This window comes from Gardnerella swidsinskii (assembly GCF_023277705.1).
Taxonomy (GTDB): Bacteria; Actinomycetota; Actinomycetes; order Actinomycetales; family Bifidobacteriaceae; genus Bifidobacterium; species Bifidobacterium swidsinskii.
Map to the genome: position 1 here is coordinate 1,326,443 of NZ_CP083176.1, position 57,425 is coordinate 1,383,867.

The window sequence follows — 57,425 nt, forward strand, 5'->3', positions numbered from 1 at the left end:
ACAGTTGCACAGTTTATGCCGTTTTGAGCGTTGATGTCGATTATTCAGCTGGATTGTTATTGAATCAGGAGTTTTACAAGAGTTTTATTCGCCGTCAGCATCAGTTTCGTCGGAATTGCCGGATTCGTTGCCAGCTTCGTTACCGGATTCGTCGCCGGATTCGTCGCCGGATTCGTCGTCAGTTTCGTTACCGGTTTCGCTGTTTTGCTTCTTTTGGCGTGCATCCTCTTCCAAAAGCTTGCTAAGTTCAGCATCCCAATCATTTGTGCCTAAATCGTCTTCTGTTAATTTTTCAAAAGATTTTTCGATAGGCGCATTTTCGATAGCGTTATCAGTATTTTTGTTACTTTCGTAACTGTCTGCACTTTCGTGACTTTCGCTAGTTTCGCTAGTTTTTTCAGTTGCTTCGCTAGTTTGGTTAGACTGAGTTTCTATTGCATTTTTTGCAGCAGTTTTCGTTGCATCCTCCGCATCGATTTCTTTCGTAACTTCGTCACCTGCGTTACCAGCTTTACTTTCATTACCAGCGTCTTTCGCAACTTCGCTAGCTTCCGGCAAAGTTGGCAACAAATCTGGATGACTCCACAAGCTATCTCGCTCTTCAATACCGCGCTCGCGAGTCAACTTTTCCCACAATTGCGATGCCTCGCGCATACGGCGAGGGCGCAAATGCAAACCAAGTAACGATTCAAACGTCACTTCTGCAGGTCCTCCTGCAGCTCGCTCGCGACGCATCATCTCTCGCAACTGCTCAATGTGCACAATATGAGCCATTCCAGACTGCCATGTAACACAATCAACCCAACCTTCAACAAGTGCAAGCAAAGTTTCCAAACTATGCAAAGCTTGACACTGCTCTTCAGAATCATTGCTGCCAATATTTTGCAAATTAACAGCTCCTGAAATTGCTTCCGGATTCATTGTTTCCACGTCGCGAAGCTGTTCTTCCATAGCCTCTAAATCAATGCTTATTCCGTTTGCGTACTTAATAATCAGCGCTTCAAATCGTGGCATAAGCCATGGCACGGATGCAAATAATCTTGCGTGTGCAGCTTCTCGCAAAGCCAAATAATTCATGACTTCTGTAATATCCAATTCCCACACTTTTGCATACTCAATGCAATTATATGGAATTAATCCGCCTGCAGGATTTTGTAAAAGCGCAAGACCTTGATCAAAACTGCCGTGCACTTCGTGTGAAAGTGCTCCAGCTGCTTGACCTAGTTGCATAGCAAACGAAGTGTTTCCAAGCAGTTTCATTAGTTGCGCTGGATTATTCATTCCTTCAGGCAGTGGAATTGGCACAACTCCTGCAAATAATCCTTTTACTTCAGCATCATCCACATCGCGGAATCGCTCTTCAATAACAGAAGTGAGTGCTTCGTTTACTGATTTTGCAACAGGATTAGCGAATTTAACCCAAGCTTCCAGCGTTTTTTCTACCCAATCAGCTCTAGACAATACTTCTGGCGTTCCAGGAGCAGGATTGAAATTGCACGTTATATCTAGCCACAAGTTCGCTTGGCTTAAAGATCTTCGTGTGGCATCTGCTACGTCTGCATTTACATTTCCTTGATCGCCATTAGCGTGCTGTAGAGCAATAGATTGCGCTAACTTGCGATTAATTGGCCCTTCTTCAAGTGTTGCTTCCATTTCGTATGGATTATTAAGACCGCCTGCACTAAAAGCTTGCATCATTCCGCGAACTTCGTCTGGTTTAGGAAGCTTATCTGGATTCTGATTTAAGAGTTGTTCGCGTAGCTCAAAAGGAAGCTGATCAAGTTGTTTCCATGCTTCTTCTCCTTGTATTGGCCCAAAGCATTCAATGAGCCATTGGTGAATTGCATCGTCATTCATGAGCGTATCCTTCTCGTGCCACGTGTTGCATAATTTACAGTTTTTATTTTTATACGTTTCGTACCTGCACGTATTTGTACGTATTTTATAAGTATTTATACGTATTTTACACGTCTTTATATGCGAGTTTAGCGCATCTTCTTAATAAAAATATTTCTTAATACAAATATTCTACTCGATAATATGGTTTTATGCGCTATAACTTGCGTGCAAATATATTTTAAAGCAAAACTATATAGGGCTTGTGTCATGATACAAGCATGTTTCGCTTTTCTACAGGTGCTAGTGTATTCCGTGCGTGTTTTAAATCCTTGCGCTCGCTGTCTCATGCTTTAGTTTTGTACATTACTTCGCATTCTTTGCGATATTTTGCAGGATTCTTTACAGTAATTGTTGCGATTTTTGCGTTGTCGCTTCCAAGTGCATACGTCGTAGAAGAGCCTGGTCCAACGCAGGATGTTTTAGGATCCCTATCAAATACTCCTGTGATTGATATGTCTGGTTCTCGAGTAAAAGAAAATCATGATACTGGTAAATTATTGTTGATTACTGTCAATGTTTCTGGTGTTCCTGGATATGAGGTTTCAACATTTTATTCATTGATTTCATGGATGGATCCTCATAAAAGTTTGTTGCCTCGTGAAGCTATTGTGCCAGTAGGACAGAGCGCTGACGAGTATGAGAAGGAATCCACGAACGAGATGGATAATTCGCAAAATCTTGCTCAAAATGTTGCGTTGCAGTACGCGTCTAAGCATCTTGGAATTAAAAAAGAAGATGTAAAAGTTCGTTTACATATTGAAGATATTGGTGGACCGTCTGCCGGAATGATGTACACTCTAGGAATTCTTGACAAGCTTACTCCTGAACAAGAAACTGGTGGTAAGACGATAGCCGGAACTGGAACTATTGAAAAATCGCAAAAAATTGGTGCAATTGGTGGTATTCGTTTAAAGATGATTGCAGCTAAAAGAGATGGAGCTACTTGGTTCTTAGCGCCTTACGATAATTGCAATGAAGTTGTTGGGCATGTGCCACAAGGTTTGCGCGTTGTAAGTGTAAAAACATTGGATGATGCTTACAAAGCGTTAAAAGCTATTGGTTCTGGTCGTGGTGCAAATAAATTGCCAAGCTGCAATGTGAAATAAAACTATAAACCAAATAAAGCAGAAACCAAATAAAGAGCAGAAAGTGGGCGATGAGGGACTCGAACCCCCGACATCCACCGTGTAAAGGTGGCGCTCTAGCCAGCTGAGCTAATCGCCCGTTTGCAACAAATTAAAAACATACATGATGGTGTGTACGAATGCAACGTGTGGCGCGCGTCGTAACAATCGCGTACAGTATACTGAATAAGAACATGTGCTCAGGAGGTCGATATTCGATGGCTCAGAAACCTGATACCGCTCGTAATGCTTCAGCAATGGAGCGTGTGGGTAAGCGTAAGTTAGGATATAACGTCGCACAGGTGAATGCTTTTCTAGAGCGTGCTCACACTTTGTACGAAAGCGATGAAGCTCGACTTACGCAGAAAGATATTCAAGAGGTTTCTTTTGACTTGGAGCGTAATGGTTACATTATTGGTCAAGTTGATGCTGCGTTATCGCGTTTGGAACGTGCGGTAGTAGATAAGTGCACTGAGCAAGAATTGGCGCAATGCGGACGAGTTGCATGGAAAGCTCGTGTAGAAGTGCTTTATCGTAAACTTTTGCAACATGCTCAAAGAGATTATCGCGATCGTTTTGATCGTGGTTCTTCGCGTCACCCGTCTTATGCGCGTAAACAAGTGGATATTATGGTCGATCAAGCCTTAGATAAGATTGCTCTTATGCTTGGTCATGAGCTTGAGTGGGAAACGGACAAAGAAACATTACAAGATATTGATTCTGCTTATGTTTCTAATGTGATTTTTACGCAAAAAAACGGTAAGCACGGTTATGATGAGCGTCAAGTTGATTATTATTTAAACGCTTGTGTGCGTTTGCTTAGCAGCTTGGAATCTTTTGAGCGTGTAGAACAGTATGTTGATGCGGATAATAGTAGTTCCTCATACTCTCGAGCAGCATCTGAATCTTATTCTGCTCCTGCTTCTGTTTCACCTTCTATCTCGGCTTCCGTTCCACCTTCTGTTATTCCTGTAACTAAAGCTGAAGAGCCTGCTAAATCTTCAGAATCTACGGAATCTTATAACCATTCTGAAGAGCCTGTTCCATCATTTGCTCCTTCAATAAAGCCTGCATCTGATTTCAGTGCTGCTTCTGCAGCTTCTTCCGCTTCTGCCACTGCACCTTCTGCTTCTTCAATATTCAAACCTGTTGAGGATGCTGTGGATGATGAAGACACTGCGGATAGATTGTCTAAGATTGCACCTCGCTCAATACCTAGCGTGCCAAATCATGATAAACAAAGCATTTTTGCTCCTGTAGATTATGCTAATCAAGATTCTAATGATTCGTTTGAAGCGTTAAATAAGTCTGAGCGCGCAATATTTACACCTCATGCTGCTGCAAGTAAGCCTTCTAATGTTCTTAACGATACTGATAGCAATGACGAGCTTTTGCAAAGCGCTACAGTAATGCGAAACTCTTCTGAATCTTCTGTGCTACCTCCTTCTTTCACTCCTGCAGCTCGTAATCGCAATAATTCATCTGCACCTAAGCCTGTTGCGGCTCCTGCTCCTGATGAATCAATTCCATCATTTGCTCCTCAAGATTCTGCACAGCATTCCTCGCAGCATTCTTCGCTTAATATTCCGGAGTTGCATGTTTCTAATTTGCAGTCGAGTAAGCCATTGAGTTTAGATATTCCAGATTTGTCATTCCCAATTATTGGTCATATTGATGAATCTACTAATTTCGGTAGCTCTTCTCAAGGCGACGACGATTCGGAAAATAACGATCGTAATTAATCTAACTATTAAAAAAGATATAGTTTGATTTATGCCATTGTATCGCGATGAAGCTGTTGTGCTTCGTACTTTTCCTTTAGGTGAAGCGGATAGGATTGTTGTGCTTCTTACTAAGCGGCATGGCAAAGTTCGTGCTGTTGCAAAGGGAGTTCGTAGGCTTAAATCACGTTTTGGTGGTCGTCTTGAGCCGCTTATGCGTGTTGATTTGCTTCTTGCACAAGGTAAATCTTTGGATGTAGTCTCGCAGGCTGTTTCTATTGCTGCTTATGCTGGTGAAATTTGTGCAGATTATACGTCCTATGAGTATGCAAACGTCATGCTTGAAGTTGTGGATTTGCTTGTTTCTAACGAATATACAGATGAATACAGGCGTGAATATCAAGATACGCTAGGGCAGTATCGTCTACTTACTGCGGCTTTACTTTCATTGTCCAAGCATAAGCATTCTCCTGATGCTATTGGCGTGTCGTATATATTGCGAGCATTGTCATTAGCTGGGTGGTCTCCGCGACTACAAGCTTGTGTTGTATGTGGGAAAAATGAAGATTTGTGCTATTTTTCGCCTTGCGCAGGTGGAATGATGTGTGCAAGTGATCACACTCCGGATTCAATAGTTTGTGCTAATTCGACGCGTTTGCAATTGTGTGCGCTTGCGCAAGGAAACTGGTCTGTTCTTGACGGAGTGTCGGTTGATTCTTCTACTATGCGATGCGTTCAGCAATGGGCTGAATATTATCTTGAGCGACCTATTCGTTCGATGGGGTTGTTACATTCGTAAGTATGGCTTTTGAAAACGTGGATTATAAGTCGCTTGATATTCCAGCGGCTCCTTTTAGTGACCCTTCTCGCATACCAGATTTTCCTAAGGGCAAAGTGCCTCGTCATGTCGGTGTGATTATGGACGGAAACGGACGCTGGGCAAAAGAGCGCGGAATGATTCGAACCGAAGGTCACAAAGCTGCAGAACCGGTAGTTTTTGACGTTATTGCAGGAGCTATAGAAGCAGGAGTTCGTTACTTAAGCTTATACACTTTTTCTACCGAAAATTGGAAGCGATCTCCACAAGAAGTGCGCTTTTTAATGGGATTTTCTAGGGAAATTATCCATAGGCGAGTTGCGCAAATGAACGAGTGGGGAGTGCGAGTTCGTTGGGCAGGAAGGCGCCCTCGTTTGTGGAAGTCTGTTATTGACGAGTTGGAAAAAGCGCAAGAAATCACCAAAAATAATAAAACTATTGACGTTGTTTTTTGCATAAATTACGGCGGTCGTGCAGAAATTGCGGATGCTTGCGCGCAAATCGCGAAAGAAATTCAAAATGGCAAAATTAAAGGCGATCGTGTAAGTGAAAAAATGATTGCTGAGCACTTGTATAATCCGGATATTCCAGATTGCGATTTGGTGATTCGCACTTCCGGCGAGCAGCGCACTAGCAACTTTTTGCCTTGGCAAGCATCCTACGCGGAACTTGATTTTGTGCCGGAACTATTCCCGGATTACGGCCGCGAAGTGCTGTGGAGGTCGATTGACCGCTATGCGCATCGCGACCGCAGGTTTGGTGGCGTAAAAAACGCCTAGTATCTCACTAAGATTTGTTACTTTTCGCTAGTGAGCCAAGCGCAAGCTGCCACAACTGCAGCTTCTAATCCGCGATTAAGAGTGGGCTGCAAATCTGGGGCGAATGCCGGATTGTGATTTCCAGGAGCATTCTGCATATCCGCAAAACCACCTAAGCCCCAGTAAGCGTAAGGAGTTTTAAAAGCGTTCGCGACTATAGAAAAATCTTCCGAAGCAGAAGCGCGCGAAATATCTACAGAATCTTCTCCAAAGTATTCATCAAAAGCTTTACGCACGCGCAAAGATGCATTCTGATCATTATTTGTAAGCGGATAGCAATCATAATACGTAAACTCTGGTTCTTTAGGACATCTTGCAAGCTCGCACTCTCCACGCACAATTCGTTCAATAGCATTGTGCACAAATTTTTGAGTATCTTCGCTATAAGTTCTTGTGTTAATTAAAAGCTCGGCATCATCAGGAATAATATTCGACTTACTTCCTGCATTAAGCGCGCCAACTGTAACAATTGCGTAATCTTTAGCTGCAAGTTCGCGAGAAACAATCGTCTGCAATTTAAGCACAATTGATGAAGCAACAACCACCGGGTCAACGCTCAACTCAGGCATAGAACCATGCGAACCTTTACCAAAAATGTGCACGCGAATCGAAGCTGCAGTAGTTAAGAACGCGCCCGGACGAATACCGACTGTTCCTGCAGGAATAGCACCCAACACATGCTGACCAAGGTAAACGTCGGGCTTTGCAATCATGCTCGTAATGCCATTTTCCACCAAGTCTTTTGCGCCTTGAGCTGTTTCTTCTCCAGGCTGAAAAACGCCAATGTACGTTCCTCTCCAAGCATCTTTATGTTCATTAAAAGCCTTCAAGGCACCAAGTAGGCTGGAAATATGAAAATCGTGACCGCAAGCGTGTGAAACTCCAACCGTTTTGCCATTTTCGTCTTGCGTGCTAACTGTTGAAGTGTAATCTTTTCCTGAATTTTCTTTAATTGGAAGCGCATCGATATCCGCTCTCATAGCAACAACAGGACCTTCGCCGTTTTTAATCTCTGCCACAACGCCTGTTTTTCCAACTCGTTTTGTTTCAATCCCAGCTTTGCTAAGAATATCAATAATTGTTTGAGCTGTATGATCTTCTTTCATTGACAGTTCAGGATGTTGATGGAAGTATTTGTATTGTTTTTCTCGTTCTCTTTGGGTTTCATCTAAATCGGATAATATTTTCTGAACTGCCGTAAGTTGCAGCATAAATTCCTGCTTTCTTTTGTTTTATTATAACTTTTTCGAGTTTTGAGATTATTTGAGATTATTTGATTTCAGTTTTATTCTTCTTTATTTCGTTTGTCGAGAATTTTATCTACAAGCGCACTTTTTGCGTCAATTTGATTGCTAAAACCAGGGCGAATATCTAATTTTAGTATTACTCCAGTACGGTATCCTTTACTAACTAAAGTCATCGTAGCATCTTTCACAACGCGCATAACGTCATCAAATTCGCCCTCAATATTCGTGAACATTGCGTTAGTTTCGTTCTTTAATCCAGAATCGCGAATTACTTGTACAGCATCCGCCACGTACTCGCTCAACTCGTCTCCGACTCCGCTTGGAGCAATGCACAACGCCGCGACCGTGTTAGTTCTGTGCTCGTTCGCGTGGTCGTTTGTATTCTCGTTATTATTTTCACTCATAGTAACAATCCCTTTAAAATCGTAATCTTATGCAAATCTAGCAAAACAAGACAACGCCAAATAATGCGTCAACAAACTTATAAATTTGCATTACTTTAACAATTTTACAAGCGTCACAGGGTTTTTCTATAATAGCAACGTTTTCACCCGAATTTTCTAGTTTTACGAAAAGGTGTATTGTGGCTGTTTCAAAGCTTGATGAAGTCGTCTCCTTGGCTAAGCGTCGAGGATTTGTGTTCCCAGCCGGCGAAATTTACGGTGGCACGCGTTCTGCGTGGGATTACGGCCCGCTCGGTGTTGCGTTAAAAGATAATATCAAGCGCGAATGGTGGCGCTACATGGTGACCACGCGTGGAGATGTTGTTGGTGTGGATACTTCCGTTATTCTGCCCTCACAGGTGTGGGTTGCTTCCGGTCACGTTTCCGTGTTTAACGATCCTTTGATTGAGTGCTTGAATTGCCATAAGCGTCATCGTGCAGATAAGTTGGAAGAGTCTTATGCTGAAAAGCATGGCGATAAAATGCCAGAAAATGGCTTAAAAGACATTGCTTGCCCAGATTGCGGTACTCGCGGAAACTGGACTGAGCCACGCGACTTCAACATGATGCTTCGCACTCATTTAGGACCGGTTGAAGACGAAAATAGCTTGCATTATTTGCGTCCAGAAACAGCTCAGGGCATTTTCGTTGATTTTAAGAATGTCATGACTTCTGCTCGTCAAAAGCCGCCTTTTGGCATTGCGAATATTGGTAAGTCTTTCCGCAACGAAATTACGCCTGGAAACTTCATCTTCCGCACTCGCGAGTTTGAGCAGATGGAAATGGAATTCTTCGTAGAGCCTGGAACCGACGAAGCTTGGCACCAGTATTGGATTGACACTCGTGTGCGTTGGTATGTGGATTTGGGTGTTAAGCCAGAAAACTTGCGCATGTATGAGCATCCTAAGGAGAAGCTCAGCCACTATTCCAAGCGCACTGTCGATATTGAATACAAATTCGGCTTCCAAGGTTCGGATTGGGGAGAGCTTGAGGGTATTGCAAACCGTACTGACTACGATTTGTCTGCTCATGCTAAGCATTCCGGCGAGGATTTGAGCTACTTTAACCAAGCTACTGGCGAAAAATATGTGCCTTACGTTATTGAGCCTGCGGCTGGTCTTACGCGCTCGCTTATGGCATTCTTGGTTGATGCTTACGACGTTGACGAAGCTCCAAACACTAAAGGCGGAGTTGACAAGCGCACTGTTCTTCGACTTGATCCTCGTTTGGCTCCTGTTAAAGCTGCAGTTTTGCCTTTGAGCAAGAAGCCAGAATTGCAAGCTGTTGCTCAAGATTTGGCTGCAGATTTGCGTCAGCATGATTGGGTTATCGATTACGATGAGGCTGGAGCTATTGGTCGCCGCTATCGTCGTGAGGACGAAATTGGTACTCCTTTGTGCGTAACAGTCGACTTCGATACTTTGGAAGATCATGCTGTTACAATTCGCGAGCGCGACACCATGCAACAAGAGCGCGTTTCTTTGGACAAGGTTGCAGATTACGTTGCTAGCCGAATTAACGAAAAGCGCGTTAAGTATCCGCAAGGTCCTGTTGAAATCGTTGGTACTCGTGCAGCCGACGGTGCTACGGATATTGCTAAAGAAGCTGGCGAAGACGAGTCTAAGCCTGTACAAATCGCTACTGCTGGCGGCTTGTACTAAATCGCGCTTAAGTATCGTTTAAGTGTAGCTTAAGCATTAAAGCAAAAATATTATTAAAGTGAATGGAGTTAAAGCAATATGAATTTTTCTATAAAACCAGTGGATTTAGGGAAAGTTCATATTGCTACTCCTGTTGTTTTGTCTCCAATGGCTGGAATTACCAACTGGCCATTTCGCGTAATTTGCCGCGAATTTGGTCCGGACGGGCTTTACGTAGCAGAAATGATTACGGCTAGAGCATTAGTTGCACGAAATCCAAAAGCGCTTAGACTTTGCCGTTTTGCGCCTAGCGAAAAAGTGCGCTCTTTGCAGCTTTATGGTGTAAATCCTTCTATTGTAGAACAAGCTACTCGAATTGTTGTCGACGAAAACATGGCTGATCACGTTGACTTAAACTTCGGCTGTCCAGTTCCAAAAGTGACGCGACGTGGCGGCGGTTCTGCTCTTCCTTGGAAAACTGATTTGTTGCAAGAAATTTTGCATCGCGTTGTTTCTGTTTGCGAACCTGCAGGAATCCCTGTTACAGCTAAATTCCGTGTTGGTATTGACGAGAATCATGAAACTTTTATTCAAGCTGGTCATATTGCGCAAGAAGAAGGATGCGCTGCTGTAACTTTGCATGCTCGCACAACTGCAGAATATTACGGTGGTCATTCAGACTGGCAGCGTATTGGTGAGCTTGTAGAGACGCTTGATATTCCGGTTTTTGGCAATGGTGATATTTGGGGTGCGGAAGATGCGCTCGCAATGTTTAAAGAAACTGGCTGCGCTGGCGTTGCTATCGGTCGAGGATGCCAGGGTCGCCCATGGTTGTTTGCTGATATTCGCAATGCTTGCGAAGGTAGCGATAATCGTGTTAATCCTACTTTGGCGGAAGTGGGATCAGTTATTTTGCGCCACTTAAATCTTTTAGTTGAGTTTTATGATGGCGACGAGCGTATGGCTGTTCACGACTTGCGTAAGCATATTGCTTGGTATTTAAAGGGCTTTCCTGTTGGTGGTGGCACTCGTAAAGCGTTTATGGATTGCGAGTCGATTGAGGATGTTCAACGTAATCTCGATATGCTTGATGGTTCTCTTTGTTTGCCAAAAAAGGTGTTAGACACGCCGCGTGGACGAGTTAGATTTGCTAAAAAAGTTCATTTGCCGTATGGGTGGTTAGATTCTCGTACAACTAGTCACGAAGAGCGAGAGGCGTTATTTGGTGACGATCCAATGGATGCAAGTTACTAGTATTTTCTAGGGCTTTCGTCATTTTTTTGCACTGATTATTTCGATAATGTTCTATTAAAATCACCTTGTGCTCATATTTGCATATAGCACGGTGTATTATCAAAGCAGTGACATTTTTTCAGTTTATTGTGAAAACGTCGTCAGTATCGAGCGTTTTACGCTAAAATATTGTGTAAACGTGCGTGAGTGACAGGAGATAACGGTGAGCGAGATTGCCCAGACTGACAATTTCAACGACAAAACCATCATCAAGGTAGTCGGCGTCGGTGGTGCCGGCGGTAACGCCGTCAATCGGATGATCAGCGAGGGTCTACAGAATGTAGAGTTTGTGGCCATTAATACTGACGCTAAAGATTTACTGCGTTCTGATGCTGATGTAAAGATTTCATTATCTGATGCTTCGAGCCGAGGCTTGGGTGCTGGTGCTGATCCTGAAAAGGGTGCTAAGGCTGCGCAGGATCATCAATCAGACATTGAAGAGGCACTTAAGGGTGCTGACATGGTGTTTGTTACCTGCGGTGAAGGCGGCGGCACGGGTACTGGTGCAAGCCCAATTGTGGCTCGTGCAGCTCATCAGCAAGGTGCTTTGACTATTGCTGTTGTTACACGTCCATTCGGTTTTGAAGGACCGCAACGTGCTGCATCTGCAAAACTTGGTATCGAGAATCTTCGCAAAGAAGTTGACGCGTTGATTGTTATTCCAAACGATCGTCTTTTGGAAATTTCTGATCGTACTATTGGAATTATTGAAGCATTTAAGACGGCAGATACTGCGTTGCTCGCAGGTGTGCAAGGCATTACTGATTTAATTACCATGAATTCTTACATTCATGTTGATTTCTCTGATGTTACAGCTGTTCTTCGCGGAGCAGGTACCGCACTGTTCGGTATTGGTGCTGCAAAAGGCGAGGATCGTGCAACTCAGGCAGCTGAAATTGCTATTAGCTCCCCATTGCTGGAAGAAAGCATTGAGGGTGCTCACGGTGCTTTGATTAATATCGCAGGTCCAAGTGATTTGAAGCTTCAGGAAGCTTCTGCTGCAACTGAACTTGTTCGTAAAGCTATTCATCCAGAAGCTCAAATTATTTGGGGTCTTTCCCTCGATGATTCTTACGGCGATGAGGTTCGAGTTACGGTTATTGCTGCTGGATTTGATGCTCATCCTAAGGCGGAGGAGTCCTCAGCTAAAGCTGGTCAGTTTGTTGATATGCAAGCAGATGTTAAGCCTGTAGCTCCTGCACAGTCTACCTCATCTTTCAAAGAGGAAGCTCAAGCTGCTCCACAAGTAGAACAACCTGCTTCTATGCCTTCTATGTTTGAGCCTGCGATGAATCATCAGCAATATTCTCCTGCGGCAGCTCCTGTACAGCAGACTGCTGAACCTGACGAATTAGATATTCCTGATTTTCTGCGTTAAGCGTAACGAGAGGAGGGTTGCTTCATGGCTGGCTTTATGAAGAACGTGATGTCATACGTTGGTATGGCAGATGTGCCTGAGGATGATGATTATGCTGAATCTGATGTTCAAGAAACGTCATTCGATAATGATCGCTCGGTAACTCCTGCTGTGTCGCAACATGGTAATGATTTGCGTGGCAGTTCTGCCCGTGCGAATGCTAGTCGTATGAGTCGTATTACTACAATTCATCCTAAGTCTTACGATGATGCGCAAATGGTAGGTCGTGCTTTGCGTGACGGTGTTCCAGTGGTTTTAAACCTTACTGGTGTAACTGAATCAGTTGCGTATCGTATTGTTGATTTTTCTGCTGGAGTTGTGTTTGGTGTTCGTGGCTCTATTGAGCGTGTGACTCCTAGGGTATTTTTGCTAAGCCCAGCACAAGTGAATATCAAAGTAGAGGATGCTCCGAACGACAATACTGCGCGTGACTTGTTCTCCTAAAAATTGTATTTGCTAAAGAATTAATTAAGCAGCGTTTGTTTAACAACTTTCGCTGCTTTTTTATACTTTTTGGTAGCATAAAAGCGATGCGTACGAGCATGACTAAAATCATGCGAATTTAAACTAAAGGCATGTAACCCAAATAACGAAAGTAATCTCATGAGCACTGAAAATGAAAACGAAAACACTATGCAAGCCAAGCAACGCACTGTATTGTCGTTTGTGCGTCGTTCTGGGCGCTTAGATGCGCGTTTACAGCACGCTCAGGAGCGTTATGCAAGTCAGTACCTGCTAGACGTTACTGAAGCACCTGGCTCATTTAGATTGCGCGGAAATTTGAACATTACGCATGATTGGATTAGCGATAAGTGGGGGAATGATAATCCGCTTATTGTTGAAATTGGTTCCGGGCAAGGCGAAAACATTGTTGCCGCAGCTGAACGTTTGCCGGAAACTAACTTTTTAGCGCTTGAAGTTTATGATCCAGGCGTTGCTCACACAATGCTTCTTGCTGGAAAGCAAGGTTTGACTAATCTTCGTATTGCGCAAATTAACGCTCCTGATTTCTTCGCTGCGTGCGACTGTGGAGTTTTAGAAGAAGTTTGGACTTTCTTCCCGGATCCATGGCCTAAAATGCGTCACCATAAGCGTCGTATTGTGCAACCAGAGCTTGCCTCTACAATCCATCAGGCGTTGCGTAAAGAGGGCGTTTGGCGCATTGCTACAGATATTGAGGACTATGCTTTGCATGTGCATGAGATTATGGATTCTCGCGAAGATTTTGCAAATATTGGCGAATTAAGCGTAAGTCTTCCAGTTGAGCACGTAGGAAAAGGTACAGCTGGCACCGCTGCAACTCTTCCACACGCAGATTTTAGCGAATCTGAGCGTTTTGCTGGTCGAGTTCTTACGAATTTTGAACGCAAAGGCTTGGAGGCTGGTCGCACGATTCACGACTTCACCTACATAGCACAATAATGCTCTGCCGCCGCTGTTCTCGTAGCTTTGCAGTTGTACTTAGCCTCAACACGCCGTGAGTTGCGTACTGCTTTTTTGAGTGTTAATATCATATGGTTCGGTTCGAAGCCCCCTTCGTCTAACGGTTAGGACACCAGACTTTCAATCTGACAACAAGAGTTCGACTCTCTTAGGGGGTACAAATTACAACGTCGCTGGGTTTTCAGCGGCGTTTTTCGTTTTTTGTATTTCTGATTTTCGTATTTCTATTTTTGCCGCTTACCCTATTTTTCGTATTTTGCGCAGCAATTAGTTTTTCATATATTTTTCTATAAATCGATATAAGATCTGACAATGTATTAAATATCACAAAAGGTATGTTGTGCTTTTTAGAGGTGATACACTTTCTCATTGGTACTTCTGCCCAGGCTGCGTAGGTCAGGAAGTATTCAATTCAGTAATTTACAATGCGCAGCAGCTTAAAAAAGGATTTCCTATGAGCGATATTTTCAATACAAATAATAATGGATTAGAATCATCTAATTGTGTAACGGATCAAGTGGATAATAATGCTGCTTCTAGTATTAATAGGGTTGTAAGTATGCGTTGGCGTGTTGCAGATATCGCATTAGGTGCTGCTCTTGCTGCTGTTTTTGGTGTTATCTTGTATGGCTATGGCTTGGTGTTTATTCCTTTGATTCGTACTTTGAATGCAGCTGTTCTTCCTGGTTTTGCAAGCATCACGCATGGTGTTTGGTATTTGTCGGGAACTCTTGCAGTTTTGCTTATTCGTAAGCCAGGTTCTGCAGTGTATGTAAATGTTGTTGCAGCATTTGTACAGGTGCTTCTTGGAACTCCGTTTAATATGCGAGATACGCTTATTTCCGCACTTTTGCAGGGTGTGTTTGCGGAGATTCCGTTCTTAATTTTCCGTTTGCGAAAGTTTAATTTGACTTTGAGTGCTCTTTCTGGTTTGCTTGTGGCTTTTGAGTATGGTGTGTTCTTAAGCTTCACTAAGTATCAGGCTAAAGCTCCTACTTATATTACGATTCATATGATTACAGAGCTTATTAGTGGATTGTTGCTTTCTGGAGTGCTTGTGTGGTTTGTGTATTTGGCTTTGCGCAAAACTGGTGCTCTTGATAACTTCGCATCTGGACGTTCTGACCGAGCTTGAAATCATCGGGATTTCAAGCTCCTTCAGAGCGTCGAGCTTGCTCAGGTTGAAAGCACGGTATGCTTTCAACGCAAGCGAGGTCTGCCTTCGTCGTTATTGACGGAGGTAGATTTTGGTTGGTGTGGTTTTGTGTTGGGTTTTGTTTTTGTTTGTTTGGGTTTTGACCGAGCTTGAAACCATCGGGATTTCAAGCTCAGTAATCCTAAGCAAGGTCAAAAATTCGACTCACTGAGTTGGCGACGTTTATGGGTATGTGCTAATCTAGTCGTTGCTGACTTTGTTAGCGTGGGGCTTTAGCTCAGTCGGTTAGAGCAGCGGACTCATAATCCGTCGGTCCAGGGTTCAAGCCCCTGAGGCCCCACAAGTTGCGAAGAAACCAAGGCTTCAGGCTTCACTTTGAAATAGCTTGAAGCCTTTTCTATGTCGTCCATATTCCAGCGTGTTCTACCTGTAAATTTTTGCGATAAGGTTGGAGCAGAAATTTTCATTGCTTCAGCAAGGCCTTTTTGTGTTCGCTGTCTAATCGCAAGCATGACGCGAACATTGTAAGTAACTATGTCCTGTAAGCTTTTTTTGCCATTAGTAAATTTACTCATGTGAAGAATATTAGCATATACCAAAGTCATTTTTCAATTTTTCAACACATAATTTGCAAATGACTAATTCTAGTGATATAACATTAACCATGAGCGAAAAAGATTTGCATCTTCCTAAAATTGCCATGAGGATAAAGGCACAAGCTGCGTTGCGTAATATGAAACAGCTTGATTTAGCGAAATATTTGAAAATAGCGCCAGCTACGATGTCTCAAAAACTTAATGGGAAAATCAGAATTTCTGCTGACGAACTCAATACACTCGCTGACTGTTTCAATGTATCTACCGATTACCTTCTAGGACGACAAACACATACAGATATAATCCACAGCTCTAATAGTGACCTAATGAGTTTGCCGCTAAAAAATTAAAATGCTCAGTTCTCGACTGTTGTCAAGAACTGAGCGGTGCAAATAACCATGATATGCAACTGACAAAGATTTCCCGATCGCTAATCAGTTTCATATTCACCAAAATTATGAAAGGAGATTCGCACATGTTTTATTATACCAGTTTCTACTGCTATATGACCATGTTGATTCTTTCATCATACAAGAAGTTGAACAGAAAAACTTTAACGAATCAACAATCTTCCAATGATGGTGTCAGATGAGTGTTCAGGCTGTTTCTTGGGTTTTTAGTTTGAGTTTGGGTTCTGCTCCTCAGAAAGCAGTGTTATTTTATTTGGCTGAGCGTGCGCAGGATGATGGTTCTGGTGCGTATCCGAGTGTTCGCAAGATCATGGTTGCTACCGAGCTTTCTGAGCGCACGGTGCGTAAAGCGTTACATGATTTATATGAGCGAGGATTGATCACGCTTGGGGATCAAAGACGCGCGGCGTTAGGGAAGAAGCAGAGTGTTATCCCTCGTAATAGGCGCGCAAATGTATGGGATTTACAAGTCAACACGCCACTTTCTGAGTTGAAGAATGTTCAAGCGGCTAAGGATGTAGAAGCACGGTTGCGCGAGGCTGATGAAACAAAATATGTGGTGCAAGACCAGGGTGAAAAAACTTGGATGCAATCACATGTTCATCAGCAAACCAAGTCTAGTAATCAATCGAGTAGCCAAAACCTTGTGAGTAATGAGAATGAAGAGGTTTATGGTTCTCAACAGTCTCAACCGTGTGTAGTGTCTTCTGAGCAAACCGTAATGTCTACTGATGCTTGTGTTGTTGATGATGATCATGATACCATGAGTGGTTTAGAGGCTGTGGGGTGCAGTAGATGCACCCCAGAACACGTGACTGTGGGGTGCGATAAATGCACCCCAGAATCGGGCTTGGGGTGCAACACGTGCACCTCTAGGGGTGCAGCAGATGCACCCAAACCATCATGTATAACCATACCTCCTAATCCCCCTACGGGGGATATCCCCCCACAGGAATCCGAAACAACAACCGCAACTCCAGCGACAACGAGTGAGCGTGAACGTGTGCAAGGTTCCGCGTGTGATTTGCTCACGGCTTCTGTTGAGACTGATAGCGAAACTTCTGAGTGGATACCAGATGCTCCCATGATGAGTGTTCAAGCGGCTGATATGACACCAACTGGTATAGCGTCTCGTGCGATTGACGCGTTTCAGGCAATGCGGTTGCGTTTGGGATTACAGGCCGGAGGGGTGACAAAAATCGATGAGCGTCGGGTGGAAAAGCTTGTTAAAGGTTTGCTGATGGTGTATGGAGCCTCGCGTGCTGAATGCTTGGTTTTGAACGTGATTCAGTGGATTCCAAGCCAAGTGTTTTGGCTTCGTCGGCTTATGTTTCCTCGTGATTTGGCTGACATGTGGTTACGTGTGTTGAATGATTACCAAGTCGGATGTCTTACACGAAATAGTCAACAGACGTGTTCGACTTGTACGCCTACACCGCCGGTGTATCAGCGTGAAAAGCGTGAATTGTTTGACGTAGAAGCATTCAAGAAAGCGCATGAGGGGCGAACGCCTCGTGAACAAGCCGTGTATGAGGCTTCGTGTGATTCGGTGAGTGTGGTTGCTGGTGTGTGATGGGAAAGCAGGTAGTAGCACCATGTGTGCGTTTAGCGCAAACGAATCCTCGTCTTGCTGATCGCATGTTTTCTACCGTTGAAGACGAACGGGGTAAATACATGGTTGATGCGCTTGCGCGAGCAGAGGGGGTGAAAGTATGTGAATCATGTCCGCTTATATCCGCGTGTTTAGCGAGTTATTTGGTTGATGTGTGGGAGGATAACAATATTATTGGCGGGTTGAATTACGTACAACGATTGCATTTAGCTCACGCGATAGCTGAGGATTTTCACGTGAGTGTGCGACAGTTAGGATCGCTTCCGTTGTCTCGTGTAAAGGCTTGGCTTGAAACTCATCCGGGGTGGCGTGAACATGTCACGAAACGGGTTCGTACTACGTGGCGTGAAACCAAACGGTTACAGCGAGCAATCGGAACAAGCAAGCGTAAGAGTGTGAGCGAAGAAGATAAAACACGAGCGTATCAACCACAATATTTACCTCCAGTTCCTACTGCTGTGCAGTTGACACTTTTCTAACTCATGAACTGTTAAACCGAAAATAGATTTACCGATTTACCGAGAAACCGAAAAATTGGTGATAATCAAGTGAAAGGAATGATAAAGATGATTATTACGATAGCAAACGCGAAGGGAGGGGTCGCGAAAACCACGACCGCAATGTTTCTAGCGGTCGCGTACACGCGGCGTTTTCCTGATCGGTGTGCGCGTGTGTTAGATGCTGATCCTCAGGCTAGTGCGAGTTTGTGGCGTGACATGATTGAAGCAACTGGTGAAACATTGAATAATATCATGGTTGACCCAGCAAACATGTCAACACTACAGCATGTTGACCGTGTTGCTTCGGATGTAGTGATTGTGGACGCGCCACCACAAGGACGTTTACTTGAAATGAGTGTACGAGTAGCGGATATGGTGATTATTCCTACATCGGATAGTCCTCTTGATTTACAGCAAGCGTGGGCTACTTTATCGAGTTTGCCAGACCCAGCGCGTGGTGTGGTGTTATTGACGCGTGTAGAACGTGCAACACGCGCGTATCGGGAAACAGTTCATGCGTTAGACGCGCAGTGTACGCCACGGTTTAGCACGAGTGTAGTGAAACGACAGGAAGTGAAAACTAGTATGGGACATGCTCCCAGCAAACTGTACGAGTATGGGCAAGTGTTACAAGAAATCATGGAGGCAGTAGCGTGAAACACACGAGTATGAGCGCGTTTCAACCAGTAGCGTGCAAGCGTCAAAAGTCGAGTATGGTAAGCGTGTTTACTCAGGATAAACGAGATGTATCAGGTTGGGTGAAAACCAGTGTGAGTTTACGTGATACTACTCGCCGTCGTTTGAAACAGTACGCGCTTGATCATGATCAATGTTTACAAGAAGTCGTAGATGCCGCGCTTGACGCGTATTTACGATAGTGAGCAGATTGATGCTAGTTTTTCGGTAAAAACTAGAAAACTGTTATACCGAGAAACCGACAATTATAGTGAATCATAAAGTAAGTAACGAGTAAAGAAGTATACTAATAGTAAGTAGAAGATAAGGAAGAAGGCTTATCATGACAAGTGATCTTAATAATGATACGAGCATGGTTTCCTCTGAACAATTAGTGTCAGAAACACACAGCAAAGCTGCACAGCCTGTAAAACAGGGTCGTGTTCCACGTTGGCTACTGCCGATAGGCGTCCTTGTGATTGTAGGTTTAATTCTTGGTGGTGGACTGTGGGCTGTGAGTGTTTTTCGGGAGAAACAAGCGCAAGAACAGTTAGTGTTTGCGTGTACTGAGTGTGTGAAAACACGCAAGCAAGTAGTTAAACTGTTTGATACGTTAAAGCCGTTTAACATGCGGGTTACGAGTATGCGTGAGCGTTTACAATCACTGGTAGAACAGCGTGATAAGAAAGCGGAAGTTTTGGTGAAACAGTTCACGAGTTTGCAACCTGTTCAAGAGACAATGGTTCCTGATTGCCCAGTGGTAAGTGGTAAGCATAAGCCGGGTATGGGAGAGTATCAAACAGTTACTCAAGCGCTTAAACGGCTTGTGAAGAAGTTTACTGAGCAAGGTAAGCAAGTAACCCATTTGTTAAAAGAATCGCAGACTGTGTTGGATGAGTATGCGCTTCGTGAGGCTCGTGAGCTTGCTGAACAAGCGAAAGGCAAGGTAGCGGATCAGGCGACACTTGACATGTTAAACAAAGCAATAGAGCGTAAGGATGTGAATGGTTTAACGAATCTTTCATGGAAGGTGCAGGAGAGTATGCAGGCCAAGGTTGAGTCTGATCGTCAGGCTCAAGAAGCCGCACGTCAAGCACAAGCGCGTGCGCGGTCGCAGCGTATGTATCCGAGGTATCAGTCGTATCAAGGCGCGTATGGTCAAGGTACTACCCCAAGCCAACCATGGACGTTAGTTGATAAAAACGGTAATCCAGAGAAAGATCAGACAAATAGACAGCTTACTTTTGAAGAGATGCAAGCAATGTCGAAACATGGTGATCAATATGATTGTCAGCCTGGTCAGGGTTGTCCGATAGGTTAAACGTTTTTTCGTAGTTTTCTATGAGAAGGGGGTACTCATTCTAGTGGGTACCCCTTTCGGTTTCTTGATTTTTCGGTATGTCGGTAAAGACCGATGTGTTAAATCTAATAAGACCATAATTAATAAGAAATTGTGACTACATGAATCTATGGTCAATTGCTTATTGATGGCTAGTATGAGTGCTCTCATTATAGAAAAGTGGAAGAAAATCAAAACCAATTTGACAATTTTGTATTACAGTATTACAATTATATTCTATAAATACAAAAATCTTATGTGCATTTTGCATGAGAAGGGATTATTATGGCTGTTATTACTGTACGTCTGGATGATGAAATCAAGAGTCGTCTTGAAGATCTAGCGTTTGCGCGACAGGTGAGTGTAAGCTCATTGTTGAAATTGTGGATTGATGAACATATTTATCCGGAGTCTCGTGATAACGAAATTGTTCAACCACGTATGACTCCATTGTCAATAAATACTTTGATGCGCAAGCAATTGGCGCTGTCTCATCGTATTCTTGCGCGACTTGTAAATGAGAATATTGAAGATGGTGATAAAGAATATCAATTGAATTTAGCAAGGATTCTTGAAAAAGGATACACTTTAGAATACGATAATGAGTTTAGTGATATCGAACCTGAATTAACGCGTGATGATTGTCTATTTGTTATGAATATTTTTGACATGTTTCGACATGTTCTTTATTCAATACAATCGTTGAAAGAAAATGGGAAAACTATTGATGCTGGTTTAGCTTATAAGATAGAGTTTGTAGGTTTTGATTTTAACATTTCTCATGAAGCAGCTCTGGCTGATTTTGGTAGGTATCTTATTGATAATAATCGGTGGATTGAATTGAAAGCATTCTATAAAAAGCATGATAATGGTAATTCGCATGCTCCTATGAAACAGACGTACAATCGTATGTTGACACAATGGAACATTATCCGTGATTCCAAACGTCACTGTTCTATGTTAGAGCCTTTAACTATTGATGAATTGCAATTGATAGCAGATGCGTCGATGGGGATTTCTCCACAACACAACTAGTAGTATTGGATGTTTTTATTTATGATAATTTATAGGCGACACGCGCTTGTGTAAACCATTACAAATGAGTATTCTAACTAGAACAGGCATTTGCGCTGTATACGTGAGCTATCGAATTAACGTTTAAGCGTCGTTTTCCGGCGTCGACCTCACGGCAATAAGGTCGCCTTGATGGCGACCTTATTTACCTTTAGGGATTGATATGGATATTTTCGTGTATGCTGACGAGTCTGGGGTATTTGACCGTTACCATAATGATTATTTTGTATTCGGCGGCGTTATCTTTCTAGGAAAAGAACAGCGCGATATAGCAAGAAGGCGTTATATATCTGTCGAACGGTTACAGCGTTCTCATGGTGCTGCTCAGGGACATAGCGAAATGAAAGCTATTTATCTTAAGAATTCTCAGAAATCTTCCATGTTTCGATCGCTTAACCCCTATCATCGTTTTGGTGTCATCGTTGATCAGAAAATGGTGATATCTCAAATCTTTCAGAATAAAAAAAGTAAGCAGCGGTATCTTGATTTTGCATTTAAACTAGGATTACGTTCTGCATTGGAACAATTGATTCGTGATGGGTTGGTGAACCAATCTGGTGTGAATAATATCTACGTGTTCATGGATGAGCATAGTACGGCTACTGATGGTCATTATGAGTTGCGGGAAGCACTGGAAGCTGAATTTAAGATCGGGACCTATAACGATAAATGGTCTAAATTCTTTCCTCCGCTTTTTGACAATTTGTGTTCCGTGGAGTTTTGTCTAAAGGATTCAGCTCAAGATGCTTTGATTCGTGCTGCTGACATTACTGCTAATCGATTGTATTATGCAGTTGTGTCAAATCAATTGAATCTTATAGAGAAGAAAATAATTTATCGTCGGCTACCTCATCAGTAATATATTTCTATTACCGTAGAGCCTAGCATGATTTTATATTGAACAATTCTTCATGTTAACATGTGGAGTGTGTTTTTATGATAGACCATGGAGTCTCTTTCTCGATTAGATAGATGAGTTGTTGCTTGTGTAATCATGTTAACCAGTCGATGTCAATTGGTTTTTCGGTAAATACCGATATATTGATATACCGAAAGAGTCGCGCGTTTGCTTGGTTTTATGAGTGTTATTAGCTTCTTTGCGTGTTGTGGATAACTATTTTTTGTCCAAATTGTGTTCGTGAAAACTGTGCTTATACTCATCCATGATTCAACAAACGGTTGAATTGTGTGGTGAGTGAAAGGATAGTATTTTGCGTAATAATACTCATCGTAAATCGTGTGTGAGGAAGTGTGGTGTAAAAACGGTCGCGTTGCTTGCTGCAAGCGCATGTTTACTGTCGTCTACCCCAGTGTTTGCTGATGGTGGTGCGGGAAGCGGCTCGGGTTCTACTTGGGGTGGTGGCTATCATGGTAATGGTGGTCGCGTTTCCTGGGTGTATCAGGATTCGTTTGGTGTTGCCACGCTCTCATGACCAAGTGCTCGTGATACGGCGAAAATATCGTGTGTTTTACAATAGGCAGTTGTTGCAAATCGGTGACGTAGCGAGTGACCGCTCCAACCGTCTGGCAATAGGTCAGAAAGTCGTTTACCTATATAAGATTCTTCAACGTGTGTGTCTGGGTAACGTCCTGGATATAGGTAGCCGTGCTCTGCAATAATGTGCATGGCTATATCGGTGCTAATTGGTAGGCTGCGTTCTTTGTTTCCTTTGCCGTGAATGATAAGTGCGTAACCGCCGTATGAGTCATTGATAATATCGTTACTGTGTATTCTACAGATTTCACATCGTCTTAGACCGTAGCCAGCGGCTAAGATAATCATCAGGCGCTCTTTGTTGTTGTGGACTTGTTCAAGTGCGTTGGTGATGTATTGGTCAGGACATGGGTGTGGTAATGGTCTACTGGGTCGTACTGAAGGTAAATCGAATGCTGGATCGTCTGTGCGTATGTGTGTGTGGAAAAGGTAGTTAAAAAATCCTCGTATAGCAGCACGATTGCTTTTTCGTGTTTCGTTAGCCCAATTTTTGTTGGCTAGCCATGTAACTAGTTCTTCATTGGAAACTGTTGTTACATTGAGATCGATTGCCATGCGTACAAGTTGGATGCGTCTGCTTTCGAGTGTTTTCGGTGATTGGCCTGCTGCCTTGAGTGTGAGTATGTAGTTATTGATATAAGTTTCTGCTGGTTCGCCAGCATGTTTCTTATCTTTTCTTTCTTTCTGCACGATTAGCAGATTAGTACAAAGTCTAAGCTTATTGGTATATCATACAAGTAGTATAGTTTTTTGCAACCGTCGGTCCAGGGTTCAAGCCCCTGAGGCCCCACAAGATATTAATAATGCCACTTCATTATGATTTATGAAGTGGCATTTTTGCATCTTATAATTTAAATTTTATTTTTTGTTTTATTTGTTATTTTCTGCCAATGACAAGTAATCTGGTATTTGCTTTGGATACTTAGGCCATGCTCCTTCTTGAGTGCACACGAATGCTGCAGTATTAACAGCTGCGCGATGCGCTTCTTGTAAGCTTTCTCCTTTAAGAATATGCGCTGTGAATGTTCCTGAGAACGAGTCCCCAGCACCAACTGTGTCAAGAACGTCAACGTGTGGAGTTGGGATAGTTGAGCTTTCTCCAGTGCTAGTAGTAATCGTACTAAAAGTAGAGCCGCCTGTAAGAATCACATAATCTAGTCCGTAACGAGCTTGGAACCACTTGCAAGCTTCCTCGTCTGAAGTGTCGCGAATATTGAACATATCGCGTAATAAGAATAGTTCCGAATCGTTAAGCTTAAATACTGTTGCTTCTTGAAGTAATGTGTCGATAAGATCCTTAGAGTAGTGATCGCTTCTAATGTTAATATCGAAGAACTTCATTGCTCCAGGCTTAGTATGCTTTAACAATTGCAAAATTGTGTCGTGAGTTTCTTGAGAACGTAAGCTTAGAGTGCCAAAGCATACTGCATCTGCTCGTTCTACTAAATCAATGAGTTCTCGAGTGTAAAGAATATGATCCCATGCTATATTTCGTAGAATAGTGTACTCTGGTATTCCATTTTTTAGTGTTACTTCTACAGTGCTTGTTGGCCAAGCGTTGCGTTGAATAATTGAAGCGATGCCAGCTTTGTTTACTTTGTCAATCAGCTCATCGCCGAGTTGGTCTTGACCAACAGCACTAATCATGCAACTTTGCGCTCCGTGACACTGTGCGTGATATGCAAAATTTGCTGGTGCTCCTCCAACACGTTTTCCATGTGGGAGCAAATCCCATAAAAGTTCGCCGAGTGAAAGAACAATTGGCTTAGTCATAATATTCCTTTCGCACGCGTCAGTGCAGCAAGTTTGTAGAGCTATACTTTTTACTAAATATCTTCTCGCTTCTTCAAAAGCATTTTGATGCAAATTTTGCTTGTAAAAATGCTACATAAACAATTATGGTGCGCCCTTTCGATAAGTAATATGCGCAATGCGTGTTACGTTTCTATAGAGCGCACCATAAGTGCTATATTGCGTACGTTTAACTTAGCTTATGCTGGCGTACTATATTATTATTTCGTTTTATTATATTTTCCTATTATTTTGATTTGCTGCTTAATGTTGGAAAATATCACTTTTGTGAGCTTGTTCAGCCATCCATGCTTCTACATCATCGATTTGCTTTGGAATATCAATAGAAAGCCATTCTGGACCGTTTTCAGTCATTAGCACATCATCTTCAATACGAATTCCAATTCCGCGCATTTCTTCAGGAAGCATCAAATCGTTAGCTGCAAAGTATAATCCTGGCTCAATAGTGAATATCATTCCTGGAGTAATTTTTGCGCCCTGATAAGACTCGTAGCGTGCTTGTGCGCAATCGTGCACATCCAAACCAAGATGATGAGCAACGCCGCAAGCGTGCCAACGACGATGCTGTTGACCTTCTGGCGAAAGTGATTCTTCAACGCTAACTTTCAAAATTCCCCATTCGTGCAAGTGTTCGGCTAGAACGCGCATGCAAGCATGGTGAATATCGGAGTAGGTTGCACCTGGCTTAGCAGCCTCAAAACCGGCTTGTTGAGCGTCAAGAACGCACTGGTAAAGCTTCTTTTGCAAGTCAGTGAATTTGCCGTTCGTTGGGAAAGTTCGTGTAATGTCAGCAGTGTAGAGGCTGTTAACTTCAACGCCGGCATCAATAAGTAGCAATTCTCCGCTGGAAACAACGCCAGTATTGCGCATCCAGTGCAAAATTGGTGCGTGCTTGCCTGAAGCAACAATAGTGTCGTAGCCTACTTCGTTTCCTTCCTCGCGAGCAACGGAATTAAAAGCACCCTCAATCATGCGCTCGGAATGCTCATGACCTAAAGCATTAGGCAAACGCGTAAGCATGCGGTCAAAACCAAGTTTTGTGGCTGCAACAGCTTTGCGCATTTCGCGAATTTCGTAGTCGTCCTTAAGCATTCGTGCTTCTGCAGCGAATTCGTGCAATTTGTCGTCTGCGCAAGTGTTTGCATCTTCATCAGTAAATCCACTTGCTTCTCGCATTGTTTCAACTTTTGCAGTAAGCTCAGGATCGGTTTCTCGAACAATTCGCACGCGAATACCCTCACCATTAGCGTCGTCGCTTACGTTCTTTGCAATAGCGTCGTCAAGTTCTGCAATATCGCGCGTTTCAATGCCGGTCATTGCTTTAAGTTCTTTTAAGCCTGCGCGAGGACCAACCCAATATTCTCCATAGTGAGGATCCTTGTAAAATGCTGAAGTGCTGTTATCTGCGCGTGGAGCTACAAAAAGCTCAGGTACATGTGTTTTTCCAGCCTTAGCTTCTTCGCTATCTTTGTTGACTGGCTCCATAACAAGCACAGCACCAGCCTCATAGTCTTGACCTAATCCAGTGTAGTAGGCAAATGTAGTGTCTGGGCGGAAAGCATAATCGCAGTCGTTATTACGCACCTTTGGTTGTCCTGCAGGAATAACTAAACGTTCGCCTGGGAAACGTTTTGAAAGAGCCTCTAAACGAGCTGGAATGTACTTGCTAGATTCAAGAGCCTTAACTTCTGGCTCCTGGTTATCCCAGTTATTCGTCATAAAATCTTTAAAAGAATCACTGTTTGGACGAAGTGAACGGTTATTTACGCGATCTTCTGCCTTTTGTGTGCCGTCAGCTTTTAGCTCTTCGCCGTGCTCAGTTGGCGTATATTCTGCCATTATGAGACTCCTTAATTTTTGCTTGTTAATTTTTGCTTGCGCAAATTATACAAATAGTAAATAAACAGTCAATAAACTAACATAGTCTTATTTAGTGTTTTATGCGAGTTTTTTAGTGCAAAATAGCAAGATTTTATACGCAATTTACAAAGTGCGTTTAAAACGCTTTTGCTATGTGAATATTGTCACAACATATTTATATGCGTGTGTTGTTGGTATCAACTAATCTAGATAGTTGGAAAATGAGTAAGCGAGCGTAAAAATTAGGGGGAGTAGTTATGTCTATTGAAAATCCAAATCGCAATAATGAGCGAATTGTTGATATCGAACGCAATATTATGAGTCGAGCTCCAGAACACAATAAAACTAATCTCGACTTGGATCGCATGCGTCTTATTCTCGATATTTTAGGTCATCCAGAGCAGTCTATGCGTGTTATTCACATAACTGGTACGAACGGCAAAGGTTCTACTGCTCGAATGGCTGAGTCGATTTGTCGAGCATATGGTTTGCGAACCGGATTATATACTTCTCCACATTTGGAGCGCGTAAATGAGCGCATTATGATTGATGGACAGGAAATTAGTGACGATCAGTTCGTCGATGTGTGGGATCAAATGAAAGACATTATCGACATGGTTGACGCTCGCATGGAAGCTGACGGTAAGCCAAAGATGAGCTTTTTTGAAGTGCTTACAGCCATGGCAATTTGGGCTTTTGCGGACGCTCCTGTTGATGTTGCTGTTATGGAAGTTGGCATGGGTGGCGAATGGGATGCCACTAATGTTATGAATGCTGATGCTGCAATTATTGGGCCGGTTGATATGGATCACATGCAATGGCTGGGAAACACTGTTGAAGAGATTGCTCGCACGAAGGCTGGTATTATTAAGCCAAATTGCACTGTTATTTTGGGTCCTCAGCCGCATGAAACTAAGGTTTTGCCAATTATTAAGGAAGTTGCGGAGCGCAATCATGCTACATTATTGCGCGATTCTTCTTATGGCGATGGCGAACTTGAAGTTGTGTCTCGTACTCCTGCAGTTGGTGGACAGGTTGTTACTTTGCGTACGCCTCTTGGCACTTATGAGGATGTTCCGGTTGACAAGTTTGGTAAGCATCAGGCTCATAATGCTTTGGCAGCTCTTGCTGCTGCGGAGGTTGTGCTGCCTGTAAGTGGTGCTTTGGATGGCGATTTAGTTGCAGAGGCTTTAAGTCAGGTTAAGGTTCCTGGGCGTATTGAGCAGGTTCGTACTTCGCCGACAATCATTATTGACGGTGGACATAACGTGAATGCTGCCGAGTCTCTTCGTGAAACTATTGAAGAAAACTATCATTTTGAGCAGCTTATTGGCGTTGTGGCAATGATGGCAGATAAACAAGTTGAAGAATACTTGGGTGTTCTTGAACCTATTTTGACGAAGATTATTGTTACGCGTAATTCTTGGCGTGACCGTGTAATGGATCCAGAAGAGCTCGAAAAGATTGCTGTAGGCGTATTTGGCGAGGATCGCGTAATTCGTGTTGACGAGTTGCCGGATGCTATTCAAACTGCTGTTGATTTAGTTGATGAAGACGATGAGCTTGGTGTGGGCTATGGTCACGGAGTGCTTATCTGCGGTAGTTTCGTCACTGCAGGAGATGCGCGTACAATGCTTGTTGAGCACGTGAATCCGGATCTAAAAAAGCCAAAGGATCAGCGCGTAGCAATACACCCGAATATTGACGAGTCTTGAAAATTAAGCTATTTTTGCTACTTAATTCGCAAAGATTTAGCTTTTTCTACAGTATTTTTTACAAGTACTGCTTGAGCGTCAACTAACGGTATTTGCGGAAGAGGAAAAGCTTCATTAAGTACGCTTAATTCTGTGCAACCCAAAATAAGTGCGTCGCAACGGCATGCTCCTGCAGGGTCTAGCATATCGCTTAAAACAGATTCGTAACGGTGAAAATCAAGGTCTCCTGTACCTTTTACGTCATCGTAAATAAGCGAAGTAATACGTTTCTGCAAGTCGTCGTCTGGAGCTACAAACGTGTATCCTGCTTCTTCTATAGCGCGCTGATACACTCCAGCTTTACGCGATCCTGCAGTACCTAAGAATCCAATACGGTTACATTTAGACTTTGGGTAACGTTTAGAAACTTCAGCTACAGCACCACGCGGCATATGTATAATTGGCACGTCGGTGAGTGCTTGGAACTTATCGTAAAAGTAATGCGCAGTATTGCACGTGAGCACAATAAATGAAGCACCCATCGCAGTTGCTTTAGCTATGTCGTCTGCAAGAGTAGGGAATGGGCTTTCGGATGATTCGCCAACAATATATGCTGTTCTATCTGGCACAGAAGCATCATTGAATACCACATAATCTAAAAACTCTTGATCGTTATGTGCATGCGTTTCTTTATTAAGTAAACGAATATAGCTTTCTGTTGCAAGTGTGCCCATGCCGCCAAGTACAGCAAAAAACGGACGTTTCATTGTCTCATATTCCCTTCAAAGTTACGTAATAATTTTCACGCTTTATTGCGGAAAAATTCTGCGTAACGCCTTGTGTAAATTGAAAACATATGACGAATCATCAACCAGCGTAGCAGATTCATATCTTTTTTATATTCTAGCGTAGTGCCCCAATCGCCGCGACGAATCATATTAAGACCGCGCTTCTTTTCATCGCCTTCTGCTACATAATTGCAAAATATCGATCGCGGAATCTCCATCCACAACTTTTCTCCACGACCGAACACAGTATTTCCGTCAAAAGGCTTATGGTCAATTAAATCTTCAACAAAATATTTAGCAATATTAAATCCGTTTAAAGTGACGAAATAGCTTGAACGGCCTTGGCGTAAATTGATTTCAAAAAGCTTATATTTTCCGTCTCTCTCATCGTATTTCATATCAAAATTAGCTACGCCAACGTAATGTATATCTTCCAAAAATGCTTTAATATTTTGGAAAACTTCTTCATTGTAGTCTGGAATAATAGCTGCATAATTGCCAATCGCTTCTGGAGTTGGATCCTCCAGCAGAGGGTGTCCTAGAAACATCATGCGCACATGATGATTGCTATCAACGTAAGCGTTTAGCACACGCATGCGGCTGTCGTCTCCAGGAATAAAGTCTTGCAAAATCATTTCGTCATCGTAGCCAGCTTTGTACGAGCGTTGAATAAGAGTATCAAGTTCTTGCGGAGTATTGATAATAAAAGCTTTTTTACGTCCCTCAAAATCAATATCAAGCCATTTAGTGCTATTCGCTGGTTTCATAGCAATAGGGAACCTGAATGGCAAATCTTCATAAGCGTGCGCTGCTACTTCTTGAGCATTTACAACTTTAGTTTTTGGATGAGGAAGATTGTATTTTTCACAAGTTTTATAGAATGAGCTTTTAAGGCTAAGCTGGCGATTGAGCGAATTTGGCAATGTGTGGAAAGCAAAATATTCGTGCAATTCATCACCGCATTGGCTTAAAAGGTTCGCGTATACGTCGCCGCAAGGAATAAGCAGAAGTTTGGTATTAGGATGTTCCTCATGCCATGATTTAGCAAAATCAAGCATTGTATTGCGGAATGTAGGAAGTTCTCCAAAGCCTGGAACAATTCTCACATCGACAATTTTGCTAAATTTCGTAGGTGAAAGTTGGAAGTGCGCAAAAGCAATTGAAGTAATGCCATATTCTTCATGGAATGCTCGAGCCATGCCATATGCGTTTATATCGCTACCGAGTAACACAGGTTGAAATCGTTGATTCTTCATTTGTATCTTCTTCATTTGTTTTAATTTGTTATTTAACTTGTTTGTTATTTAGTTTGTTAGTTAGCTTGTTATTTAGTTTATGTAGTAATTGCGTTTATTTTATTCGTATATTTTCATACTTTCGTATAAGCATATTACAGGCCAAAAAGACGCTTTATTACGAATGAATCACCCTCATACGGCACATGCTTTCGTTTGTTTTTAATCCAACGTTCATCGCCCTTGCCAATAGCAAGAAGAATGTTTAATCTTCCATTTTTTTGTTCGCTGTTTGCAGCATCGTTGTAAGCATATTCTATTGCTTCAGCTCTGTCGATAATAATGCGTGAAGAAACATTCGTGTTCGTAACATAACTTTGCATATCCTCGCAAATATGCATTACGTCTTCAGTATCAGTATCTTCAGTAGTGAAAATAAACTGTTCTATGCGGTTTTGCGCTGCTTCAACAATCTCTTTACGGCGATCGACAGCTTTATCTCCTGTGGAACCAGTTATTAGCGTAATTCGAGGATTAAATTTGCCGTAGCGTTCTTCTACAAAGTCAAGAACTGATTTTGTAGAAATGTAGTTATGCGCATAGTCGACAACTGCAATCATGTTTGAGTGCGTGTCTTTGAAAACTTCCATGCGTCCAGAAATTTTCACGTTCTCAATAGCGTGTAGTGCGTGTAAATCAGTATCCTGATTAATTCCCAATTCTCCTGCAATAGCGATTGCAGCTAAAGCATTTTCGTAGTTAAAATCTCCTGCAATAGACAATGCGAATTCGTCAATAGGGCAGTAGTGCACGTCTTCTTCGTAGTCGTTATCTTCATAGTCGTCGTCTTCGCTTGAGTCTCGCATAGCGATGCAATGTGATTCACTATTTTCTACTGGCATTGCAATGTAGTCAGGAGTAAGTAATTCCGTGTAATCGTCATCGTTAGCAGGCGCGCAATAATTTATGCAATCGTCGTCAAGATCATCGAAATTGTTATTTTCGCAAGCAGCGCCTTCTATTTCATCTTTTTTAATGCGAGCAAAAGTTGTTACGAGCACATTGTTGCGTTCTGCATCTTGTAAAAGAAGATCTGCGTGATCTGTATCAGAATTTAGCACTAAACGCTTAGTATTTGCAATAATTTGTCGTTTGCAATACAAGTAATCTTCAAAAGTTGGGTGCTCAATAGGGCTAATGTGGTCTGGGCTAATGTTTAAGAATGCTGCAACATCGAATTTAAGACCGTATACGCGATTCACCTTATAAGCTTGCGAAGAAACTTCCATAACAAGATACTTCATGCCGTTATCTACAGCTTCGCGCATCATTTTGAAAGCATCAAAACTTTCAGGAGTAGTTAAATTAGATTCAACGTAATTTTTTCCGTCTACGCAATTATCTACTGAAGAAAACAGTGCTGCTTTACCGTGCGAATGGGAGTTTAGAATAGCGTGAGTAAAGTAGGCTGTAGTTGTTTTGCCTTTAGTTCCAGTAATTCCAACAATAGTGAGTTTTTCTTGTGGATTTCCAAAGAATGCTGCTGCAAGCACGCTCATTGCTTTTTTAGCATCCGTAACAATTAAACCAACAGCTTTTGTGTATTGTGCGTAGCTTTGTTCAGCAACATATGCAGCAAGTCCTTTGTTGTCTGCATCTAAAAGATATTCCGACTTAAAATTGCCTTTAATAAACAGAAGTGTTCCAAGTGTAATATCGCGAGTATCGTAAGTTGCGTTAGTGAAGCACTCGTCTGCATCAATATTTGGGAAATAATACGGATTTAAAGACCATATTTCATTGCGAGAATGAGTAGAGTCTACAGTTTTTTCTTTAGTATTAGCAGTATTAGCACTATTAGTATCTTCTGCTTTAAAATATTGAATCATTTCGCGCAACAAACCATAGTGTTGCAAAATTTCACTTGCGCTTGCTAATGACAACGTGTTATGCATGATCATAATTTACTTCTTTTCACAAAATGTTTTATAGCCATGTTCCAGTAATAGGCTCACGCCCGTGAGATTGCAGCCATTGATTGAAGCTATCTCGCCAATTAATATAAGCTTCGCGCTGCCAATCCATCATAGTATTCAGCCTCATGCAACTTACTGACTCATATAGTTTGCTCATTGGAGCAATCAAATCAAGAGCTGCAACTGTGTCTGCTGTAGCATCGTGGAAATCTCCGATTGGTTCAACTCCATAAAATTGAGATGTAATAGTGAGAGTACGCTTGCCAGATCTTCTAGAAACAGCTCTATCGATAACAAGAGGGTCAACAGTAAGAATGTCATTAGCGTTTAGTGCATGTATTGAACAAGTTGCGCGTTCTTCTAACGCAGTAAGATGCCAACGCTTCAAGTCGTGACGTAACATTGCAATATCAAATGGAGCGTTATAAGCAAGTAGTGGAATATTCTTAGCTTGAGCCATGCTTACTGCGTGCGCAAGGAATTCAAGTTCTTCTTCAGGCTCTCCGCCGTGTTCTTGAAGGTATTCGTCTGTGAAACCATTTACTTCGCTTGCCTTAGGATTCATAGGCTGATGAGGGTTAATTAACCAAGTTGATACCACATCTCCAGCGTGAGCTAGTTCAGGATTGCGTAATACTAGAGTTGCAGAAACAATGGCATCTTTACCAATATTTGCACCTGTAGTTTCAGTGTCGAAACCAAGTAACCATGATTCAGCAAGTAATGTATTCTCATCTTGCTTAGGTGCTAAATCTAAAGCATTTAACAATTCTTGAATATGAGTTGGCATAGTCACAATACTACCGCAATGTCACGCAATGTCACACTATGCCGCGCTGCGTTATTGTGCTGCGATGTGTTACCATCTCGCGCTGCGCTACACTATGCAATACGATAAATCAGTAGCGATATGTGCAAAGTAAAAGTATTATTGACTATATGAGTGAGCAAATCGAGAAGACAAATGTTATGTGCTCTAAAAGCGTAAGAGTTAAAAAACAAAATGCAAAAAATTGTAATGCTCGCTTATTTAGTGATCGTTTAGTAGATACTAAGCAAAGTTCTGCAATGGAAAGTCGACGCAAAAGATTTGAACAACTTGTATCTACTTGCGTTGATCCTTTGTACACTCAAGCTATGCGTCTTACGCAAAATGCGCAGGATGCGCAAGATTTAGTGCAAGATACTTTTGAGCGCGCTCTTAAATCTTTTGAAACTTTTCAGCTTGGCACGAATTTTGCTGCCTGGATTAACAGGATTGAACGAAATTTGTATTTTAATCAGTACGCGAAAGCAAAACGAAGCCCTAAACGTGCTAACGATGAAACTGGTGACTACAATGATTGGGATATCTATGAGGCTTCTAATCATTGCGCAAAAGGAATGCTTTCTGCTGAACAAGAATATTTAGAAGGGTTTGCTCCACAAGAGATTATTGCGGCGCTTAGTAAGTTGCCGCCTGAGCGTAGAAAAGTTTTTATTGAAGTCGCTATTCGAGGTAAATCTTATAAACAAATTGCCCAAGAAGAAGGCGTAAAAATAGGAACTGTTATGAGCAGACTTAACCGCGCTCGCATGCAACTCAAACGTGAGCTTTCTGATTATTCTAGTGAATAAAAGTATGTTAAAACGAAAAAGCCCACGATTGACGTGGGCTTTACAGTATGTATAAGCGAATTTATAGTTTAAGCATTTGGTCTTTTACCATGATTCGCTGCTTTTTTACGACGCGCCTTGCGCTTGCGGCCACGCATACCCATAATGCACTCCTTAACGATTAATGAACAACCTTAGGGATTATCGCACGTTGCCAAGACGTTATATTTGCCAACGTACTAATCCCGTGCGAGTAATCACTTGTTGGTAGCAATATTTGCAGTAATAAAGCTTATGTTGCTTATGCTGCTATATCAGCTACAGTTGCGTTTAATAATGTTACGATATCTTGAGGATTAAGAACTACGTCCAATCCTCGTTTTCCTCCAGAAACAAGAATCTCATCAAATTGCATTACGCTACTATCTAGTACTGTTTCATGGTGCGTTTTTTGTCCGAATGGTGAAATTCCGCCAACTACGTAGCCGCTTTCTCGTTGCGCAACTTCTGGGCTTGTCATACTTGCTTTCTTTGCGTGTACGGCTCCTGCAATTGCTTTCATATTGAGACGTCCGTTTACTGGAACAATTCCAACCACTCGCTTTTCACCAGTGTCAACCATAAGAGTTTTGCAAACTTGAGCTGCGCTTACGCCTAGCTTCTCAGCAGCCTCAATTCCGTAGCCGTCGTCCATGTGATCAGCGTCATGCTCGTATTGCGCTATGCGGAAGGTGATGCCTGCGTTTTCGAGTTGCGCAATAGCAGGAGTTGCTTTTCCGGTTTCTGCATGTTTTTTACTCATTTTGTTACCGTGCCTTATACTCAGCCATCAAATTCTGTTACATGATATGCTATACCGACTGTTGACTTAACATATAAACCCCTTGTGTAGCTTAGAAAGCAGCACAAGGGGTTTTGATATATTAAATATTCGTACAACCAGCTATTGCTGATTGATGCTTAGCGAAATTACTCGGAGATTTCAGCGAAGTAAAGAAGGGTGCGAATCATGTTGGAGGTGAAGCCGTACTCGTTGTCGTAGAAGGTGACGGTACGAGCCAAAGTTACACCGTCAACAGTGTTCACATCGGTCTGAGTTGGATCGAAAACGCCACCGTGGGTGTCGCCGATGATGTCAGAAGACACGATACTGTCTGCATTGTAACCGAAGTACTCGCAGTTTTCGAAAGCCTTCTTGAAAGCGTCGTTAATTTCTTCAGTGGTTGCTGGCTTCTCAAGAACAGTAGTTAACTCGGTAACAGAGCCGTCTGGAACTTGAATGCGCTGTGCGTGACCCTGGAGCTTGCCGTTAACTTCTGGCACAACCTTGCCGATTGCCTTAGCAGCGCCGGTGGAGTGCTCAATGGTGTTGCAAGCTGCGGAACGGTTGTTGCGTGGCTTGGAGCCGCGTGGGCCGTCGAGAATCATCTGAGTGCCGGTGTAGGCGTGAATTGTGGTCATGAAGCCGGACTTGATTCCCCAGTTATCTTGAAGCAACTTCACCATTGCGGCCATGGAGTTGGTGGTGCAAGAACCAGCGGAAACAATGTTGTCAGAAGCCTTCAAGATTTCGTGGTTAACACCGAACACAACTGTTGGAGTGGTTTCGTCCTTAGCAGGAGCAGAAATAAGAACCTTCTTAGCGCCTGCATTCAAGTGAGCCTGGGACTTTTCTGCAGAAGTGTAGAAACCGGTGCATTCGAGAACGAATTCAACGCCATCGTTCTTAACCCATGGAATGTTATTTGCGTCTTTTTCGGCGTAAACCTTATAAGTCTTGCCATCTACAACGATTGCGTCTTCGGTGGAGGTTACCTCAACTGGGGTGCCGTCATCGTGGCGGAATGTGCCGTGGGTGCTGTCATACTTGAGCAAGTAGGCGAGCATCGAAGGGGTGGTCAGATCGTTGATGGCTGCGACTTCGATGTCACCTGCTTGACCGCCGCGAGCTTGAAGCTCAAAAATACGACGGAATGCGAGACGACCGATGCGACCGAAACCATTAATACCAATCTTGACTGTCATGTGGTTCTCCCTTGAGTGAGACCTCGTGCGCAACGTTTTAAGCCGCGCTATTTTCGCGATGAAAACTCACGCATTTAGGTCATCGTTATTTGAATTAACGGTGTTCATTTTAGTGTGCGGTATGTACGAAGAGTTGTAATATAGCTCACTTTTATTGCAATCATGCACTGTGAGAACAGTGAGCGTTAACATGCTGTGTTTTATGAGTGTTTTTGTGAATTTTTTGATAGTTTCTAGTTGCGTTTTTGCATAACATTTTACGAATCAATATTGTTCAATTGAACAACGCATGTAATTTTAAAAAGAAAAAGGCTGACGAGTTTTCAAGTAAAAGATCCTCGTCAGCCATTTGTGCAAACTAAAGTTTGCGCTATTCGTTATACGTCATTGCTTCAGCAGCTGCAGTAGTCGAATATGTTGGAGTAGTCTCGCTTTCAAGAGGAACTGCTAATGCTTCCGATATAGAAGCATCAACTTCGCCTAAATCTCCAATTGGTCTTTTAAACCAGCTCACCTGTGGCAATGGAGCGTTAATAGGGAAGGTTACAATAAGTGTTCCTTCATGAACGTCAATATGAGCCGGCGTATCATTTAATAATTCGTTACTTAAACCTTGTACTGCATCTCCATGCATGGTTGCGTGTTTAAGCTGATACTTTAATCCAACTTCATTTACATCATTAGAAACTGGAGTATGAGAAAAAACGGAAACTATGCGCAAATCATTTCCAGATGATGCTGGAAAATCAAGAGATCCATCATGTATTGCTGTAACAATTTGACCGTCGCCGTACAAGAATCCAATTCCACCGCGACGCGCTAAACGAACCATAAGTTGAATATTAGAAATAGTATGGTCAACTCGACCACCTAATCCTCCGAAAATATGAAATTCTCGAGAGCCTTTAGCCCAACCGACTTTCAACGCAGAAAGTAAGTCCGGATCATCTTTTTCTGCAGGCAATCTAGTAATAACTGCATCAGTAGGGAGCTTTAATCTAACAGAGTCAAAATCGCCGATGAGCGCATCCACATGCAAACCTAATTTACATGCATGATCCCAGCCTCCATCAGCTGCAATTGTTAAAGCGCGATCTGGCACATGCTCACGCGTATGATCGTAATAATCTCCTGCTGCTAATACTACGCAGCGTTGCAAAGGTTCCATAGCAACATAATAACGCTGCATTTGTACTGATGACATACATTTATAACAAGAGTTTATAAGCGTAGTGTCAACCAACATTTGACTATGTTTTATGCCATTTTTTGGATTTGGTTTTAGCGTATTTTATTGCTTTTATTCCGGCAAATACAGGAATTTTTAGACTAATACTCGCTTAACATAAAGTGCTTGGTGTAATATTGCATGGCAAGTTAGATTTTCCAAGTTATTATGGATTTTCGTTAATTATTTGCTAGTAGACTAACGTAATGCTGTGTTGTATATTCTACGAGGAGAAATAAATGTGCGGAATTGCAGGGTTCATTAATGACACCCCAATTAACGTCAAAAGCCAAATTGTAAAAGATATGACAGATGTGATTGTGCATCGTGGTCCTGACGAGTATGGAACTATGATTGACGAACACGCAGCACTTGGTTTTCGTCGACTTAGCATTATAGATCTTCACGGTGGATCCCAACCTATGTACAACGAGGATGGGAATCTTGCAGTTACTTTTAATGGCGAGATTTATAACTACAAGCCACTTCGCGAAGAACTTATTAAAGCTGGTCACACTTTCCACACTGATTGCGATACAGAAGTATTAGTGCACGGATACGAAGAGTGGGGTAAAGGCTTACTTAATCGTTTACGCGGAATGTTTGCATTTGTTATTTGGAACAAGAGTACTCAAGAATTGTTTGGCGCTCGCGACCATTTCGGTATTAAGCCTTTTTATTATGCGCAAATGAACGGTACTTTTATGTATGGATCCGAAATTAAATCTTTACTGCGCCATCCAGATTTTAAGAAGGAACTTAACGAAAATGCGCTTAAGCCGTTTATGACATTCCAATATCCTGCAATTAACGAAACTTTCTTCAAAGGCGTTTTTAAGCTGCGTGAAGGTAATTGCTTTACGTATAAGAATGGCGAAATGAAGATTGAGCAATATTACGATCCTAATTTCAAAGAAACAAAGCAACGCTTGAATGAATTAGTTGATTCTATCGATAAAACAGTTTGTGATTCTGTTCAAGCTCACCAAATTGCGGATGTTGAAGTTGGTTCGTTCCTTTCTTCTGGAGTTGATTCAAGTTATGTTGCCGCTGTTGCGCGCCCTGAACACACATATTCTATTGGTTTTGCTGGTGGAAGATACAATGAATCCAAACAAGCAAGCGAATTGGCAAAAATTATTGGCTTAAACAATAAATCTGAAATTATTGACGCCGCTGACGCATTTCGTTATTTCCCACAAATTCAGTGGTATTTGGACGAACCTGATTCTAACTTCTCTTGCGTCCCATTATTCTTCCTTGCAAAATTAGCTTCGCAAGATTTACGCGTTGTGCTAAGCGGTGAGGGAGCAGATGAATTATTTGCAGGATACATTGATTATGGTGTTCACACGCGTTCTAAACTTATTAAAGTTGTGACTCGCATGCTTGCAAAGTTGCCAAAAAAGTTGCGTTACGCGATTGGTCGAGCTGCAAAAGGAAAGCATTTCCACGGAGCATGGCATTTGTACGCTAATTTGGCTCCAGCTGAGGAGCATTTTATCGGTCAGTCAAAGGTTTTCAATGAGGAAGATGCTGTAAAACTTTTGAAACCTGAGTATCGCAAAGGTCCTAGCGTTCGCAGCATCGTCGATGCTATTTACAGTAGAATTGCTGGTAAGGGACTTTCTGAAGTTAAGAAAAAGCAATATCTTGATATGCATCAATGGATGCCAGGAGATATTTTGCTTAAGGCAGATAAAATGACTATGGCACATTCTTTGGAGCTTCGCGTGCCTTTGCTTGATCGCGTGCTCATGGATGTTGCAGAAAAAGTTCCTACTAAATATTTAATTACTGACGAAAATACGAAGTTTGCTTTCCGACAAGCTGCGTCCCGTCATTTGCCAAAAGCTTGGTATGACAGAGAAAAACTTGGTTTCCCTGTGCCAGTTAAGGATTGGTTGCGCGAGGAACGTTTTTATAAGATTGTGCGTAAGACGTTTGAAAGTGACGACGCTGCTAAATTCTTCGATAGAGATGCTTTACTTCGTATGATTGACGATAATTATGCAAAGAAAAATGACGATCGTCGTAAGATTTGGACAGTTTACACATTCCTGACTTGGTATGATGTGTACTTTAATCATGATGGATTGAAGCCTGAGCCGATGCAGTTAGCGTAGAAATCGCATAGTTCTGGCTTTGATTTGCGGCAGTCAAAACACATTTCGTGTGTTGGCTGCCTTTTTGTCAAGGCTTCTAGTAAAATAGATATTCGGCTTGAGTAATCAAGAAAGTGGGATGTCCCCACCTGGAAGCCTACTGTGGTTTCGGGTTCATGACTTCGGTCACGCAAGTTAGCTCTTGTGCTGCTTGCTGCGCTGTTATATAGCGTTTTATTGATATGAAGTGGTGAATCTTAAGCTCTTGGACTTCTTGGTGTATTACATCTTACAAGTATTTAGAAGGATTGGAGTCATCATTAGCGACGAACCACGCATTAACGAGGAAATTCGAGTCCCTCAGGTGCGCCTTATTGGTCCAAAGGGCGAGCAAGTGGGAGTTATCGCAACCTCTGTCGCGTTAAACCTTGCAAGGGAAGCTAACCTCGATCTTGTCGAAGTTGCACCTACTGCTAAGCCTCCAGTAGCCAAGCTTATTGACTACGGTAAGTACAAGTACAACGAAAAGATTAAGGCTCGTGAAGCACGTCGTAATCAGACCGTCGCAGAGGTTAAGGAAATTCGTTTCCGTCTCAAGATCGACGATCACGATTTCGATGTGAAGAAAGGTCATGTGCTTCGTTTCTTGAACGGCGGAGACAAGGTAAAAGTAACTATTATGTTGCGTGGCCGTGAGCAATCTCGTCCGGTTGGTGGCGTTGAATTGTTGCGCCGACTTGCAGATGAGGTCTCTGAAAGTGGCACAATAGAGTTTGCGCCAAAGCAAGAAGGTCGAAATATTATTATGACTCTTGCTCCAAAAGGCAAGAAAATTCATACACAGTCTGAGCAACGTCGTCGTGGCGCTGAATCTCGCGCTGAGCGTCAAGCTCGTCAGGCTGCTCGTCTTGCAGCTAAGCAAGAGGTTCAGTCACAAGCTGCAGCTGCAGTAAATGCTATGCAATCCGATCAACATCACAAGGAGGGCAGCAATGCCGAAGATGAAAACTAATTCCGCAGCGTCCAAGCGCGTTCGTCTTACCGGTACCGGTAAGGTGATGCACGATGGTAGCGCCATGCGCCACAACTTGGAGCACAAGTCGGCTCGTAAGCGTCGTGCTCTTTCTGAAGATAAAGTATTGGCTACTGCGCAGAGCAAGAAGCTTAAGGGCTTGCTCGTTAAGTAAGTAACAAGTAAGAATTGCTTGTAAACGAATACGCAATCGAAAATTTTAAGAAAGCTGAGGAATACTTATGGCACGAGTAAAGCGCGCAGTAAACGCTCACAAGAAGCGTCGCGTTGTTCTTGAGAGGGCTTCTGGCTACCGCGGTCAGCGCTCCCGTCTTTATCGCAAGGCAAAGGAACAGCTGCTCCACTCATTCACTTATAACTTCCGCGACCGTAAGGCTCGCAAGGGTGATTTCCGCAAGTTGTGGATTCAGCGCATTAACGCAGCAGTTCGCGCTGAAGGCATCACTTATAATCGCTTCATTCAGGGCTTGCACTTGGCAGGCATCGAATTGGATCGTCGCGCTCTTGCTGAGCTCGCAGTTTCCGATATTGAAGCTTTCAAGGCTGTTGTTGAAGCTGCTAAGGCTGCATTGCCAGCTGATGTAAACGCTCCAGTTGAAGCCTGATTTTGCTTTAATAGAGTTCTATTTTAAGCCCACCGATTTAGGTGGGCTTTTTCTTTTAAATCAACAAATTTACTTATTAGCTATAATTGTTTATATGCGCTCAAATCTTGATTCTGACAATAAGAAAAATAATATTCCTGAAGAGTTTGCACTTCATATTCAACGCTTTATTGCGCATATTGATATTGAGCGTGGTCTTTCTAAAAAAACAGTATCTGCGTACGCTTCAGATTTGCAAGATTACACATGCTGGCTTTACGATGAACGAAAAATAAAAAATGTTACTACTATTTCTCAATTAGATATTGAATCATACATTCGAACTTTGAATGAATTAGGGTTGGGAACTAGAACAGTTGCGCGTCGACTTGCAAGTATTCACGAATGGCACCGCTTTATGCTTGCTCATGGCGATATACAAGCTGACGTTTCAGCGCAAGTAAAAGCTCCAAAACAAGCCGAGTATTTGCCGGATGTTTTAAGTATTGAAGAGGTAAATAGAGTTATTGAAGCTGCTGGAAATTTTGGTAGCGAGGACGCTATTTCGATTAGAGATGCAGCTTTGCTAGAATTTTTGTACGCTACAGGAGCGCGAATTTCGGAAGCAGTTGGCGTAAAATTCGAAGATATTGATTTAAACGAATCTGTTGTAAAACTTACAGGTAAAGGCTCTAAGCAGCGTTTAGTTCCGATTGGTGGTTGTGCTGTTCGTGCTCTTCGTAACTATATGGAGAAATCTCGCCCAGAATTAGCGTTAAAGGGCAAACGTGAATTGCACACAATTTTCTTAAATAAGAGAGGTAATGCACTTTCTCGCCAATCAGCATGGGCAATAGTAACGCAAGCTGGCGAGCGTGCAAAACTTGACAAACCATTGCATCCGCATACGCTGCGTCATTCTCTTGCCACGCATCTTATTGCAGGTGGTGCTGATGTGCGCACAGTTCAAGAGTTGCTTGGACATGCTTCAGTTACAACAACTCAAATTTATACGCATATTAGTCCCGACGCATTAGTTGAAGCTTACGTAATGAGTCATCCTCGAGCTAAATAATTTTATGCTCAGAGTTTCGTGAGTATACCTGTTGATAAAGTGGGGAACATGCCTACTGATTTACTTGGACGCGAATACGAAACTTTTCATGCACCAGAGCCGTTAACTTCACATGGTCCTGCTCGCATTATTGCAATGTGCAACCAGAAAGGTGGAGTTGGTAAAACTACAAGCTCCATTAATATTGCTGGCGCACTAAGTCAGTATGGTCGTCGCGTTTTGATTGTTGATTTCGATCCGCAAGGTGCAGCAACAGTTGGACTTGGAATTAACGCAAATGCGCTTGATAATACAGTTTATACGGCATTATTTGATTCGTCTGTAGACGTTCACGACGTAATTCGTCATACTGAAACAGAAAATATTGATATTATTCCTGCAAATATTGATTTATCCGCAGCTGAAGTTCAGTTAGTAACCGAAGTAGGACGAGAGCAAATATTGGCAGGTGTATTGCGCAAAGTGCGCGACGAATACGATGTTATTATAGTCGATTGTCAGCCTTCTCTTGGCTTGCTTACTGTAAACGCGTTAACGGCAGCTGATGGTGTGATTATTCCACTTGCTGCAGAGTTCTTTGCTCTTCGAGGCGTGGCTCTTCTTATGCAATCAATTGAGAAGGTACAATCTCGTATTAATCCAAATCTTAAAGTATTTGGAGTTCTTGTCACTATGTACACTCGCACACTTCATAGTGAGGAAGTGTTGCAGCGCATTTATGAAGCTTTCCAAGATCGCGTTTTGCACTCTGTGATTTCGCGTTCTATTAAGCTGCCAGATTCTACAGTTGCTGCAGTTCCTATCACTATTTTTGCTCCTGAACACAAGACTGCAAAAGAGTACCGCGAAGTTGCGCGTGAGCTTATTGCTAAAGGTGTTGTTGCGTAAGTTCTTGTTGTTTTGCGTTAGTGTGGATTAAAAGCTGTCTGCGCTCACTAGTAAAATCGGTGCGGTTTGGCAGTTTACCTATTTGGGTGCTTGCCAATAAGGTATATAGCTACTGTTTCAGCCGACATTTATAGCTTAAGCGGTTGCATGTTAATAATTACTTAAACGCGAAGAATGGAAGAGGTTTGTGATGACTGTTCGCGGTGATATTCGAAATGTGGCAATTGTGGCGCACGTAGACCACGGTAAGACCACTCTGGTAAACGCCATGCTTCAGCAGTCGCACGTATTTTCTGAGCGTGAAGAAGTTCCAGATCGCGTTATGGATTCCAATGATTTGGAACGCGAAAAGGGCATTACTATTCTTGCTAAGAACACTGCTGTGCAGTACACAGGTCCATTAGCTGAAAAGTATGGTCATCCAGAAGGTATCACTATTAACGTTATTGATACTCCAGGTCACGCTGATTTCGGTGGTGAGGTCGAGCGTGGTATCTCTATGGTTGACGGCGTTGTTTTGTTGGTTGACGCTTCTGAAGGTCCTCTTCCACAGACTCGCTTTGTGCTTCGTAAAGCTTTGGAAGCTAAGCTTCCTGTTATTTTGTGCGTAAATAAGGTAGATCGTCCAGATGCTCGTATTGAAGAAGTTGTTGGCGAATCTACAGATTTGCTTCTTGGCTTGGCTCAGGATGTTGTCGAGGAAGGTATTGACCTCGATCTCGACGCTTTGCTTGATTTGCCAGTAATTTATTGCGCTGCTAAAGCTGGTTATGCTTCTGTTAATCAGCCTGAAAATGGTGGTTTGCCAGATAACGATAATTTGGAGCCATTGTTTGATTCTATTATTTCAAACATTCCAGCTCCTGAATACGAAGAAGGCGCTCCTCTTCAAGCTCATGTTGCAAACATTGATTCCTCTGACTTCTTGGGTCGTCTCGGTTTAGTGCGAATTTACAACGGAACTTTGGAAAAGGGCAAGACTTACGGTCTTTCTCGCGTCGACGGTTCCATTGAAAACTTCCGTGTTTCTGAGCTTCTTCGCACTCAAGGTTTGGAGCGCACTCCTGTAGCTTCTGCAGGTCCTGGCGACATTGTTGCTGTTGCTGGCGTAAACGACATTATGATTGGCGAAACTATCGTTGACCAAAACGATCCAAAGCCGCTTCCATTAATTCATGTCGACGATCCTGCAATTTCTATGACTTTCGGAGTAAACGATTCTCCTCTTGCTGGAACTGAAGGCAAGGATCATAAGCTTACTGCTCGTATGATTAAGGATCGTTTGGACCGCGAGCTTATTGGTAACGTTTCTATTAAGGTTATTCCAACTGAGCGTCCAGATGCTTGGGAAGTTCAAGGTCGTGGCGAGCTTGCTTTGGCTGTGCTAGCTGAGCAGATGCGTCGCGAAGGCTACGAGCTTACAGTTGGTCGTCCTCAGGTTGTTACCAAGACTATTGATGGTCAAATTAATGAGCCTATGGAAAGCACTACGATTGACGTCCCAGAAGAGTACATGGGTACCGTCACTCAGCTTATGGCTGATCGCAAGGGTCGCATGGATTCTATGAGCAACCACGGTTCTGGTTGGGTTCGTTTGCAATTTACTGTTCCATCTCGCGGTCTTATCGGTTTCCGCACTGCTTTGCTTTCTGCTACTCGCGGAACTGGTATTGCAAGCTCTATTTCCGCCGGTTATGCTCCATGGGCTGGTCAGATTGTGACTCGTCAGAATGGTTCCATGGTTTGTGACCGCAAGGGTGTTGCAACTCCTTATGCTATGCAGCGTTTGCAAGCTCGTGGCGTATTCTTCGTTGATCCACAAAGCCCAGTTTACGAAGGACAAATCGTTGGTATTAACAATAAGCCAGATGAGCTGGATGTAAATATTACGCTTGCTAAGCACATGACTAACATGCGTTCTTCAACCGCTGATGTTCTCGAGACCTTGACTCCGCCAATCAAGATGAGCTTGGAAGAGTCTCTTGACTTTGCTAACGAAGACGAATGCGTGGAAGTTACACCTGAAGCAATTCGCGTGCGCAAGATTATTTTGAGCCGTGACGAATGGTATAAGTGGCGTGCTAAGCAGCGTCGTCAAAACAACAACGCTGCATGATAATCGCAATATACCAATTAGTAATGGAACGTTAGGTTTTATTATGTCGTCGAAACCGTGGTCGCATCGCTTGCCTTCGTGGGGTAGGTATGCGACCACGTGTGTTTCTGCAGTAATATGCGCGTTGATTGGTACTTTTGCTCATCGCTGCGGTGCAATGGATAACATTCCTTACGGATTCGTATTGTCTATGCTTTTGCTGTTTTTGTCTGCTTGGTGTGCAAGATCTCGTAGTGGTTGGAGTGGATTACTTATTCACGCAATAGTTTTCTCCGCGTTTGCTTGGATTCTCGCATTAGATTTTATTGGCAGTGCAATTCTAGTACCTGTTGGTTTCACAATACCGTTGCCATGGTGTTCGCAATATGTTGGATATTTTTGGCTTTACGGCGTTCTTGTTGCTCACTTAATTTTGCTTTGTATGCCTCAGCGTTGGTTTGTTATTGAATAGTGAAATGAGCAAAGAATTTGCAATAATTTAAGCGTGACTTCGCTGTGAATTTTGCATACAAAGAAGTATTAAGCAGTATTTTTTACAGTAGTCTTGATTACAATATTCTTAACTGCAACAGTTTTTAAGGAATACTTATGAATAGTAGTAACAGTAAGTTCTCACGTAAATTATGCTATTTAGGGCCGGAAGGTTCTTTTACTCATCAAGCAGCTTTAAAAGTTCAGCAGCAGTTACAATCATTTGAGAATTTGCGACTTATTCCAACTGCTTGCGAGAATGTTCTTAGTATTGCTAGTGAAATTGAAGAGCATCAGCATTGGGGTGTTATTGCGTGGGAAAACAATATTGAAGGCGTTGTAATACCTAATTTAGATTTACTCATTGATGCAAAAAATATGGTTGGTATTGCTCGAATAGGTGTCGATATTAGTTTTGATGCTGTTATTTGCAAGTCAGATTCAATCGATAACTGTTCTACTATTGTTGCTCACCCTCACGCGTTGGCACAATGTCGTAAGTTTGCTCAAGAGCGTGGATTGAAAGAAAAAACTGCGTCTTCAAATGCTGCTGCTTGTAGGGATTTAGTTCCTGGAGAAGTTGCTTTATGCCCTAAAATTTGTGCTGATTTATACAATAGGCAGATTGTGAGTGAAGCAGTTGAAGATTTTTCTGGCGCGCGAACTGAGTTTTTAGTGCTAGCTCCTCGAGATCAGGCTTTAGATTTTGTTAATGTGCAGCGAGAAAACTTTTCATCATTTTCCTCAATTATTGCATTTATTCCGCGTTGCACAGGTGCTGGAGTGTTAGCAAATTTGCTTGATGTTGTGCGTGATCATGGTCTTAATATGACTTCCTTTATGTCTAGACCGATTAAAGGGCGAGGCGGTTTATACAGTTTTATTGCAGCTGTTGATGCTGCTCCTTGGGATTCTACGTGTAAAGCTATGATTCAAGAGGTTGTTGAACATGGTGATTGGGTTCGAGTTTTAGCAGTGTATTCTTCTGATAAACGCAAGAATCCGGTGATGGATGATTGGATGCTACCTCATGGTGGAGTGTGCGTTGAACCTTCAGTTGATGCTTTACGTAATTTGAACGTAATGCGTGCAGAAAGAGAATTATTATGGTAGAAGATGCTGAATTTTCGCAAAAATTTTCTGTTGGTATTGTAGGTCTTGGTCTTATTGGTGGATCTCTTGCAAAAAGACTTGCAAAATTGCCTGAATGTAACGTTTATGCGTGGAATCGGCATCATAATCCATACGAAGAAGCTGAAAATTTAGGAATTACTTGCGTGGACAATGTGCAAGATTTAGCTAAGCTTCGACCAAACGTTCTGATTTTGTGCAATTCTCTAGCTTCTATGCCAAGTATTTTGCATGAAGTTGCACCTTATATTGACAAATCTTGCACAACTATTAGCGATGTTGGCAGCGTAAAAACTTTAGTTCGAGAGCAAGTAAAAGATGCAGGTTTGCAAGATTGTTACGTTGGTGCGCATCCGATGGCTGGTAGTGAATTTACTGGTTGGAAAGCTTCTAGTGATGAGCTTTTAAATGGTGCTTTGTGGGCTTTAACTGTTGATGATTCTACTGAGTTTTGGCGAGTTAGAAATATTTTGCAAATGATTGTTTCGCTATGCGAGAATCGTGCAATAGTTTTGGATGATGCAACGCACGATAATTCTGCAGCTCTTATTTCTCACATGCCTCATGTTGTTGCAACAGCTCTTGCAAACGTATTATGTGAACAATCTAATCGTGCTATTGCTTTACAACTATCTGCAGGTTCCTGGCGGGATATGACACGAGTTGCTCTTACTGATCCTCAACGCACTCGTGCTATGGTAAGTGAAAATCGGCATAATACTGCGAAATTATTGCGTTCCGTAATTTCTGAGCTAACTTTTGCTGCAAATATGTTAGATAATGATGTTGAAACCGCGGATGCTTTAGAGCAAGAGTTTTTTGCTAAAGCTCAATCTTGGAGAGAATATAAATACCTGCAGCGCAACTCGTCTAAAACTAGTACGCAACAAAGTGACGATGCTAAGCAAAATGATGATGCAAATAGCAGATTGTGGAAGTATGATTCTCAAATCAATTGGCAGCAGGAATTACTAGAATCCGCGCGCTCAGGTGAATCTATTGTTGAAATCTGCGAATCTAATACTAACGAATCTTCGCAACTACTATTGCGCTCAGATGCTTCCTTGAGAAATGTGTAAAACTTGCTCCTCATCAGACAATTCTACAGACTAAGCGGCTTTTGGAATTTGCGTTCTGGGATTGGCTTTAATCGGTAAATAGTGTTGGCATCAATGAACATTTCTTCGGCAGCTCTAGTGCCGTTTGCTGCAGGATCTCGAAGTAAATGAAGCATTACCCCGTCCCACTCGAGTACGTGCCCAATCGCATCATGATACTCGATTTTTTGTGTTCCATCGTTATTGTCTTCTATAATTTTGTAAGTTCTTACTACTATGCGCGAGCCTGCAGGTATTTGCTTCGGTAGTGTAGTTAAATTCCGTGTTTGTGTGTTCATAACATGCTCCTTGTTGTATTATGCATGTGACTGAAGTATATGGCAAACGTTTTGTTTTAAACTTTTATGGAAGGGTGAGTTAAGCATGAGCAACAATAAATTTGTTTCTGAAAATTTCTTAGGCTTACCTTCTAAATATATGAGTTTAATAGATGATTATATTGATTATGTTCGTGCTAATAAAGGCTTGGGTGAACGCACGCAGAAAGCTTATGCCAGTGATATTTTGCAATGTTTAGCATGGTGTAATCGGCACGGATTTAATAATATTTCGGAGCTTACTACGGATGATTTGCGTTCGTGGATGGCTGATGAGTTGCGAAGTCATGCGCGTTCAAGTTTGGCTCGCAAAGTAGTCGCGGTGCGTGGTTTTTTTGCGTGGTGTCAGCATGTTGAATACATAAGCAGTAATCCTGCAGAAATTTTAATGACGCCAAAAATTAAAAATATGCTGCCATCTGTTTTGGATGAATATCAAGCAGAATCATTAATGAATAATGTTGATTCTAAAGCTAATGTTTCACCTTCGTGTACCAAAAATCAGAAAGCTGTAGGACTTCGCAATGCTGCAATTCTGGAGCTTTTATATGCGACTGGTATTCGTGTTGGTGAGCTTACTAGTTTAAATATTCAGGATATTAATTTTTCCTCGCACACTATAAAAGTTACTGGTAAGGGAAATAAGCAGCGTGTTGTGCCTTTTGGGGTTCCTGCTTATAAAGCTTTATCTGCTTGGATTTCTAAAGATGGACGAGAAATTTTATTGCGAAATTCTGTTGAAGAGGCAGTATTTCTTGGTACTCGCGGAAAGCGTATTGATCAGCGTTTGGTAAGGCAGATTGTGCATGACGAGGCTAAAAGTGCGCATGTTCCGGATATTTCTCCTCATGCTTTGCGGCATAGTGCTGCTACGCATATGTTGAATGGAGGGGCAGATTTACGCGAAGTGCAGGAATTATTGGGTCATTCATCGCTTAATACTACTCAGCGTTACACTCATGTTTCTATTGAATCTTTAAAACGTAAGTATTCTCAAGCTTTTCCGCGTGCATGATAGTAAATGTTTTAAGCATTCAATTATTCATATTTAACATGTTTTTTACATAATAAATATGTTAATTTACATTTTTGTAATATACATATATCTATAAAAAACAATAAATTTTACTATATAAATAATAAAATTTTCGGTATTTATAATTAAATCTAGACTTAAATAATTAATTATTACTAATATACAATATTTTTTTCAATTTTCTTTTACTATTGCATTGTTTGTAAAAATACGTATCATTGAATTTTAATCAACGAAGAGGCCTCGTCATTGGCTTGCGAGAATCCATCTGGCAATAAAAACCGGATGGATTTTTATGTTTTAGCTGATGTTTGGCTTTTTTGTGATATGACAATCCTGCCTACCAGACGTTAGGAGAAAAATATATGAAGAATAAGGCTTTGGCTTTCGCTGCTGCTGCCTGCTCGCTGGCAATGTTACTTGGTGGCTGTGGCTCTTCCGCTAAGAATGCACAAACAAACGGTGGCAAGGTTATTATTACCGTTTCAAACTCTGAGCCACAAAACGAATTAGTCCCTGGAAATATTAACGAAAATGCTGGCGCTCGTCCTGCCATGTTGGTTAATTCCACGTTGGTAACTTTCGATGAAAAAGGTAATCCTGTGAATGAGGATGCTGAAAGCATCACTCCAAATGCTGATGCTACCCAGTACACCGTGAAGGTTAAGAAAGGAAAGAAGTTCAGCGATGGCACTCCTATTACAGCCGAAAGCTTTGTGAAAGCTTGGAGCTTCGTCGCTAACGCTAAGAATGCTCAGAAGTGTGCTTCCTTCTTCCAAACCATTAAGGGTTATGCTGATTTGCAGAAGGATGGTACTAAGGGTGACGAACAGCTTTCTGGTTTGAAGGTTGTTGATGAAAATACTTTTACCGTTGATTTGGAACAGCCAGATTCTGTATTCCCAATTAAGGTTGGCTACTTGGCATTTGCTCCACTTCCGGAATCCTTCTACAAGGATCCAAAGGCTTATGGCGAAAAGCCTGTTTCTTCTGGTCCATACTTGTTCAAATCTTGGGATCACAACAAGCAGATTGAAGTTGTGAAGAACCCAGATTACGATGGTCCACGTAAGGCTCAGAATGATGGCGTAACTTTCAAGGTTTATACAGACGGTAACGCTGCATACCGCGATGTGCAGGCTGGAAACCTCGATATGACTGATAATATTCCAGATACCCAAACTAAGACTTTCCAGAAAGATACAACTGTTAAGGCTTACAACCGTCCAGGTTCTGTAATCCAACAGTTCACTATTCCTTCAAGCCTCCCGCACTTCGATGTAAAGACTGAAGAAGGTAAGCTTCGTCGTCAAGCTATTTCTATGGCTATAGACCGTAAGGTGATTATCAACAAGATTCTCAATGGCACTGCTTCTCCTGCGAACGAATTTACTTCTCCATTGACTCCAGGCTATAAGGCTGATCTTAAGGGTCATGAGAACGTAGAATTTAATGCAAAGAAAGCTAAGGAACTTTGGGCTAAGGCAGATAAGATTTCTAAGTATGATGGATCTCTTACTTTCTCCTACAATGCCGATGGAAATGCAAAGTCTGTGTTTGATGCTGTTGTGAATTCCCTCAAGAATAATCTTGGAATCAAGGCTGAGACCACTCCAATTCCTACATTCCAGGAATTCCGTAATGCTTGCGCTAAGCGTCAGATTAAGGGTGCATGGCGTGCAGGTTGGATGCCAGATTATCCAAGTGCAGAAAATTACTTGACTCAGGAATTTGCTTCCGTTGCAGCTGATGGCAATGGTTCCAACGAAGGTGATTATAAGAATCCAAAGTTCGACGATTTACTTAAGAAAGCTGCATCTGCTAAGCCAGAAGAGGCTATTAAGCTCTATCAGCAAGCAAACGAAATCCTTCTTGAGGATCTTCCATCTGTCCCATTGTTCTACTCGAACGCTAAGGCTGTGATGGTTCCAACTTTGAAGGGCTTCACAATGGATTGGCAGAATATGCCGCTGTACTATCAGCTTCACAAATAAGCTGGTAGCTAATTAAGAAAACAGCATAGTGTTACATACTTTTTAGAAAGTTAGTAGGTAACACTAGTTGGTTCCTCTTAATAATTTAATATCGCTTATTGCGAAATTGCTGCTCCAGCTAAACTAGTTAAATAAAACTATTGAGCTGGAGCGGCACTTTGTTGTTTTTTGAGTAAGTTTTAACAATTCAAGGAGAATTCGATGGGTAAGTACATTCTGCGTCGTATTTTGCAGATGATTCCTGTTGTTCTCGGCACAACATTATTAGTTTATGCTTTAGTATTTGCTTTGCCTGGAGACCCAGTAAAAGCAATGTTTGGAGAAAAACCTGTTAATCCTGCAGTGGCTGCACAAATACGAGCCGAGTATAACTTAGATAAACCATTTATTATTCAATATTTACTTTTCTTAAAGAATGCTCTTACCCTCGATTTTGGTCATACTTTTGCAGGTCAACCAGTTATCGATGAAATTGGTCGTGCATTCCCAGTTACTGTTCAACTAGCAATTATGGCATTCGCTTTCGAAGCAATATTTGGTGTCATATTTGGCATAATTTCAGGTTTGAAGAAAGGCAAGTGGTATGACAGTGTGATCCTGGTTGTATCACTTCTTCTTATTTCTGTTCCAACATTTGTGACAGGTTTCGTAGGACAATACTTATTTGGTGTTAAATGGCGTATATTACCAGTTACAGCTAGTAACGATCCTGGATTCTTCGATTTGCTTCTTCCTGCAATGGTTCTTGGTTCTGTGTCTATGGCGTATATCATTCGACTTACAAGATCTGAAATCTCTTCAAATATTTCGCTTGATTATGTGCGTACAGCTCGTGCAAAGGGCTTAAAAGAAGGCTCTGTTATTGTTCGCCACGTTTTGCGCAACTCGCTTATACCTGTCGTCACCTTCTTAGGCCAGGATTTGGGTGCTCTTATGGGCGGTGCAATGATTTCGGAAACAATCTTCAACATTCATGGCGTTGGATTCCTCACATATCAAGGGATTCTAAAAGGAGAAGGAAACCTTGTTGTTTCCATTGTCACGCTTTTGACATTGATATTTGTATTTAGCAATTTTCTTGTTGATATGTTGTACGCGGCTCTTGATCCGCGCATTCGTTACGCGTGAGGGGAGTACACTATGGAAGATAATTTGATGAAAAATGATTTGATTGCAAATAATGCTTCAAATTGCAATATATTACCGGGGCAAGAACGCTACGTTGCACCATTAGACGATACGCCTATTCAAGAAGTGGATTCCGTAGACGAATCCGCTGCTGCAACGAGTATGTGGGCAGATACTTGGAGAACTTTGCGCAGGAATCCATTGTTTATTGTTTCTGCAATTTTGATTATTGCAATTATTTTTGTTGCATTCTTCCCAAGCATTCTTACAAAGCACAATCCTAATTATTGCGTTTTGGAACACTCTCTTGAGCCAGCTTCAGCCGCGCATCCATTTGGTTTTGATATGCAAGGTTGCGATATTTATGCTCGAGTTGTTTATGGTACTCGTACATCGCTAAGTGTTGGTTTGCTTGCAACTATTTTGGTTGTACTTGTTGGTTCTTTAATTGGTGCGTTAGCAGGATTCTTCGGAGGCTGGGTTGATACTATTCTCAGCCGAATAACTGATATCTTCTTGGCTTTACCAATGCTTCTTGGTGCAATCGTAGTTTTACAAATGTTCCGTACATCTAAATCAATTTGGAAAATTGTGCTTGTTATGGTGCTTTTTGGATGGGTTAGCGTTGCTCGTATTGCACGAAGCGCTGTTATGGAATCAAAAAATCTTGAATTCAATACCGCATCTACTGCTTTAGGATCTACTCCAATACGTAATCTTTTCAAACACATTATCCCGAACTCTTTGGCTCCAATCATTGTTGTTGGAACAACTTCGCTTGGAACTTATATTGTGTTGGAAGCAACATTAAGCTTCCTTGGAATTGGTTTACCAAGTACTACTGTCAGCTGGGGTGGAGATATTTCTACCGCTAGAAATGTTCTTACTACGAACCCAGAAGTCTTGTTCTATCCGTCTATTGCACTCGCAATTACTGTGCTCGCCTTTATTATGATGGGTGATGCTGTAAAGGATGCATTAGATCCGAAGAGCCGTAAGGCGTGAATTTAGCGTGGAGGAATAAAACTTATGAATACAACACGTAAAGATATAGACATTCGCGCCATGCAGCTAGAGCAAGGGCCATTGTTGGAAGTAAAAAATCTCCAGGTTGATTTCACAACAGACTCAAAAAAAGCTGTTCATGCTGTTAGAGATGCTAGCTTCTGTGTTTATCCTGGTCAGTGGGTTGCAATTGTAGGTGAATCTGGTTCAGGAAAGTCCACTTCTGCAATGGCTGTTCTTGGTCTTCTTCCTGGAACTGGTCATGTTACAGGTGGATCTATTAAGCTCAAGGGTAAAGAAATTAGCAGTTTGAAGCCAAAAGAGATTGCTGCTTTGCGTGGTACTGCAATGGGTCTAGTTCCGCAGGATCCTATGAGCAACTTGAACCCTGTGTGGCGTATTGGCGAACAAGTTAAAGAAGCATTAATCGCAAATGGTGTTGACGTTGATCACGAGAAGCGTTCTTCATTAGCTGAGGCTCTTGCAGGCGATTCTGTTCAAGTCAAAAGCAATGAGGATGAAACATTCCTTGGCTCTAAAGAATTGCCAGAATTGATTGAAGTTGCTAAGAAAGCTTTGAAAGAAGTTGGGCTTGATGAGCATAACGATGCTGAAAAGTTCAATGAAGCTATTGATTACTACAAGAAAGAGTGGGTTCCAGGCTCTGAAACTCGTTGGCGCGTAGCAGACGATTTAATCAAATATGGTGTAAATGACGACAAAGCTTGGGAAATTGCCAAAAAGTATGTTGTAGGTGCAAGCGTTGAAGATCGTATTGCTGGTTTGCTCGATGAAGCTGGTTTGCCAGATGCTGCAACTCGTGCACGTCAGTTCCCACATGAGTTTTCCGGTGGTATGCGTCAGCGCGCTTTGATTGCTATTGGTTTGGCTTGCCGACCGGACTTGCTTATTGCAGATGAGCCAACTTCCGCTTTGGATGTTACTGTGCAAAAGCGTATTCTTGACCATTTGCATACACTAACTGATTCGCTCGGAACTTCTGTTCTCTTCATTACACACGATTTAGGTTTGGCTGCCTCTCGCGCGCAGCATGTTGTTGTTATGTATAAGGGTCGTGTTGTTGAGTCTGGCCCATCGTTGGAAGTTTTGCAGCATCCTCAGCATCCGTATACAAAGAGACTTGTTGCTGCCGCTCCAAGCTTAGCTTCTCAGCGCATTATTTCTGTTAAAGAACACGGTGGTAACGCTGATAACTTGCTTGAGCATCATGTAGTAGGTGAGCAAACTCTCGAAAAAAGTGAGCATATTATTACTGTGGATCACTTAACTCGTGAGTTTAAGCTTCCTCGCAAGAAAGAGCTTTTTAAGGCTGTTGACGACGTTTCATTCTCTATTAAGCGTGGTACGACGTTAGCTATCGTTGGTGAATCTGGTTCAGGTAAATCTACTGTTGCGAATATGGTTTTGCGACTTCTTAAGCCAACAAGTGGAACTGTTACTTACGAAGGTAAGAATATTTCCGATTTAAAGGGTGCGGATTTGCTTGACTTCCGTCGCCATGTGCAGCCAGTTTTCCAGAATCCGTATGGTTCTTTGGATCCTATGTACTCAATTTATCGTTCAATTGAAGAACCTTTGCGTATTCATAAGATTGGTGATAAAAAGAGTCGTAAAAACCGTGTGGTAGAGCTTCTAGACATGGTTCGTATGCCTGCTTCAGTTATGACTCGATTCCCGAACGAACTTTCTGGAGGACAGCGTCAACGAATTGCGATTGCTCGTGCTATGGCTTTGGACCCAGATGTTATAGTTTGCGATGAAGCTGTATCTGCTTTGGATGTGCTTGTGCAAGATCAGGTTTTGCACTTGCTTAACGATTTGCAGGCGGAGCGTGGTTTGAGCTATTTGTTCATCACACACGATTTGGCTGTCGTTCGTCAGATTGCAGACGAAGTTGTTGTTATGCAGCATGGAAAGCTTGTTGAGCATGCAACTACAGATGAGGTATTCGATCATCCACAGATGGAATACACTCGCGATTTGCTCGATGCAATTCCTGGTGGAAACTTGGAACTTGGCTTGGATTAATTTAATCTAAATATTTAATCTAATCTAATAAAATAAAAATAAAGGTGCAGGGTTTATAAACTTGGTTAATAACTGGGTTTATAAATTTCTGCACCTTAATTTTTGCTTTGTGCAGCGCGCATATTTGTGTAATGCGCATATTAGAGTTAGATTTATGATTACAATTACTACTTCAAACTTAAATGGTATTCGTGCAGCTGAGCGCAAAGGTATGCTTAACTGGTCTGACGCGCATACTCCAGACGTGTGGTGTATGCAAGAAGTGCGCGCTCCGCAGGATGCAATCGACCCAATTATGACAAAAATTGAAATGGGATATCGTACGTCTGAAAATATCGTAAATTCTATAAAAAACGATAATTTTACTTATACAAATGAAGTTTGCCGTGTAAAAGGTCGAGCTGGAGTAGCTCTAGTTACGTCTCTTCCTGTAGTTGAAAAACGCTACGGTTTGCCTGGCTTAAACGAGGATGTTGATTCTGGGCGATGGGTTGAAACTGACGTGCGTACCCCTGAAGGGTATGAAATTACTATTGCTTCTGTGTATGTTCATGCTGGAAATGTGGACGATCCGCAGAAAATGCAACAAAAATTCCGCTTTTTAGACACAATGCTTATACGCTTGGGGGAGCTTCGAAATATTGCAGCAAGTGGCGGAAATCAAGCGATTTTGTGCGGTGACTTTAATATTGCGCATACTTCACTTGATATTAAAAACGCTAAGGCTAATGAAAAAAGTGCAGGATTCTTGCCAGAGGAACGCGCTTATATTGATCGCTGGATTAACGAATATGAATTTGTGGACGTTATGCGCATGCTTGCAGGAGATATTCAAGGACCATACACTTGGTGGAGTCAGCGCGGTAAAGCTTTCGACAATAACGTTGGCTGGAGATTAGACTACCAGTTCGCAACTCCTGAAATTGCGGAAAGCGCTCGCGGATTTGTGATCGATCGTGCTGAAAGTCATGATGCGCGATGGTCTGATCACGCGCCGTTAAGTATAAAGTATGACGTGTGATGCGTAAGTATTAATTTGCATAATGTGAAATAACTAAATAATCGCACGTGTATATGAATGTACTATAACGCAAATTTTTCAGTGCTTTGCTTGTGCTATCCTGATGAAGTTAGGCAATTTACAATAATAAGTAATAAATATATTTTTGTAGATTTGTTGTTTTAAGAAATGAGGAATAATGGGTTGGTTATTTGGCCGACATGAAGAAGAAAAATCTTCAAAAGTTGAAGACAAAATCGTAGAGGTAAAAACTGGTCCATGGGATTTCAATGATGAAGATGCTCCTGATTTTAGCGATTATCTAGATTTTGGTTCAATCTATATTCCATACTTTCAAGGCATTGAGTTGCGAGTAAAAAAGCAGCATGAAACATCGCAAGTTCTTGGTATGACAGTAACTTATGGTTCTTCAAGCGTAGAAGTTGAAGCTTTTGCTGCGCCTAAAACATCTGGTATTTGGCTAGAAGTATGCAAAGATTTGCTTGATGGTAATAGTCAAGCGTGTACAGTACAAGGCGAATTCGGTACTGAGCTACTGTTGCCTGTAAAAGTTGGAGAAAAAACCATTACAACGCGTATTGTTGGCGTTGATGGTCCTAGGTGGATGCTTCGCGGAGTATTCTCTGGACCTGCAGCAACAGAGCTTGCAGATAATAATAACGAAACAAAACAATTAGACGAATGGTTTAAGGGGATTGTTGTAAATCGTGGTGAAGAGCCGCTTGCGCCTCGCGATTTTATTCCTATGCATGATCCAATAACTAGAGAAGAAAAAGAAGCTGCTTTAAATGCAGAAAATAGCGGTAAAGATGGGGAAAATAATACGTCTGATGAAGATGCTAATAATGCACTAAAAAAAGACGATAAACCATTAGGTTACGACCAACAAGTAGAAGTAAAAACTACGCTTACACGCGGTCCAATGTTTGCTGAAATTAGATAATGCAAATAGTAGAAAGTTAATTGAATGGATTCACAAGAATCTTTACAGAAATCCGAAGAAGAGTTTTCTTCGCAAGAGTTTTCAAATGCAGTAAAACTCAACGATTCTGCGCAAACCAACGATTCTGCGCAAACCAAAAAACGCTCAGGACTAGCGACATTGGCTTCAATTGGAGCCGAAGGATCTACATTTTCTGTAATTGATTCAATGGGTGGCGTTCGAGGCGTAATCGAATCCATGCTTCCAGGCTTGCTGTTTGTTATTTGCTTCGTTGTAACACGAAATGTGCAAACAACGGTTATTGTTGCAGCTGTGATTGCTGTTTTGCAAGTTGTGATTCGTCTTATTCAAAGGCAATCGCTTATGGGAGCAATTAGTGGGCTTGTTTCCATTGGAATCTGCCTTGTTTGGGTGTGGACGAGTCACCAAGCGCGCGACTACTATATGATGGGCTTTATTACGAACGCTGTTTATGGTG

General features: G+C 42.2%; 55 protein-coding genes and 3 tRNA genes (1 of these 58 cut by a window edge). 41 read left to right on the forward strand and 17 right to left on the reverse strand.

Going from position 1 to position 57,425, the window contains the following annotated elements:
• Positions 1-84 precede the first annotated feature (84 nt).
• On the reverse strand, positions 85-1,857 hold the full coding sequence (locus tag K9E37_RS05315; RefSeq protein WP_248893176.1) for a zinc-dependent metalloprotease: 1,773 nt from the start codon (positions 1,855-1,857) through the stop codon (positions 85-87).
• A gap of 260 nt (positions 1,858-2,117) precedes the next feature.
• Between K9E37_RS05315 and K9E37_RS05320 the strand changes: the two genes are divergently transcribed.
• Positions 2,118-3,005, forward strand: coding sequence for a YlbL family protein (locus K9E37_RS05320; protein ID WP_248893177.1), 888 nt, complete (start codon positions 2,118-2,120; stop codon positions 3,003-3,005).
• 44 nt (positions 3,006-3,049) lie between these two features.
• On the opposite strand, the gene K9E37_RS05325 is transcribed toward K9E37_RS05320, so the two are convergent.
• Positions 3,050-3,123 (reverse strand) — tRNA-Val (locus K9E37_RS05325).
• 118 nt (positions 3,124-3,241) lie between these two features.
• Between K9E37_RS05325 and K9E37_RS05330 the strand changes: the two genes are divergently transcribed.
• The 3 genes from K9E37_RS05330 to K9E37_RS05340 are packed head-to-tail and all read left to right on the forward strand — an operon-like array spanning position 3,242 to position 6,340.
• On the forward strand, positions 3,242-4,765 hold the full coding sequence (locus tag K9E37_RS05330; RefSeq protein WP_248893179.1) for a DivIVA domain-containing protein: 1,524 nt from the start codon (positions 3,242-3,244) through the stop codon (positions 4,763-4,765).
• 31 nt (positions 4,766-4,796) lie between these two features.
• Entirely contained in the window at positions 4,797-5,543 is a 747-nt protein-coding gene (recO, locus tag K9E37_RS05335; protein ID WP_004110538.1) for a DNA repair protein RecO, read from the forward strand.
• A gap of 2 nt (positions 5,544-5,545) precedes the next feature.
• Complete coding sequence (locus K9E37_RS05340; protein WP_248893181.1) at positions 5,546-6,340, forward strand: isoprenyl transferase; 795 nt, start codon at positions 5,546-5,548, stop codon at positions 6,338-6,340.
• 17 nt (positions 6,341-6,357) lie between these two features.
• On the opposite strand, the gene K9E37_RS05345 is transcribed toward K9E37_RS05340, so the two are convergent.
• Positions 6,358-7,590, reverse strand: a complete 1,233-nt coding sequence (locus tag K9E37_RS05345) for a M20 family metallopeptidase (protein ID WP_248893183.1) — start codon at positions 7,588-7,590, stop codon at positions 6,358-6,360.
• A 74-nt stretch (positions 7,591-7,664) separates the two neighbouring features.
• Positions 7,665-8,030, reverse strand: a complete 366-nt coding sequence (locus K9E37_RS05350; protein WP_033888601.1) for an MTH1187 family thiamine-binding protein — start codon at positions 8,028-8,030, stop codon at positions 7,665-7,667.
• A 179-nt stretch (positions 8,031-8,209) separates the two neighbouring features.
• Between K9E37_RS05350 and K9E37_RS05355 the strand changes: the two genes are divergently transcribed.
• The 8 genes from K9E37_RS05355 (at position 8,210) to K9E37_RS05390 (ending at position 15,358) form a co-directional block, all read left to right on the forward strand.
• Positions 8,210-9,730: a glycine--tRNA ligase gene (locus tag K9E37_RS05355; protein WP_004110530.1), complete on the forward strand. Its 1,521-nt coding sequence runs from the start codon at positions 8,210-8,212 to the stop codon at positions 9,728-9,730.
• Between the two features lie 78 nt (positions 9,731-9,808).
• Complete coding sequence (gene dusB, locus K9E37_RS05360; protein WP_248893185.1) at positions 9,809-10,963, forward strand: tRNA dihydrouridine synthase DusB; 1,155 nt, start codon at positions 9,809-9,811, stop codon at positions 10,961-10,963.
• A gap of 202 nt (positions 10,964-11,165) precedes the next feature.
• Positions 11,166-12,380, forward strand: a complete 1,215-nt coding sequence (gene ftsZ / locus K9E37_RS05365) for a cell division protein FtsZ (RefSeq protein WP_248893187.1) — start codon at positions 11,166-11,168, stop codon at positions 12,378-12,380.
• Between the two features lie 24 nt (positions 12,381-12,404).
• Positions 12,405-12,863, forward strand: a complete 459-nt coding sequence (locus tag K9E37_RS05370; protein WP_116431859.1) for a cell division protein SepF — start codon at positions 12,405-12,407, stop codon at positions 12,861-12,863.
• A 159-nt stretch (positions 12,864-13,022) separates the two neighbouring features.
• Positions 13,023-13,841, forward strand: a complete 819-nt coding sequence (gene trmB / locus K9E37_RS05375; RefSeq protein WP_116994861.1) for a tRNA (guanosine(46)-N7)-methyltransferase TrmB — start codon at positions 13,023-13,025, stop codon at positions 13,839-13,841.
• Positions 13,842-13,948: 107 nt separating this feature from the next.
• A tRNA-Glu gene (locus tag K9E37_RS05380) sits at positions 13,949-14,020 on the forward strand.
• Between the two features lie 296 nt (positions 14,021-14,316).
• Positions 14,317-14,997 (forward strand): ECF transporter S component, encoded by a 681-nt coding sequence (locus K9E37_RS05385; RefSeq protein WP_248893189.1) that lies wholly within the window; start codon positions 14,317-14,319, stop codon positions 14,995-14,997.
• Positions 14,998-15,284: 287 nt separating this feature from the next.
• Positions 15,285-15,358 (forward strand) — tRNA-Ile (locus K9E37_RS05390).
• Here the strand turns inward: K9E37_RS05390 and K9E37_RS05395 are convergent.
• Complete coding sequence (locus tag K9E37_RS05395; RefSeq protein WP_004110512.1) at positions 15,318-15,623, reverse strand: helix-turn-helix domain-containing protein; 306 nt, start codon at positions 15,621-15,623, stop codon at positions 15,318-15,320. The genes K9E37_RS05390 and K9E37_RS05395 overlap by 41 nt on opposite strands.
• A 59-nt stretch (positions 15,624-15,682) precedes the next feature.
• On the opposite strand from K9E37_RS05395, the gene K9E37_RS05400 reads away from it, so the two are divergent.
• The 9 genes from K9E37_RS05400 (at position 15,683) to K9E37_RS05440 (ending at position 22,657) form a co-directional block, all read left to right on the forward strand.
• The gene (locus K9E37_RS05400; protein WP_248893190.1) at positions 15,683-15,964 is read left to right on the forward strand and encodes a helix-turn-helix domain-containing protein; all 282 of its coding nucleotides are present in this window, start codon (positions 15,683-15,685) and stop codon (positions 15,962-15,964) included.
• A 238-nt stretch (positions 15,965-16,202) separates the two neighbouring features.
• Positions 16,203-17,597, forward strand: a complete 1,395-nt coding sequence (locus K9E37_RS05405) for a helix-turn-helix domain-containing protein (protein ID WP_248893192.1) — start codon at positions 16,203-16,205, stop codon at positions 17,595-17,597.
• A complete protein-coding gene (locus K9E37_RS05410; protein WP_248893194.1) occupies positions 17,594-18,115 on the forward strand; it encodes a hypothetical protein in 522 nt (173 codons plus the stop codon). Before K9E37_RS05405 ends, K9E37_RS05410 begins: the two co-directional genes overlap by 4 nt.
• Positions 18,116-18,202: 87 nt before the next feature.
• Positions 18,203-18,793, forward strand: coding sequence for a ParA family protein (locus K9E37_RS05415; protein ID WP_033888604.1), 591 nt, complete (start codon positions 18,203-18,205; stop codon positions 18,791-18,793).
• An 11-nt stretch (positions 18,794-18,804) separates the two neighbouring features.
• On the forward strand, positions 18,805-19,014 hold the full coding sequence (locus K9E37_RS05420; RefSeq protein WP_033888605.1) for a hypothetical protein: 210 nt from the start codon (positions 18,805-18,807) through the stop codon (positions 19,012-19,014).
• A 140-nt stretch (positions 19,015-19,154) separates the two neighbouring features.
• A complete protein-coding gene (locus K9E37_RS05425; protein WP_248893196.1) occupies positions 19,155-20,132 on the forward strand; it encodes a hypothetical protein in 978 nt (325 codons plus the stop codon).
• A 303-nt stretch (positions 20,133-20,435) separates the two neighbouring features.
• On the forward strand, positions 20,436-21,185 hold the full coding sequence (locus tag K9E37_RS05430) for a YfbU family protein (RefSeq protein WP_004110497.1): 750 nt from the start codon (positions 20,436-20,438) through the stop codon (positions 21,183-21,185).
• Between the two features lie 202 nt (positions 21,186-21,387).
• On the forward strand, positions 21,388-22,083 hold the full coding sequence (locus K9E37_RS05435) for a DUF3800 domain-containing protein (protein WP_248893198.1): 696 nt from the start codon (positions 21,388-21,390) through the stop codon (positions 22,081-22,083).
• A 352-nt stretch (positions 22,084-22,435) separates the two neighbouring features.
• The gene (locus tag K9E37_RS05440; RefSeq protein WP_248893200.1) at positions 22,436-22,657 is read left to right on the forward strand and encodes a hypothetical protein; all 222 of its coding nucleotides are present in this window, start codon (positions 22,436-22,438) and stop codon (positions 22,655-22,657) included.
• Here the strand turns inward: K9E37_RS05440 and K9E37_RS05445 are convergent.
• From K9E37_RS05445 to K9E37_RS05455, 3 genes are all read right to left on the reverse strand, one after another.
• Positions 22,624-23,007 carry a tyrosine-type recombinase/integrase gene (locus tag K9E37_RS05445; protein ID WP_248893202.1) on the reverse strand — a complete coding sequence of 128 codons (384 nt, stop codon included), beginning with the start codon at positions 23,005-23,007 and terminating at the stop codon, positions 22,624-22,626. The two genes, K9E37_RS05440 and K9E37_RS05445, sit on opposite strands and share 34 nt — an antisense overlap.
• Before the next feature lie 582 nt (positions 23,008-23,589).
• Entirely contained in the window at positions 23,590-24,492 is a 903-nt protein-coding gene (locus K9E37_RS05450; RefSeq protein WP_248893204.1) for a carbohydrate kinase family protein, read from the reverse strand.
• Positions 24,493-24,774: 282 nt separating this feature from the next.
• Complete coding sequence (locus K9E37_RS05455; RefSeq protein ID WP_248893206.1) at positions 24,775-26,370, reverse strand: aminopeptidase P family protein; 1,596 nt, start codon at positions 26,368-26,370, stop codon at positions 24,775-24,777.
• A 278-nt stretch (positions 26,371-26,648) separates the two neighbouring features.
• Between K9E37_RS05455 and K9E37_RS05460 the strand changes: the two genes are divergently transcribed.
• Positions 26,649-28,106, forward strand: coding sequence for a bifunctional folylpolyglutamate synthase/dihydrofolate synthase (locus K9E37_RS05460; protein WP_248893208.1), 1,458 nt, complete (start codon positions 26,649-26,651; stop codon positions 28,104-28,106).
• A 17-nt stretch (positions 28,107-28,123) separates the two neighbouring features.
• Here the strand turns inward: K9E37_RS05460 and K9E37_RS05465 are convergent, their stop codons facing one another.
• The 4 genes from K9E37_RS05465 to K9E37_RS05480 all read right to left on the reverse strand — a co-directional run bounded on the left by K9E37_RS05465 (position 28,124) and on the right by K9E37_RS05480 (position 32,874).
• The gene (locus tag K9E37_RS05465; protein ID WP_248893210.1) at positions 28,124-28,852 is read right to left on the reverse strand and encodes an aspartate/glutamate racemase family protein; all 729 of its coding nucleotides are present in this window, start codon (positions 28,850-28,852) and stop codon (positions 28,124-28,126) included.
• A gap of 35 nt (positions 28,853-28,887) precedes the next feature.
• Complete coding sequence (locus K9E37_RS05470) at positions 28,888-30,129, reverse strand: carboxylate--amine ligase (RefSeq protein WP_080551026.1); 1,242 nt, start codon at positions 30,127-30,129, stop codon at positions 28,888-28,890.
• Between the two features lie 134 nt (positions 30,130-30,263).
• A complete protein-coding gene (locus tag K9E37_RS05475; protein WP_102703415.1) occupies positions 30,264-32,069 on the reverse strand; it encodes a UDP-N-acetylmuramoyl-L-alanyl-D-glutamate--2,6-diaminopimelate ligase in 1,806 nt (601 codons plus the stop codon).
• A 25-nt stretch (positions 32,070-32,094) separates the two neighbouring features.
• Positions 32,095-32,874, reverse strand: coding sequence for an exonuclease domain-containing protein (locus K9E37_RS05480; protein ID WP_102703465.1), 780 nt, complete (start codon positions 32,872-32,874; stop codon positions 32,095-32,097).
• 149 nt (positions 32,875-33,023) lie between these two features.
• Here K9E37_RS05480 and K9E37_RS05485 point away from each other — a divergent pair, with 149 nt between their 5' ends.
• Complete coding sequence (locus tag K9E37_RS05485; protein ID WP_102703466.1) at positions 33,024-33,701, forward strand: sigma-70 family RNA polymerase sigma factor; 678 nt, start codon at positions 33,024-33,026, stop codon at positions 33,699-33,701.
• Positions 33,702-33,769: 68 nt separating this feature from the next.
• Here the strand turns inward: K9E37_RS05485 and K9E37_RS06480 are convergent, their stop codons facing one another.
• The 4 genes from K9E37_RS06480 to K9E37_RS05500 form a co-directional block, all read right to left on the reverse strand.
• Positions 33,770-33,844, reverse strand: a complete 75-nt coding sequence (locus K9E37_RS06480; RefSeq protein ID WP_369803150.1) for a 50S ribosomal protein bL37 — start codon at positions 33,842-33,844, stop codon at positions 33,770-33,772.
• A 137-nt stretch (positions 33,845-33,981) separates the two neighbouring features.
• Complete coding sequence (gene ybaK / locus K9E37_RS05490; protein WP_004105119.1) at positions 33,982-34,482, reverse strand: Cys-tRNA(Pro) deacylase; 501 nt, start codon at positions 34,480-34,482, stop codon at positions 33,982-33,984.
• 167 nt (positions 34,483-34,649) lie between these two features.
• On the reverse strand, positions 34,650-35,705 hold the full coding sequence (gene gap / locus K9E37_RS05495; protein WP_004573912.1) for a type I glyceraldehyde-3-phosphate dehydrogenase: 1,056 nt from the start codon (positions 35,703-35,705) through the stop codon (positions 34,650-34,652).
• Between the two features lie 370 nt (positions 35,706-36,075).
• Positions 36,076-36,873 (reverse strand): thiamine diphosphokinase, encoded by a 798-nt coding sequence (locus K9E37_RS05500; protein WP_033888660.1) that lies wholly within the window; start codon positions 36,871-36,873, stop codon positions 36,076-36,078.
• Between the two features lie 299 nt (positions 36,874-37,172).
• Here K9E37_RS05500 and asnB point away from each other — a divergent pair, with 299 nt between their 5' ends.
• The 10 genes from asnB (at position 37,173) to K9E37_RS05550 (ending at position 47,415) form a co-directional block, all read left to right on the forward strand.
• A complete protein-coding gene (asnB, locus tag K9E37_RS05505) occupies positions 37,173-39,059 on the forward strand; it encodes an asparagine synthase (glutamine-hydrolyzing) (protein ID WP_076002696.1) in 1,887 nt (628 codons plus the stop codon).
• 253 nt (positions 39,060-39,312) lie between these two features.
• A complete protein-coding gene (gene infC, locus K9E37_RS05510; RefSeq protein WP_174182828.1) occupies positions 39,313-40,050 on the forward strand; it encodes a translation initiation factor IF-3 in 738 nt (245 codons plus the stop codon).
• Positions 40,031-40,225, forward strand: a complete 195-nt coding sequence (rpmI, locus tag K9E37_RS05515) for a 50S ribosomal protein L35 (protein WP_004128670.1) — start codon at positions 40,031-40,033, stop codon at positions 40,223-40,225. The genes infC and rpmI overlap by 20 nt, the downstream gene beginning before the upstream one ends.
• A gap of 67 nt (positions 40,226-40,292) precedes the next feature.
• Positions 40,293-40,676 (forward strand): 50S ribosomal protein L20, encoded by a 384-nt coding sequence (gene rplT, locus K9E37_RS05520; RefSeq protein WP_004105106.1) that lies wholly within the window; start codon positions 40,293-40,295, stop codon positions 40,674-40,676.
• 94 nt (positions 40,677-40,770) lie between these two features.
• The gene (gene xerD, locus K9E37_RS05525; RefSeq protein ID WP_102155769.1) at positions 40,771-41,730 is read left to right on the forward strand and encodes a site-specific tyrosine recombinase XerD; all 960 of its coding nucleotides are present in this window, start codon (positions 40,771-40,773) and stop codon (positions 41,728-41,730) included.
• A gap of 48 nt (positions 41,731-41,778) precedes the next feature.
• A complete protein-coding gene (locus tag K9E37_RS05530; RefSeq protein ID WP_004110398.1) occupies positions 41,779-42,618 on the forward strand; it encodes a ParA family protein in 840 nt (279 codons plus the stop codon).
• A 190-nt stretch (positions 42,619-42,808) separates the two neighbouring features.
• The gene (gene typA, locus K9E37_RS05535) at positions 42,809-44,734 is read left to right on the forward strand and encodes a translational GTPase TypA (RefSeq protein WP_064621387.1); all 1,926 of its coding nucleotides are present in this window, start codon (positions 42,809-42,811) and stop codon (positions 44,732-44,734) included.
• Between the two features lie 43 nt (positions 44,735-44,777).
• Positions 44,778-45,185 carry an alcohol dehydrogenase gene (locus tag K9E37_RS05540; protein ID WP_102155352.1) on the forward strand — a complete coding sequence of 136 codons (408 nt, stop codon included), beginning with the start codon at positions 44,778-44,780 and terminating at the stop codon, positions 45,183-45,185.
• A gap of 137 nt (positions 45,186-45,322) precedes the next feature.
• Positions 45,323-46,318, forward strand: a complete 996-nt coding sequence (locus K9E37_RS05545; protein WP_102155350.1) for a prephenate dehydratase — start codon at positions 45,323-45,325, stop codon at positions 46,316-46,318.
• Complete coding sequence (locus tag K9E37_RS05550) at positions 46,312-47,415, forward strand: prephenate dehydrogenase (protein ID WP_102155348.1); 1,104 nt, start codon at positions 46,312-46,314, stop codon at positions 47,413-47,415. The genes K9E37_RS05545 and K9E37_RS05550 overlap by 7 nt, the downstream gene beginning before the upstream one ends.
• 23 nt (positions 47,416-47,438) lie before the next feature.
• On the opposite strand, the gene K9E37_RS05555 is transcribed toward K9E37_RS05550, so the two are convergent.
• Positions 47,439-47,732: a DUF6725 family protein gene (locus K9E37_RS05555; protein WP_102155346.1), complete on the reverse strand. Its 294-nt coding sequence runs from the start codon at positions 47,730-47,732 to the stop codon at positions 47,439-47,441.
• A gap of 85 nt (positions 47,733-47,817) precedes the next feature.
• Between K9E37_RS05555 and K9E37_RS05560 the strand changes: the two genes are divergently transcribed.
• The 8 genes from K9E37_RS05560 to K9E37_RS05595 all read left to right on the forward strand — a co-directional run.
• Positions 47,818-48,786, forward strand: coding sequence for a tyrosine recombinase XerC (locus tag K9E37_RS05560; protein ID WP_102155345.1), 969 nt, complete (start codon positions 47,818-47,820; stop codon positions 48,784-48,786).
• Between the two features lie 386 nt (positions 48,787-49,172).
• Positions 49,173-50,801: a peptide ABC transporter substrate-binding protein gene (locus tag K9E37_RS05565; protein ID WP_004110383.1), complete on the forward strand. Its 1,629-nt coding sequence runs from the start codon at positions 49,173-49,175 to the stop codon at positions 50,799-50,801.
• A gap of 201 nt (positions 50,802-51,002) precedes the next feature.
• Positions 51,003-51,929: an ABC transporter permease gene (locus K9E37_RS05570; protein WP_004105077.1), complete on the forward strand. Its 927-nt coding sequence runs from the start codon at positions 51,003-51,005 to the stop codon at positions 51,927-51,929.
• Between the two features lie 12 nt (positions 51,930-51,941).
• On the forward strand, positions 51,942-52,934 hold the full coding sequence (locus tag K9E37_RS05575) for an ABC transporter permease (RefSeq protein WP_004110381.1): 993 nt from the start codon (positions 51,942-51,944) through the stop codon (positions 52,932-52,934).
• 24 nt (positions 52,935-52,958) lie between these two features.
• Entirely contained in the window at positions 52,959-54,983 is a 2,025-nt protein-coding gene (locus tag K9E37_RS05580) for a dipeptide ABC transporter ATP-binding protein (protein WP_102155343.1), read from the forward strand.
• Positions 54,984-55,137: 154 nt separating this feature from the next.
• Positions 55,138-56,004 (forward strand): exodeoxyribonuclease III, encoded by an 867-nt coding sequence (locus K9E37_RS05585; RefSeq protein ID WP_102155340.1) that lies wholly within the window; start codon positions 55,138-55,140, stop codon positions 56,002-56,004.
• A 178-nt stretch (positions 56,005-56,182) separates the two neighbouring features.
• A complete protein-coding gene (locus K9E37_RS05590; RefSeq protein WP_004105066.1) occupies positions 56,183-56,947 on the forward strand; it encodes a DUF3710 domain-containing protein in 765 nt (254 codons plus the stop codon).
• Between the two features lie 24 nt (positions 56,948-56,971).
• Positions 56,972-57,425: the 5' portion of a DUF3159 domain-containing protein gene (locus tag K9E37_RS05595; protein WP_248893212.1), read on the forward strand. The gene runs 410 nt beyond the window's last position; only the first 454 of its 864 coding nucleotides appear in the window; the start codon lies at positions 56,972-56,974; the stop codon falls past the right edge of the window.

What these genes read in the sequence shown, in the direction of transcription:
- K9E37_RS05400 (WP_248893190.1), top strand. Translation starts at nt 15,683, where the DNA reads ATGAGCGAAAAAGATTTGCATCTTCCTAAAATTGCCATGAGGATAAAG.
- K9E37_RS05530 (WP_004110398.1), top strand. Translation starts at nt 41,779, where the DNA reads ATGCCTACTGATTTACTTGGACGCGAATACGAAACTTTTCATGCACCA.
- K9E37_RS05415 (WP_033888604.1), top strand. Translation starts at nt 18,203, where the DNA reads ATGATTATTACGATAGCAAACGCGAAGGGAGGGGTCGCGAAAACCACG.
- trmB (WP_116994861.1), top strand. Translation starts at nt 13,023, where the DNA reads ATGAGCACTGAAAATGAAAACGAAAACACTATGCAAGCCAAGCAACGC.
- dusB (WP_248893185.1), top strand. Translation starts at nt 9,809, where the DNA reads ATGAATTTTTCTATAAAACCAGTGGATTTAGGGAAAGTTCATATTGCT.
- K9E37_RS05445 (WP_248893202.1), bottom strand. Translation starts at nt 23,007, where the DNA reads ATGATTATCTTAGCCGCTGGCTACGGTCTAAGACGATGTGAAATCTGT.
- K9E37_RS05590 (WP_004105066.1), top strand. Translation starts at nt 56,183, where the DNA reads ATGGGTTGGTTATTTGGCCGACATGAAGAAGAAAAATCTTCAAAAGTT.
- K9E37_RS05580 (WP_102155343.1), top strand. Translation starts at nt 52,959, where the DNA reads ATGAATACAACACGTAAAGATATAGACATTCGCGCCATGCAGCTAGAG.
- K9E37_RS05470 (WP_080551026.1), bottom strand. Translation starts at nt 30,129, where the DNA reads ATGAAGAATCAACGATTTCAACCTGTGTTACTCGGTAGCGATATAAAC.
- rpmI (WP_004128670.1), top strand. Translation starts at nt 40,031, where the DNA reads ATGCCGAAGATGAAAACTAATTCCGCAGCGTCCAAGCGCGTTCGTCTT.
- K9E37_RS05315 (WP_248893176.1), bottom strand. Translation starts at nt 1,857, where the DNA reads ATGAATGACGATGCAATTCACCAATGGCTCATTGAATGCTTTGGGCCA.
- K9E37_RS05540 (WP_102155352.1), top strand. Translation starts at nt 44,778, where the DNA reads ATGTCGTCGAAACCGTGGTCGCATCGCTTGCCTTCGTGGGGTAGGTAT.
- K9E37_RS05570 (WP_004105077.1), top strand. Translation starts at nt 51,003, where the DNA reads ATGGGTAAGTACATTCTGCGTCGTATTTTGCAGATGATTCCTGTTGTT.
- K9E37_RS05550 (WP_102155348.1), top strand. Translation starts at nt 46,312, where the DNA reads ATGGTAGAAGATGCTGAATTTTCGCAAAAATTTTCTGTTGGTATTGTA.
- asnB (WP_076002696.1), top strand. Translation starts at nt 37,173, where the DNA reads ATGTGCGGAATTGCAGGGTTCATTAATGACACCCCAATTAACGTCAAA.
- K9E37_RS05430 (WP_004110497.1), top strand. Translation starts at nt 20,436, where the DNA reads ATGGCTGTTATTACTGTACGTCTGGATGATGAAATCAAGAGTCGTCTT.
- K9E37_RS05435 (WP_248893198.1), top strand. Translation starts at nt 21,388, where the DNA reads ATGGATATTTTCGTGTATGCTGACGAGTCTGGGGTATTTGACCGTTAC.
- K9E37_RS05465 (WP_248893210.1), bottom strand. Translation starts at nt 28,852, where the DNA reads ATGAAACGTCCGTTTTTTGCTGTACTTGGCGGCATGGGCACACTTGCA.
- K9E37_RS05385 (WP_248893189.1), top strand. Translation starts at nt 14,317, where the DNA reads ATGAGCGATATTTTCAATACAAATAATAATGGATTAGAATCATCTAAT.
- K9E37_RS05485 (WP_102703466.1), top strand. Translation starts at nt 33,024, where the DNA reads ATGAGTGAGCAAATCGAGAAGACAAATGTTATGTGCTCTAAAAGCGTA.
- K9E37_RS05560 (WP_102155345.1), top strand. Translation starts at nt 47,818, where the DNA reads ATGAGCAACAATAAATTTGTTTCTGAAAATTTCTTAGGCTTACCTTCT.
- K9E37_RS05575 (WP_004110381.1), top strand. Translation starts at nt 51,942, where the DNA reads ATGGAAGATAATTTGATGAAAAATGATTTGATTGCAAATAATGCTTCA.
- K9E37_RS05345 (WP_248893183.1), bottom strand. Translation starts at nt 7,590, where the DNA reads ATGCTGCAACTTACGGCAGTTCAGAAAATATTATCCGATTTAGATGAA.
- K9E37_RS05585 (WP_102155340.1), top strand. Translation starts at nt 55,138, where the DNA reads ATGATTACAATTACTACTTCAAACTTAAATGGTATTCGTGCAGCTGAG.
- K9E37_RS05405 (WP_248893192.1), top strand. Translation starts at nt 16,203, where the DNA reads ATGAGTGTTCAGGCTGTTTCTTGGGTTTTTAGTTTGAGTTTGGGTTCT.
- K9E37_RS05330 (WP_248893179.1), top strand. Translation starts at nt 3,242, where the DNA reads ATGGCTCAGAAACCTGATACCGCTCGTAATGCTTCAGCAATGGAGCGT.
- K9E37_RS05500 (WP_033888660.1), bottom strand. Translation starts at nt 36,873, where the DNA reads ATGGAACCTTTGCAACGCTGCGTAGTATTAGCAGCAGGAGATTATTAC.
- K9E37_RS05545 (WP_102155350.1), top strand. Translation starts at nt 45,323, where the DNA reads ATGAATAGTAGTAACAGTAAGTTCTCACGTAAATTATGCTATTTAGGG.
- typA (WP_064621387.1), top strand. Translation starts at nt 42,809, where the DNA reads ATGACTGTTCGCGGTGATATTCGAAATGTGGCAATTGTGGCGCACGTA.
- K9E37_RS05420 (WP_033888605.1), top strand. Translation starts at nt 18,805, where the DNA reads ATGAGCGCGTTTCAACCAGTAGCGTGCAAGCGTCAAAAGTCGAGTATG.
- K9E37_RS05460 (WP_248893208.1), top strand. Translation starts at nt 26,649, where the DNA reads ATGTCTATTGAAAATCCAAATCGCAATAATGAGCGAATTGTTGATATC.
- K9E37_RS05565 (WP_004110383.1), top strand. Translation starts at nt 49,173, where the DNA reads ATGAAGAATAAGGCTTTGGCTTTCGCTGCTGCTGCCTGCTCGCTGGCA.
- K9E37_RS05480 (WP_102703465.1), bottom strand. Translation starts at nt 32,874, where the DNA reads ATGCCAACTCATATTCAAGAATTGTTAAATGCTTTAGATTTAGCACCT.
- recO (WP_004110538.1), top strand. Translation starts at nt 4,797, where the DNA reads ATGCCATTGTATCGCGATGAAGCTGTTGTGCTTCGTACTTTTCCTTTA.
- gap (WP_004573912.1), bottom strand. Translation starts at nt 35,705, where the DNA reads ATGACAGTCAAGATTGGTATTAATGGTTTCGGTCGCATCGGTCGTCTC.
- K9E37_RS05350 (WP_033888601.1), bottom strand. Translation starts at nt 8,030, where the DNA reads ATGAGTGAAAATAATAACGAGAATACAAACGACCACGCGAACGAGCAC.
- K9E37_RS05455 (WP_248893206.1), bottom strand. Translation starts at nt 26,370, where the DNA reads ATGGCAGAATATACGCCAACTGAGCACGGCGAAGAGCTAAAAGCTGAC.
- ybaK (WP_004105119.1), bottom strand. Translation starts at nt 34,482, where the DNA reads ATGAGTAAAAAACATGCAGAAACCGGAAAAGCAACTCCTGCTATTGCG.
- rplT (WP_004105106.1), top strand. Translation starts at nt 40,293, where the DNA reads ATGGCACGAGTAAAGCGCGCAGTAAACGCTCACAAGAAGCGTCGCGTT.
- K9E37_RS05555 (WP_102155346.1), bottom strand. Translation starts at nt 47,732, where the DNA reads ATGAACACACAAACACGGAATTTAACTACACTACCGAAGCAAATACCT.
- K9E37_RS05450 (WP_248893204.1), bottom strand. Translation starts at nt 24,492, where the DNA reads ATGACTAAGCCAATTGTTCTTTCACTCGGCGAACTTTTATGGGATTTG.
- K9E37_RS05475 (WP_102703415.1), bottom strand. Translation starts at nt 32,069, where the DNA reads ATGATCATGCATAACACGTTGTCATTAGCAAGCGCAAGTGAAATTTTG.
- K9E37_RS05370 (WP_116431859.1), top strand. Translation starts at nt 12,405, where the DNA reads ATGGCTGGCTTTATGAAGAACGTGATGTCATACGTTGGTATGGCAGAT.
- K9E37_RS05320 (WP_248893177.1), top strand. Translation starts at nt 2,118, where the DNA reads ATGTTTCGCTTTTCTACAGGTGCTAGTGTATTCCGTGCGTGTTTTAAA.
- xerD (WP_102155769.1), top strand. Translation starts at nt 40,771, where the DNA reads ATGCGCTCAAATCTTGATTCTGACAATAAGAAAAATAATATTCCTGAA.
- K9E37_RS05340 (WP_248893181.1), top strand. Translation starts at nt 5,546, where the DNA reads ATGGCTTTTGAAAACGTGGATTATAAGTCGCTTGATATTCCAGCGGCT.
- K9E37_RS05425 (WP_248893196.1), top strand. Translation starts at nt 19,155, where the DNA reads ATGACAAGTGATCTTAATAATGATACGAGCATGGTTTCCTCTGAACAA.
- K9E37_RS05395 (WP_004110512.1), bottom strand. Translation starts at nt 15,623, where the DNA reads ATGACTTTGGTATATGCTAATATTCTTCACATGAGTAAATTTACTAAT.